Raw genomic sequence first — 54,571 nt, forward strand, 5'->3', positions numbered from 1 at the left:
CGGCGCCCCCTCACCCGGACTGCTTCGCAGTCCGACCTCTCCCCGCAAGCGGGGCGAGGTAAGAAAGCGCCTTCATCCTGGCCCGTCATTCCGGGGCGATGCGAAGCATCGAACCCGGAATCTCGAGATTCCGGGTTCGCTTCGCGCCCCGGAATGACGGTACCTCATCCCTCGTTCTTCAATATCTTGAACACGCCGCTCGCCATCGCGATACAGCGCTTGTCCACCGTCACCTCGGTGGTGATGAAAATCAGGCTCCTGGTGGCGCGCACGACATGCGGCTTCGACACCAAGACCTCGCCGATCTTGCCGGCCTCGACGAAATGCGTATCGAGCTGCACCGTCGCCAAGGTCGGCTTGCCGGAGACGAAGCGGGCGGTCATGCCGCAGCTGCGGTCGGCAAACGTCATCAGCACGCCGCCCTGCACCAGGCCGCGGCGGTTGTGGTGCTTGTCCTCGGTGGCCAGCGCATATTCATGCCCGCCGTCGACGACGCGGTGCCACAGCGGGCCGATCAGATGCAGGAAGCCGGTGGTCTCGACGATCTTCCAGCCGTCGGATTTCAGCTTGTCCGCGGCCCTGGCGCTCATGTCCTGCGTTCCGATCGTCTGTCATGCGGCTGGGGTCATTTCATCGGTCGCGCGGGTGGTGTAGTCAAGCGGGATGGTCCGGTCATTCGACGATACCACACGGCGGAATATCGCCAGCCGCTGCGCGGCGTTCACGCGCGCCCCGGCCGGTCCCGCGTTGCCGGCGCTGAAGCGCGCCGCCGTCGCCATCGCCCTCACCGCGGCCGAGGCGGGGGAGGGCACGGCGTTTCTTTTGACCCGCCGTGCCGCCAGCCTGCGCTCCCACGCCGCCCAATGGGCGCTGCCGGGCGGGCGCTGCGATCCCGGCGAGACCCAGGCGCAGGCCGCCTTGCGCGAACTGCACGAGGAATTGGGGGTCGAACTCGCCGAGGGCTGCGTGCTCGGCCTGCTCGACGACTACCCGACCCGGTCCGGCTACCTGATCACGCCGGTGGTGGTCTGGGTCGGCGCGGATGCTGCGATCACGCCCAACCCTGCCGAGGTCGCCTCGGTGCACCGGATCGCGCTTGCCGACATCGAGCGCGCGGACGCCTTCAGCTTCACCACGATCCCGGAAAGCACGCGGCGGGTGATCCGCTTCCGCCATGACGGCCAGCATATCCACGCGCCGACGGCGGCGCTGATCTACCAGTTCGGCGAAGTGCTGGCGGGCCGCCAGACCCGCGTGGCCGACCTCGAACAACCCGTGTTCGCCTGGAAATAGAGGGCTCCCCGTGCGGTCTGCAACGATATGGATATCCGCCGCGCTCGGCGCCGCCTTCGGCCTCGGCGCATCCGCTCCCGCGTTGGCGCAGAACTATCCCGCCCGCGCCATCACCCTGGTGATTCCGTTCGCGCCCGGCGGCAGCACGACGGTCGTCGGCCGCGGCATTGCCGACAAGATGAGCGAGCTGCTCGGCGAGAAGGTGATTGTCGACAACCGCCCCGGCGCCGGCGGCACCATCGGCACCAAGGCGGTCGCCCACAGCGATCCCGACGGCTATACGCTGCTGCTGGGCTACACCGGCACGCTGGCGGTCGGCCCCTCGCTCTACAAGAATCCCGGCTACGATCCGCGCAGGGATTTCGCCCCGATCGGCCTGATCGGCAACGCGCCGAATTCGCTGGTGGTGCATCCCTCGTTCCCGGCGAAAACCATTGCCGAGCTGATTGCCTATGCCAAGGCCAACCCCGGCAAGGTCAATTTCGGCTCGGCTGGCGCCGGGAGCGCCAGCCACGTCACCGGCGAGTATTTCGCCCGCGCCGCCGGCATCAAGCTGGTTCACATTCCCTACAAGGGCAGCGGACCGGCGATGACCGATCTGCTAGGCGGCCATATCATGACGGCGTTCGCGCCGGTCCCGGGCTCGCACGCCAATGTCGCCGCCGGCAAATTGCGTGCGCTGGCGGTGACCAGCACGGCCAGGTCGAGCCTGTTGCCCGACGTGCCGACGATGATCGAAGCGGGCCTGCCGGGCTTCGACGCCTCGCTCTATTACGGGCTTGTCGCCCCCGCCGGCACGCCGCGGCCGATCATCGACAAGCTCAACAAGGCGTTGCGCGACGCGCTCGGCTCCGATTCCGTGAAGAGGCAACTCGGCCATGACGGCACCGAGATCACGCCCGGCTCGCCGGAAGACTACGCCGCCTTCATCGACCGGGACGAGAAGAAGTGGTCGCAGCTGCTCAAGGAGAGCGGCATCGAAAAGGAGTGAGACGGGTTCCGGTTCCGCCGGCCGCGGGAGGGGCTGACTTGCGCCGCCCGCTTGCTACAACGGCCCGATGCGCCCGCCTTTGATTCGCATGGGTTCCGGATTGGTCGCGCTCGCGCTGCTCGCGGGCGCGCCGTCCGCCGTGGCGATGGAGGCGGGCGGGCTTTCCGTCGCGGTTACGAATGCGATGGGGCAGGCGGCCTCGCCGCAGGCGATCGCCGAATATCGCCGCAAGCTGAAGGAGTACGAGGCCGCGCGCGCCGCGTTCGAGCGGGAGGCGGGCGCCTATTGGACCTCGATCACCGAGAAGCGGCGCGGCCGCAACGCCAAGCGCCGGGAGCGCCGGCCGATCACGCTTGATGATTACGTGCTGACGCAGCCGCCGGCCTACACGGGTCCGAAGCAGCCGGTGAGCCCGCTGCCGGAGGAGGAGAAGCCGCCGCGGGAACGCCGGCCGATTCCTGTTGTCGCCGACTTCCTCAAGGCCGCCGCCGAGCATTTCCAGTTCGCGCCGCAGCGCCCGGCCGCCGAAGTCGACTTCAAGCGCGCCTATGCGCGCTACGCGCTGGCCGCCGGCCTGACGCGCGAGCAGGCGGTGCGGGTGTATGCGTTCGAGACCGGCGGCAACGGCAATCACGACATGCAATCGGGACTGAGCACCTCGCGGCCGGGCTCGCGCGCGATCTCGACCGCGGTCGGCTACAACCAGTTGCTCACCACCAACACCATGGTGCTGATGGCCGAGCAGGGCAACGAACTCATCAAGTCGCTGACGGCGAAGGCCGCGGCCCTGTTAGGCCCGTCGCGCCAGGCGATGGAGCACAAGCTCGCAGTGCTGAAGAAGATGGTGGCGTTCTCGCGCAGCGTGTCGGGCGAATGGTCGGCGCAAGAGAAGCTCGCCAGCACGCCGCAGGGCTGGGGTGTCCACGCCATGGTGCTGGATATCGACGTCGGGCCGATGCTGCAGACCCACAAGCTCCTGACCTCGGTCCACTTCGCGCGCACCAAGGGCCACACCCGGCCGCTGACGGCGGCCGAACTCGAAATGATGAACCTGACCGGCGACGGCACCGGGCTCGACATGGTGACGATGCCACAGGCGATGCGCGAGCAGGTGCCGACCGCGAACTTCTTCCAGCGCGGCGGCTACGAGCGCAACCCGGTGGTGAGCCGGCACAATACGGTGGCGAAGCTGCTGGCGATCACCGACGAGCGGATGGACGTCAACAGCGGCAAGCCGGGCGCCAAAGAACTGGCGGCGGCGTTCTAGCGGGACGTCACCGGGCGGCGTTCGGCCGACGACGCGGAAGAAATCCCGTCGATGGCAGATCGCTCAATTCGTGCCGAACATGAACTTTCCGTCGCCCTCGAGATAGGGGCCGGAGCGCATATAGAGCTGGCCGTTCTGGCCGATGAAGAACAACGTGCCCCTCGGCACCTTCTTGGCGCCCTTCAGCAGTGTGCCGGCATTGTTGGTGCCCATCTTGTAGGACAGCGTCTTGCCGTCCTTGCCATAGGCATAGCCGGTGTCCGATTTCAGCTCCCAGGGCGTCGGCGCGGCACCTTGCGCACGCGCATACGTCGCCAGTCCCGCCAGCGCGGCGGTCACCAGAATCACTTTGGTTGAAAATCTGATCATTGTCTTATCTCCACAATCGCGCGACTCCCATGCTCTGAACAAATCACGAACGGCATCGCTTCGTCAATCCGCACTTTCGACGCATCACGCAGGCCTTGAGAGTTTGTGATTTCCCGCGTGCGACTTCGCGACTATGTTGCCGGCTTCGGCTACAAGCCCCGCAGTGCATGAGACGTCATAGGATGATTCGGATGAACCACGTCGTGAAAATCGGTCTCGGGGCTGCCTTGTCGGTCATGACGCTGGCGCAGGCTGTGGAGGCCAACGACTACAGGATCAGCAACAACCAGCGCATTGCCTGCAGCCGTGGCCTGTCGCCAGGCAAGCTCAATACGGCGACGTGCAGATCCTATGCCTACATCTTCAACGTCAAGACCTCCGAGTATTTCCGCTGCCAGGTCTCGCTGGCGCTGACGCGGGACAACAAGGAGGTCATCAATGTGCAGGCCGACGGCGGCTGCGCCAAGAAACCGCGCATCTTCGCTACGGATTCGAACTATTCATTCGACGCGACCGAGACCGAGCCGCCGAACACCAATTCGTTCTTCGGCCCGGGCGGCTATGCGGTTTGGGCCAGCGACAATACCGCGCTGAAGGCGCGCGGCTGCATCACCATCGCCTCCGGCCTCGGCTCCGACATTTCCAAATGCGTCGACATGAAGTTCGAGTGAGTGGGGCCCCGCTCCGAACGTCATGGCCGCGTGGTCTTCCGACAAGAAAATGACCGCGGGCCATGACCGGCCGCGGTCATCGAATTTTCATCTTCAGGCTGCGCGAATTTCTATCCCCCGACGCCCTTCTCCTTGAAGTACTTCAGCGCGCCGGGATGGAACGGAATCGGCGAGCGCTGCTGGACCTGGTTGTCGAGCGTGAAGCTCTCGGCTTCCCGGTGAACGGCGACGATGTCGGCCTTCTTCTCCACCAGCGTCTTGACGATGGCGTAGGCGTCCTCGTTGCTCATCTTGTCGCCGGTGACGATCAGGTTCCAGACTTCGGCGATCGAGTTATCCTTGTCATAGCCGGGATACGAGCCGGCCTTGATCTTGCTGGCCGTATAGAGCTTGCCGTATTTGGCGTTCATTTTCTCGACGACGTCGCCATGATCGATCAGCTTTAGCTTGAGCCCGGGCGTCGCGGCGAGATCGGTCACCGCAGCGGTCGGGATGCCGCCGACCCAGAAGAAGGCGTCGATCTTGCGGTCCTTGACGGCGTTGACGGATTCGGAAACGCCGAGCCGCTCGCGCTTCAGATCATTGTCCTTGTCGAGGCCGGCGGCCTCGATGACGCGGAACGCCATCACCTCGGTGGCGCTGCCAGGAGAGCCCGTCGAAACCCGCTTGCCCTTCAGATCGGCCATGGTCTGGATGCCGGTTCCCTCCACCGTCACGACGTGCATGCGGTTCGGGTAGACCACGAGCAACGCCTGCAACGGGACCTTGCCGCCCTTGAACTTGTCCTGGCCCTGCAACGCATCGAGGGCGGCATCAGCCATGGTGAACGCCAGTTCGCTCTTGCCGGCACCGATCAGCTTGAGATTGTCGATCGAGCCGCCGGTGACCTCGGCGGTGGCCTGCACGTTGGGAAGGTTTTTCGAGAGCACGTTGGCCACGGCGCCGCCGAGCGGATAGTAGACGCCACCGGTGCCGCCGGTCCCGATCGACATGGTCTTCTGCTGGGCGTGGGCTACGCCGGCGAAGGCGAGCCCTGCGGAAATCGTCACGGCCAGTATCGCTGCGGCCTGCTTCATGGTCCTCATCCTCGATTGTTCCCTGTTACGTCGTGAGCGCCGGTCGTTTCGGCCCCGGCGTTCGGGCCTGCCATAGCACCACGCCCAGGCCGATGATCAGGCCGGGAACGTAGGTATAGCCAATATCGCGACCGATAATCCATTCGATGATCGCCTCGATCAGGCTTGGAAACACCAGCAGCAATCCGGATAGCAGAAGCAGGCCGCGTTCGAGCCGCGTATTTTGTCGCAGCGTCCAGTTCTGGGCGAAGGCGGCGAGCGCCAGCAGCCCCAGGGTGGTCTTGATCGTGATTTCGAGGATGTCGACCCATGAGCCACCCTTGGGGATCGACAGCAGGAGGCCGACGCCCTGCGGGTCGAGCACGAATACGAACGGCACCAGGAACGCCGGCAGCGTGTATTTCCAGGACTGCAACGTGGTCTTGTAGGGGTCGCCGCCGGTGATGGCGGCCGCCGCGAACGGCGAAAGCGCCGTCGGCGGCGAAACCTCGGACAAGACGGCGTAATAGAAGATGAACATGTGGGCGGCGTAATCGGGCACGCCGAGCTTGACCAGCGCGGGTGCGGCGATGACAGCGCAGATGATGTAGGAGGCGGTCACCGGCACCGCGAGGCCGATGATCCAGACGATCAGCGAGGTATAGATCGCCGTCAGCAGCAGGCTGCCGCCGGCATAGCTGATGACGATCGAGGAGAATTTGAGGCCAAGGCCGGTCAGCGTCACGACCCCGACGACGATGCCGGCGCAGGCGCAGGTGGTCGCGGCGTTCAACGCGCCGATCGAGCCGTCGGCGAGCGCCTTCACCAGCCGGGTCGGAACCAGCGCGGTATCCTTTCGCAGGAAGCTGAGCGCGAAGGTGACCACGATGGCGTAGAACACCGACAGCGATGCGGAATAGCCGATCATCATGAACGCGACCACGGCGAGCAGCGAAATGAAGTGAAATCCATAGCGCTTCGTCATCGCGCCGACGCTCAGTTCCGGCTTGAACGTCACGGCCCTGGCGCCGAATTTCTTGGCGTCGAGTTCGACCATGAACAGCAGGGACATATAGTACAGACAGGTCGGGATGGTCGCCATCCAGATCACGTCGAGATAGCTGAGCTTGAGAAATTCGGCGATCAGGAACGCGGCGGCGCCAAGCACCGGCGGCGACAGGATCGCGCCCAGCCCGCCGGCGGCGAGCAGTCCTCCTGCGGCGTTCTTCTCGAAGCCGGCCTTGGCCATCATCGGATAGGCCACGGTCCCGATCATGACCGTGGTGGCGACGCCCGAACCGGAGGGGCCGCCGAGCAGGAATGACGACAGCACCACGGTCCGGCCGGCGCTGTTGGGCTTTCCGCCCATCAGCGCCAGCGAGAAATCGATAAAGAACTTGCCGGCGCCGGAATGCTGCAGGAACGCGCCATAGACGGTGAACAGCAGGATCAGCGTCGCCGACACGTCGACGGCGACGCCAAAGATGCCTTCCAGGGTGATGAAGAGGTGGCCGACCAGCCGCGGCAGGTCGTAGCCGCGATGGGTCCACGGCGCCGGAAGGTAAGGACCCAGCATGGCATAGGCGATGAACAGCAGCGCCACCACGGGCATGATCGCCCCAGTGGTGCGCCGCGTCGCCTCCAGCAGCAGGACAATGAATACAATGCCGACGATCACGTCCCAGCGGTCAGGCGCGGTGGCGCGATCTGTAAAGTCCTCACCTCCCCACAACGCGTAGGCGATGGTCGCGACCGCGAAGATACCGGGAACGACATCCCACCAGCGCACCCGGTTGCGAAACCGCGTCGCCAGCGGAAACAGCAGGAAACTCAGGACCAGCGTGAAGGCGACGTGGGTGTAGCGAAGTTCCTGCGTCGGAACGATGGCATAGGCCGCGTAGAGGTGGAACAGACTCATCACCACGGCGATCGTGGTCGAAATTCTCCCTGCCCACCCCATCAGGCGGTTCGCCGCGCCTTCTTCCGCTGCGACGAAGGACTCCGCCTTCAGCAGGGCCTCGTTCGAAACCGCCTCGATCTCGTCATGGGGCGGTGTTGTCTTGTCGGCTGCCATGCTTCCCCGGGGGCCCCTTCGCTTATCGGCCCCACGTGGTGGACCTTTTCGCGGCGCATTCAGTCTGGTTTGGCGGAACATGGCAAGGGGGGCTGCCGGGGATTGGCGGCTGTGCCATGATAAAAATCCTCGGGGCCTCGTCGGGTGGCTTCTGTCAGCCGAAAAGCGTCACCGTGACGGCCATGCGCCGGCCGGCAACAAGGGCGACAGCAGGGGGATACGTCGATGGAGCGGCTCAAGGGCAAGACGGCGATGGTGGTGGGTGCGGGCTCGATCGGGCCGGGCTGGGGTAACGGCAAGGCGACCGCCGTGACCTTTGCGCGGCAGGGCGCGCAGGTGTTCTGCGTCGACCGCAACGCATCCGCTGCGCAGGAAACCGTTGACATCATCGCCGGCGAGGGCGGCAAGGCGATGGCCTTTGTCGCTGACGTCTCGCGCGAAGCCGAGGTCGAGGCGATGGTGGCGGCGTGCCTGAAGGCCCATGGCCGCATCGACGTGCTCGACAACAATGTCGGCATCGCCGAAATGGGCAGCGTCGTCGAGGTGACGGAGGCGAGCTGGGACCACGTCTTCGCGGTCAACCTAAAGAGCGCCTACTTCGCCATGAAGCACGTGATCCCGGTGATGCAGAAGCAGGGCGGCGGCTCGATCATCAACATCTCCTCGATCGCCTCGATCCGCCATCTGGGAATATCCTATGTCAGCTACGGCGCCTCCAAGGCGGCGATGAACCAGATGACGCGGACCACGGCCGTGCAGTTCGCGCGCGACCATGTCCGTGTCAACTGCATCCTGCCGGGCCTGATGAAGACGCCGATGGTGGCGCATTCGGCGGGGCTTGCGGCCAGCTATTCGGCGGGGGACGTCGAGGCGATGTGGCGGGCGCGCGACGCGCAGGTGCCGATGGGGCACATGGGCGACGCCTGGGACGTCGCCAACGCCGCGCTGTTCCTCGCCTCCGACGACTCCCGCTACGTCACCGGGATCGAACTGGTGGTCGATGGCGGGATCACGGTGAAAACGAGTTGAGGGTTACTGCTGCTGCGCCATCGCCAATAGGCCGCCGACGAAGGAATGCCAGAGCGGTGTGAGGCTGATCGGCCAGTTCAGGAGCTTGACGGCGATCAGCGCGACGCCGCCATAGACATAGACTGGATGCGGACGGCCACGCCTGCGCCAATCGTGAACGATGGCGACCACCAGCAGCAGATAGGCGACAATGGCGGGAGGGATCGTGACTGGGACTGGCGGCGGGCCGACCGGGCCGGGCGGCGCCAGGAAGGTGATAAACCAACGCGCGACGGCGGCGTCCAGCAGCGAAATGCCGGCCAGCAGCATCAGCCGCTTGTGGGTGTCCGGACGACGAACCGCCGCGACGGCAAGCGCGAACACCACCGCGAAAAACGCAATTCCGCTGAGTGGGACGATCGCAAACGCAATTCCGTCATCGGTCAATCCTGCCGCCGCGGAGCGCTTCATCGCGCTCACGGCCGCCAGGAAGCCGAAGATCGTCATCGCGGTCGCCAGCGATACGCCGATCATGCCGCTCGCCCGGTGCCGGGCTATTCGGCCTGAGGCGGCGAGCCAGCTCTGCAAAGCGAAATAGAGCGACCAGGCGAAAAACAGCAGCCCGTGAAAGTGAATGACGGGCGAGGCCGACAACGTTCCCCTGGCGAGCGGCAGCCAGTAGGTCGGCGCGAAGCCGAGAAAGGCGACGGCCAGGCAGGCCAGCGCCATGTAGAAATAGAAGTAAGTGGTTTGGGCATGCGCGACAGCGCGCGGCGGATTGTAGTCGGTCAATGTTGTCATGGTGGGTAAGTCTACGAACGTGCCGAAAGGTTCATCCGCCTGTGGCGCCGTTTCCCGCGCGGGTCGTTTCGGCCTCGATCGTTCTGATACGGCACTTTAGCTTTGCAAGCGATTATTGTCGAAAAAGCGCGTATTTTGATATGATCCGGCGTGCCCGACTGCGTTTCCCGGATCAATCCATGCGAGGCCATCCTGACAGCTTCCATGCCGGCACCCGCAACCTGATGGCGGCCTGCCTGCTCTGGGCCGCGTTCGCAACCGATGCATCCGCGACCGGGGTTGAGCCGGCCCGGGATTTACGGGTCGATCCCGCGCCCTGCCTCGCAGCCGCGCTGGCGAGCGATGACGAGCGGACCGTGAGTGTTTGCAGCGCGCTCGTCGATAACGCCAAGACGGCGAAGGCCGACCGGATCAAGGCGCTGATCGTCCGCGCCGGGGCCTATGAGCGCAAGGAGATGATCGACCGCGCGATCGGCGACTATGACGCCGTGCTGCAGCTCGATCCGGCGCTTGCCGATATCCACAACGCGCGCGGCGAACTGTGGCGCAAGACGGGTGACCTGCCCAAGGCGCTGGCCGATTTCGCCGCGGCGATCAGGCTGAAGCCCGACCACGCCGCCGCCAAGGCCAACCACAGGTCGATGGCGCAGGAGCTGGAGCGGCTGGGCGCGCTGAAGGCGGTCGCGGGCAAGCCGAGCTTCAATTGCGCCACTGCCCGCCTCAAGGTGGAAAGGGCAATCTGCGCCAGTCCCGAACTCGCCGATCTCGATCGCGAGGTCGATGGCGCCTATGCCAGGGCGGCGCGTGAAGCCATCAGTCAGAGCCGGGCGCGCATTCTGCGGCGGGAGCAGGAGGCGTTCATCGCCCGCCGCAACGCCGCCTTCGGTCGACCCGGCTATGATTTGCGACAGGCGATGAAGCAGCGACTGCGGCAACTCCGTGCCGGCGAGGGGTCTTAGCGGCCCGATGCCGAGCGGCTTGACGATCCCCTGCGATCTGTTCCGGCTTGATCTGCCGCGGCTTCCCGTGACAATGCGGTCGAGAAAACGGCTGGATTTGATCCTGATCAATGGCAGGCCGCCGGAGGCTCGCCCATGTCGGGGCGGTTGCCAGGTGGCCCGGGAAGGTTCGAGCGGGAGTGCGCCATGAACATCCACGACAAAAGCAAATACCACGAGGTCCATGCCCGCTCGCTGGCTGACCCCGAAGGCTTCTGGGCCGAGGCGGCGCGCGAGATCGACTGGATCGAGCCCGCCAAGAAGGTATTCGATCCTTCGATCGGCGCGTATGGCCGCTGGTTTGTCGGCGGCGTCGTCAACACTTGCTACAATGCGCTCGACCGTCATGTCGAGAGCGGCCGCGCCGACCAGGTGGCGCTGATCCACGATTCGCCGCTGTCGCGCTCGGTCTCGAAGTTCACCTATGCCGAGATGCTCAGGGAGGTGCAGACGCTGGCCGCCGTGATGGCCGATTTCGGCGTCGGCAAGGGCGATCGCGTTATCCTCTACATGCCGCTGGTGCCTGAAGCGGTGTTCGCAATGCTGGCCTGCGCGCGGATCGGCGCGGTGCATTCGGTGGTGTTCGGCGGCTTCGCGGCCAAGGAACTCGCAACCCGGATCGAGGACGCCAAGCCGAAGCTGATCCTGTCGGCGAGCTGCGGGCTCGAGCCCGGCCGCATCGTGCAGTACAAGCCGCTGCTCGACGAGGCGATCAGGCTCTCCAGCGTCAAGCCCGAAAACTGCGTCATCCTGCAGCGGCCGCAGCAGGGCTGCGACCTCGTCGCCGGCCGCGACCATGACTGGGCGTCGCTGCGCCGCGCCGCGCTCGACGTCGGCAAGGCGGCGGCCTGCACCCCGGTCAGCGCGACCGATCCGCTCTATATTCTCTACACCTCGGGCACCACCGGGATACCCAAGGGAGTCGTGCGCGACAATGGCGGGCATCTGGTCGCGCTGAAATGGTCGATGTTCAACCTCTACGGCGTCAGGCCCGGCGAGGTCTGGTGGTGCGGCTCCGATATCGGCTGGGTGGTCGGGCACAGCTACATTGTCTACGGGCCGCTGATCCATGGCGCGACCTCGATCATGTACGAGGGCAAGCCGGTCGGCACGCCCGACGCCGGCGCGTTCTGGCGCGTCATCGCCGAACACAAGGCGGTCGCCCTGTTCACCGCCCCGACCGCCTTCCGCGCCATCCGCAAGGAGGACCCGGAAGGTGCGTTGATCCGCAACTATGACCTGTCGAAATTCCGCACGCTGTTCCTGGCCGGCGAGCGCGCCGATCCGCCGACGGTGGAATGGGCGGAGGCGCAGTTGAAGGTGCCGGTGATCGATCACTGGTGGCAGACCGAAACCGGCTGGTGCATCGCCGGCAATCCGGTGGGCCTCGGCATGCTGCCGGTCAAGCACGGCTCGCCGACGGTGCCGATGCCGGGCTACCAGGTCGACGTGGTCGACGAGGCCGCGAGACCCTTGCCGGCGGGCGCCATGGGCTCGATCGTGATCAAGCTGCCGATGCCGCCGGCCTGTCTGTCGACGCTGTGGCAACAGGATGCGCGCTTCAAGGAGGCCTATCTCACCGAATTCCCCGGCTACTACAAGACCTCCGACGCCGGCTACAAGGATGAGGACGGCTATGTCTGGGTGATGGGCCGCACCGACGACATCATCAACGTCGCCGGTCACCGGCTCTCGACCGGCGGCATGGAGGAAATCCTGGCCTCGCATCCCGACGTCGCCGAATGCGCCGTGCTCGGCGTCAAGGATGCGATCAAGGGCGAGGTGCCCTGCGGCTTCTTGGTGCTGAAGGCCGGCGTGACGCGCCCGCCTGCCGAGATCGAAAAGGAGATCGTGGCGCTGGTGCGGGAAAAGCTCGGGCCGGTCGCCGCGTTCAAGCTCGCGATAACCGTCGGCCGGCTGCCCAAGACCCGCTCCGGCAAGATCCTGCGCGGCACCATCAAGAAGATCGCCGACGGCGAAAGCTGGAGCATGCCGGCAACGATCGAGGACCCCAAGGTGCTGGACGAAATCGGCGACGCGCTGAAGGGCAGGGTGTAACTATTTGGCCGTCATTCCGGGGCGATGCGTAGCATCGAACCCGGAATCTCGAGATTCCGGGTCTGGTGCTTGCGCACCATCCCGGAATGACGGTTCCAGCAAAATGCCTTGATTTCGATGGATTGCAGGGTCAAGCCCGGTAATGACTAGATGAAAAAAGAGGATCTGAATGCCGTCCGGAATCGCAAAACACCTCTTCGCTCTCCTGCTTGCAGCCCCCTTCCTCGCCGGCTGCCTCGAGCGCGGCCAGCCGACCATGGTCGACACCAGCGCCGACGACGATGCTTTCTGCCGCGCCAACAACGTCGCGGCCGGGTCCAACGACTATGTCATTTGCCGCAAGAACCGCGATGTCCAGCGCGGCAACGCCAACGCCCGCACCGACCGCGCCCAGCGCAATCTCGCCGAGCACATGCTCAACAATCCGACGCGGCCGTAACCGGAGGTCATCATGAATGAAGACGTCTTCAACGCCAGCCTGCGCAGATTCCTGAAGAAGGTCGGCATCACCTCGCAGCGCGAGATCGAAAAAGCCGTGCGCGACGCGGTGAAGGCCGGCAAGCTCAAGGGCAACGAGAAGCTGTCGGCCAAGGTCGTTCTGACCGTCGGCGGCGTCAGCCTCGCACATGAAATTTCGGACGAGATCGAACTGGGTTAGCGCGAGCGTCACGCCACGCTCTGGCCGGTCATCAGGGCAGTGACGGCCACAATGGCATGTATCAAGATAAAACGCGGCAGGTCGCCCCGCCGCGCTTGGCATCAGCCGTAGATCGCCGCAGCTGCGATCCTATTCGTCCGCATCCTGCTTCTTGCCGCCGATCGTCTTGAGCTTGGCGAACACCGCATCGACATTGAGGTCCTCGCGTTCCTTTTCGGTCGGCTCGAACTCCGGCTCCTTCTTGGTGGTTTCAGAGGCCGGCAGCAGCGTCGCGCCACCGTAGGCGGCGGGAACCGGTTTTTCCTTGGCGGCGCGCTGCACCTCGAAATCAAGCTCGATCTGCGAGCATAGGCCAAGCGTCACCGGGTCCATCGGCGTCAGGGTCGAGGCGTTCCAGTGGGTGCGGTCGCGGACCGAGGCGATGGTGGTCTTGGTGGTGCCGACCAGGCGCATGATCTGCGCGTCTTTCAGTTCGGGGTGGTTGCGCACCAGCCACAGGATCGCGCTCGGGCGCTCGTGGCGGCGCGAGACCGGGGTGTAACGCGGGCCTTTCTTCTTCGCGGCCGGCGGCAGGGCGACCTTGCTCTCGCCGAGCTTGAGGCGGTAGTTCGGGTCCTTTTCGCCCCGTTCGATTTCGTCGCGGGTCAATTGGCCGGTCGAAATAGGGTCCATGCCTTTGATGCCCTGGGCGGCGTCGCCGTCGGCGATGGCGCGGACCTCGAGCGGGTGCATCTTGGTGAAATCGGCCACCTGGTCGAAGGTCAGCGCGGTATTGTCAACCAGCCACACGGCCGTCGCCTTTGGCATCAGCGGTGCATTGCTCATGGCAAATCTCCTTTGTGCCTCGCCCACCTCTTTTGGAGGCGAAGCCTGTGGTCATCGGGGATGACGGGAATTCAGGGGCTATATACGCCTTCCCGGGGTATCGGCGCAATGGTTCGCTATTGTGGCTTGACAGGGCCCAAAAGCAGCCCCAAGTCCTTATGCGAATTGGCCGTTCCCTGCCCACCGGCGAGGGGTGATTCGGTCCCGAGATAGCCCCATGCCCTCTTCGTCTACACCAGCCAAACCAGACCTCAGGATCGTGCTTTGTTCGCCCCGAGGCTTTTGCGCCGGGGTGGTTCGGGCCATCGACACCGTCGAGCGGGCGCTCGCGATCTATGGCGCCCCGGTCTATGTCCGCCACGAGATCGTGCATAACCGCTATGTGGTCGACAGCCTCAAGACCAAGGGCGCGATTTTTGTCGAGGAACTGGCCGAAATTCCCGACGGCACCAGCGCACCGGTGGTGTTTTCGGCGCATGGGGTGCCGAAATCGGTTCCGGCCGACGCCCGCGCGCGCAATTTCTTCTCGCTGGACGCGACCTGCCCGCTGGTCACCAAAGTGCATCGCGAGGCCGCGATCCATTTCAAGCGCGGCCGTGAAATCCTGCTGATCGGGCATTCGCACCATCCGGAAGTGGTGGGCACGCTGGGTCAGTTGCCGCCGGGCGCGGTGACGCTGATCGAGACCGCGGAAGACGCCAAGACCTTTACGCCGAAGGATCCGAACAACCTCGCTTTCGTGACCCAGACGACGCTGTCGATCGACGACACCGCCGAGATCGTTGCGCTGCTGAAGGGACGCTTTCCCAACATCTCCGGACCGCACAAGGAAGACATCTGCTACGCCACCACAAACCGCCAGCTCGCGGTCAAGAAGGTGGCGCCGGTGGTCGATGCCCTGATCGTGGTCGGGGCGCCGAACTCGTCGAACTCGCAGCGCCTGCGTGAAGTCGCCGAGCGCGAGGGCTGCCCGGTCGCGGTGCTGGCGCAACGCGCCTCCGACATCGACTGGTCGCGCTTTGAAGGCATCAAGAGCCTCGGCATCACCGCGGGCGCTTCCGCGCCGGAAGTGATCGTCGAGGAAATCATGGGCGCCTTTGCCGAGCGATACCAGCTGCATGTGGAGACGGTCTCGGCCGCGGAAGAAAACGAATTCTTCCCGCTGCCGCGTTCGCTACGGCCCGACGCCGCCTAAGGTCTCGCCAAAAGGTATTGCCATGGCGGTTTACACCGACGTTGCCGCCGAAGACCTCGCGGAGTTCCTGAACGGCTATGACATCGGCGAGTTGCTCTCCTACAAGGGCATCGCCGAGGGCGTCGAGAATTCCAACTTCCTGCTGCACACCAGCCGGGGCGCCTACATCCTCACGCTCTATGAAAAGCGCGTGGCGGTGGACGACCTGCCGTACTTCCTGTCGTTGATGGCGCACCTGGCCGAACGCGGCGTGCATTGCCCGCAGCCTGCCCGGAACTGCAACGGCGCGGTTTATGGCGAACTGGCCGGGCGTCCGGCGGCCATCATCGACTTCCTCGAAGGCGTCTGGCCGCGGCGGCCGAACGCGACGCATTGCGCCGGCGTTGGCGAGGCCCTCGCCAGGATGCACCTGGCGGGCCGCGACTTTGCGCTGTTCCGCAAGAATCCATTGTCGGTCGGAGGCTGGCGGCCGCTGTTCGATCAGGCGGCAGCGCGCGCCGACGGCGTCGCGCCGGGCCTGCGCGATCTGATCGGGCGCGAACTCGACCACCTCGAGGCGCGATGGCCGGCGGACCTGCCGACCGGCGTCATCCATGCCGACCTGTTTCCCGACAACGTGTTCTTTCTCGGCGACAAGCTGTCGGGGCTGATCGACTTTCCGTTTTCCTGCAACGACCTCTTGGCCTATGACGTCGCGATCTGCCTGAACGCGTGGTGTTTCGAGCCGGACCACGCCTTCAACGTCACCAAGGCGCGGGCGCTGCTCAGCGCCTATGGCCGCGAGCGCCAGCTGTCGGAGGCGGAGCAGGCGGCGCTGCCGCTATTGGCGCGCGGCTCGGCGCTGCGCTTCCTGCTGACGCGGCTGGTCGATTTTCTCGACGTGCCGCCGGGCGCGCTGGTGAAGCCGAAGGACCCGCTCGAATACGTCCGCAAGCTGCGCTTCCACCAGAACGTCGAGAGCGTGCGCGACTATGGCCTGACCCAGCCCGGATTTGCCGCTTGAGCGAACTGCCTCACGTGACGGTCTTTACCGACGGCGCCTGCTCGGGCAATCCGGGGCCGGGTGGCTGGGGCGCGATCCTGAAATTCGGCGACACCGAGAAAGAATTGAAGGGCGGCGAGGCGCACACCACCAACAACCGCATGGAGCTGATGGCGGCGATTTCGGCGCTGGAAGCGCTGAAGAAGCCGTGCGTGGTCGATCTCACCACCGACAGCCAGTATGTGCGCCAGGGCATTACCGGCTGGATCCACGGCTGGAAGAAGAACGGCTGGCGGACGTCGGACAAGAAGCCGGTCAAGAACGTCGATCTGTGGCAACGCCTCGACGCCGCGCTGAAGCCGCATCAGGTGCGCTGGCACTGGATCAAGGGCCACGCCGGTCACGACGAGAACGAGCGCGCCGACCAGCTGGCCCGCGAGGGCGTGGCGATGGCGCGGCTGAAGTAGAGCGGCTTCGTGATTTCGTAGGGTGGGTAGAGCGCAGCGAAACCCACCATCGCGATCCGCGGAACGGTGTTGATGGGTTTCGCTGCGCTCTACCCATCCTACGCGATGCCTTTTCCCCTCTACCCTGGTGGGAGAGGGTGGCGCCTCACGAAGTGAGGCGACGGGTGAGGGGTTCTTTCCGCGGAGGCAGACTCCTCATCCGGCAGCCTTCGGCTGCCACCTTCTCCCACAAGGGGAGAAGGAAGAAAGTGTCGTTCGCCTCGGCCTACAGCTGTCCCAGCAGCGTATCGCCGCCGGACACCTCGACCTTGCCGGGCGCGGGCTCGAGGTTGAATTTCTTGACGACGCCGTCTTCCACCAGCATTGAGTAGCGCTTGGAGCGGATGCCGAGGCCGTTGCCGGAGGCGTCCAGTTCCATGCCGATGGCCTTGGTGAAGTCGGCGTTGCCGTCGGCCAGGAACACGGCTTCGTCGCGCTGGTCGGTGTCGCGCTTCCAGGCGTTCATGACAAAGGCGTCGTTGACGGAGACGATGGCGATGGTGTTCACGCCCTTGTCCTTGATGGCGTAGGCGTTCAGGAAAATGCTGGGCAGGTGCATCTTGTGGCAGGTGCCGGTATAGGCGCCGGGCACCGCGAACAGCGCGACCTTCTTGCCCTTGAAAATGTCGTCGGTGGTCTTGACCTGCGGACCTTCCGTCGTCATTACGCGAAACTTGGCTTCCGGCAACTTGTCGCCAACCTTGATCGTCATGGTCAAATCTCCCTCAATGAGCCGACGTGTCTTAGACCGGGCAGTCGGGCGGCACAATATTCGTCAGGCTGGAAACGGCAACGGCGGCAACGATTCACGATTCCGTCATCAGCCGGCAAAGCCGCCCTGATCCAGGAAGGCCTGCTCCTCCGCCGTGGTGGCGCGCCCCAAAATGCGGTTGCGGTGAGGAAAGCGGCCGAACCGCCTTATGACGTCAGCATGGATCTCGGCGTATTTCAGGTTGTCCGGCCGCCCAGACTTCCGGAACAACTCGACGCAACGCAACTGGTCGGGCAGATGCTCCGAATGCATCAGCGGCAGGTAGAAGAACTCGCGCAGGTCCTGATTGACCCGCGCGTCCGAGCCGCGCTCGATAGCGCGGTGCGCTGCCTCGCGCGCGAGGCGGTCAGTGGAAAAGGCCTGGGCATCGCCGCGGAACATGTTGCGGGGAAACTGGTCGAGCACGATGACGAGCGCAAGCGCGCCGTCATCGCTCGCTTCCCACGACGACAATTCCCCGGCCGCCGCCTGCCGCCAAAGCCCTGCATAGCGGCGGCGCAACTCGGCATCGAAGCCGTCGTCGGCCGCGTACCAGCGCTCCTGGCCGGCATCCCGCCAGAAGGCCAGTATTTCGGCTGGCGTGACGTCAGCCTCGGCCATCGGCGAGATCCGCCGCGGCGCTTAAGCGGCGGCCTTCTTCTCGTCGCGCAACTCGCGGCGCAGGATCTTGCCGACATTGGTCTTGGGCAGTTCGGTCCTGAACACGATCTGCTTGGGAACCTTGTAGGCGGTCAGCTGCGTGCCGCAGAACTTGATCACTTCCTCCGCCGTGAGGTTCGGGTCCTTCTTGACGATGAAGGCCTTCACCGCTTCGCCGGACTTGGCGTCCTGCACGCCGATGACGGCGCATTCCAGCACACCGGGATGGCTTGCGATCACTTCCTCGATCTCGTTGGGATAGACGTTAAAGCCCGAAACCAGGATCATGTCCTTCTTTCGATCGACGATCTTGGTAAAGCCCCTGGCGTCCATGACGCCGATGTCGCCGGTGCGGAAAAAACCGTCCGCGGTCATCACGTTCGCGGTCTCGTCCGGTCTGTTCCAGTAGCCTGCCATGACCTGCGGACCCTTGGCGCAGATCTCGCCGGGTTCACCCAGCGGCACTTCGTTACCGTCGTCGTCGCGGATCGAAAGGTAGGTGGACGGTACGGGTATGCCGATCGAGCCGGAGAACTTGTCGGTGTCGGCGGGGTTGCAGGTCAGCGTCGGCGAGGTTTCGGAGAGGCCGTAGCCTTCCGACAGCGCGCAGCCGGTGACGGCAAGCCATTTCTCGGCGACGGGTTTCTGCGTCGCCATGCCGCCGCCGAACGAGGTCTTCAGCTTGGAGAAATCGACCTTGTCGAAGCCGGGCGCGTTGAGAAGGGCGTTGTAAAGGGTGTTGACCGCCGGGAAGCTGTTGACTTGGTATTTCTGCAACTCCTTGACGAAGCCCGGGATGTCACGCGGGTTCGGAATCAGGAGATTGACGCCGCCGGCACGTACCCCCAGCAGGAAGCAGGCCGTCAGCGCGAAGATGTGATAGAGCGGCAGTGCGCAAACAATAAAGAGCTGGTCGACATGCGGCGGCTTCTTCAGCGCCGGCTGCAGCCAGGCGTCGTTCTGCAGCACATTGGCCAGGATGTTGCGGTGGAGCAGCGTCGCGCCCTTGGACACGCCGGTGGTGCCGCCAGTGTATTGCAGGAAGGCGACGTCATTTAGCGTGAACTTGGGTTTGCTGAGCGTCATGCTGCGGCCGGCCGCCAGCGCGTCGTTGAAGCCGACCGCGCCGGGGAGCGACCAGGCCGGCACCATCTTCTTGACCTTGCGGACCACCAGATTGACGATCACGCCCTTGAAGCCGAGCAGATCACCCATGCTGCCGACAATCACATGCTTGACCGCGGTCTTCGCAATCACCTGCTGCACCGTGTTGGCGAAATTCTCCAGGACGATGATCGCCTCGGCGCCGGAATCCTTGAGCTGATGCTCGAGTTCGCGCGGGGTGTAGAGCGGATTGACATTCACCACCGCATAGCCAGCGCGCAGCACGGCGGCGGTCGATACCGGGTATTGCAGCACGTTCGGCATCATCAGCGCGACGCGGGCGCCCTTCTGAAGGCCCTTGCTCTGCAGGTAAGCCCCGAGCGCGGAAGACATTTCGTCGAGGTCGCGGTAGCTGATCGACTTGTCCATGCAGATGAACGCCTTGCGGTCGGCGAACTTCTTGAAGCTCTCCTCCAGCAGTTCGACGAGCGAGGAGTACTGGTTGACGTCGATATCGGCCGGGACGCCGGCCGGATACTGCTTGAGCCAGATTCGCTCCATGGTTTTTCCCTCTCTGGTTTATCTCCCTGTTCCTGGCCGGGAGCGCCGTTTTTTTGGACAGTATTGTGAAAGCCGCCGCGTCTGGCAAGCGGCTGCGCGCTATCGACGCATCGCCACTCCGCGATCGCTACCCCGATGGCGAAAACGTTACCCAGTCGCGCGGCTTGGCGCCGGTTAGCCTGCCGGCTTGGTTTCGCCCTTTGGTTTCGCGGCGGCCTTGGGTTTCGCAGGCTTGGGCATCGACTTTTCACTGGCGGGCGGCTTTTTCTCAGTCGCAGCGGCTGGTTTGGCAACGGCCGCCGGCTTGGCTGCGGCCACCGGACTGACTACGGCTGCCGGTTTGGCGTTCGCATGCTGGGTCGCGGGTAGTTTGGAGGCCGGCTTCGCGTTGGCTTCGGCCTTGGGCGCTGCTGCAGTTTCGTGCTTCTTCGCCGCGATGCGCGATTTCTTGCCGCGCTTGGCCGGCGTTTGCAATTGGGCGTCGGCGGCGATGGCTGCGATCAGCGCGGGTCCCGACTTGGTCGGCCCGGTATAGACCAGAACAGGCTCGGAGGGCGCCGCGGCGGCAGCGATCAGTTCCGAGGGCCTGGCCATCGGCTGCTGCAGCCCGGCAGTGAAGAACGCCACGGCCGTTTCGCCCGACGCGCCGTTGGCGGCGACGAGTTCACCATCGTCATCGCTGGCCGGCCGCTTGCGCTTGCCGCTGCACATCTCGTCGCGCAGATTGGGCGGCGAAGCGTCGACCGGAACCAGGTTGTCGACGGTGCCGAGCGCCGGGCGCAGCCAGCCGAGCCCGTTATTGCCGAAGCCGCGCTCCAGCAATTGCGCCGCGCGAACCGCACGTGCCTGCCCGGACGGGGCGCCGAGCACCACGGCGATCAGCCGCTTGCCGTTGCGCGTCGCCGACGCGACCAGGTTGTAGCCGGAGGCGCAGATGAAGCCGGTCTTGAACCCGTCGGCGCCGGGATAGCGCCCGATCAGGCGGTTGAAGTTCTGCGTAACCCTGCGACCGTAGCGGATCGAGGGGATCTGCATGAAGTACTCGTATTCCGGCACGTCGCGAATGACGGCGCGCGCCAGCATCGCAAGATCGCGCGCCGACGTCACTTGCCCCTCCGCCGGCAGGCCATTGGGATTGACATAGGTCGTCTGCGTCATGCCGAGGCGGCGCGCGGTCTGGTTCATCATCTCCGAGAAACCTTCGACCGAACCGCCGACGCCCTCGGCGAGAACCACCGCCATGTCGTTGGCTGACTTCACCATCATCATCTTCAGCGCGTTGTCGACCGTGACCTGAATGCCGGCGCGGAAGCCCATCTTGGATGGCGCCTGCGACGCGGCGACCGGCGAAACCGTCAGCACGGTGTCGAGCGACAGCCGCCCCTCCTTGACCGCCTTCAACGTGACGTAGGCGGTCATCACCTTGGTGATGGAAGCCGGATACCAGGGATAGGTCGCGTTCTCGGCCTGCAGCACCTTCCCCGTATCGGCTTCGACCACCAGCAGCGCTTCGGCGTGCGCAACGCGCGGCGCGGTCATGGCGGCAAGCGCCACGACCAGGCATATCCAGCTGCAAGACGGCTTGGGAAGCGACAGGCGAGGCAAATACACTTTTCCGTTCCGGTCCTTTGAGACCCGCCTCGGAAGAGGAGGTCCTGAGATCTAGCATTCGGGGTTCAAGCGTGTGCGGCGCCGTCGCTTTGCAGATGCAAACCTATACCGGCTTGCTGATTCAGAACAGAGGCCGGGCGACTCAGTGGTGGATGAAATAAGCGCAATTTGGGCATATTCCAACCCTGCGGCGCCCGCCTGGGTCTAATCGCTGGCCGGGTTCGCTTCGACGGGGGCGGGGGCGCCTTCATGCACCATGAACTGGGCCTTGGCGAGTTCCGCAAAACGCCCGCCCTTGCCCACCAGTTCATCAAAAGTTCCGCTTTCGATCACGCGGCCGTGGTCGAACAGCAGGATCCGGGTGGCGTTGCGAATGGTCGAAAGCCGGTGCGCGATGACGAAGGTGGTGCGGCCCTTCATCACCTCGTCGAGCGCGGCGTTGACCTTGGCTTCGGTGACGGCGTCAAGCGCGCTGGTGGCCTCGTCGAGGATCAGTATCGGCGGGTCCTTCAATAGCGCGCGCGCGATCGACAGCCGTTGCCGCTCGCCGCCGGAAAGCATGCGGCCGCGCTCGCCGGCATGGGTTTCGAATTTCCTGTCGCTACGTTCGATGAATTCCAGCGCCTGCGCCCGCTCGGCGGCCAGCCGCAGTTCCTCGTCGGTTGCGTCAGATTTGCCGACACGCAAATTGTCGGCGATCGAGCGGTTGAACAGCAGGGCCTCCTGGAACACGACGCCTATGTTTCGCCGCAAAGCGGTGAGCTTCAGGCCGCGCACGTCCATGCCGTCGATCTTGATGATGCCCGACTGAGGGTCGAAGGCGCGGTGCAAGAGCGCTATCGCGGTCGATTTTCCGGCGCCGGTCGGGCCGACCAGCGCGATGGTCTGGCCCGGGAGGGCGGTGAACGAAAGATCCTCGACCGCTGGCCGCTTGCCGTCATAGGAAAAAGAAACGTCGGTGAACTCGACAAGGCCGGAAAGCCGCCCGGTATCCATCGCGCCCGGCCGGTCGCGCACCGCGGGCACCGCGTCCAGCACGTCGAAGAATTCTTTCAGCCGGGGCGCCTCCATGAACACGCTGTTGATGAAGCTCACCACCTGTTCGAGCTTCTGGATCAGCATGGTTGCAAAGCTCACGAACATCACGATCTCGCCGACGGTTGTCAGGCCTTGTTCGTGCAGGATGATGCCGACAGTGAAAATCGCCAGCACGGTAATGGTTGTCGAGGCGCGGGTGATGACGGTTACCAGCGCCCACCACGACAGCACCGGCATCTGTACCGCGAGCAGCTTGTCGGCGACGAAGCGCAGGCCCTGAACCTCGGCGTCGATCCGCACGAAGCTTTGCACCAGCGCGACATTGCCGAGCGCGTCGGAAGCGCGCGCGGACAGGTCGCTGTAATGCGCCTCCACCTCGCTTTGCATGCCGTAGGTCCTGCGCACCACCAGCGTCGTCAGCACGGTGAATACCACGCACAGCAGGAACAGCAGGATCGCCAGTCGCCAGTTGATATACAGCGCCAGCGGAAGCAGTACGACCAGCGAAAGGATCGCCGCAAAATGCTCGCGGAAGAACCCGAGCCAGAGCCGCCACAGCGCGTCGGTGCCGTTGAGCATCACCTTCATCAGCCGGCCGGAATGGGTGCCGGTGTGGTAGGTGAGCGGAAGCTGCATGATATGCTCGAAGTATTCCGTCAGCACCGCCTGGCGCTGGCGGTGCGCCAGCTTGTCGGCATGGAGGGCGACCGCGGCGCTGCACAGGATCGTGAACAGGCCGAATGCCACCCACGCCGCCAGCAGCGGCCAGGCCGTATTCGAGGCCAGTGGTCCGGCCTGCGGCTTGCCGGACAGCACGTCGATGATGCGGCCGAACAGGACCGGCTCGGCGAATTGCGCGCCGGCCAGCAGCAGGTTGGCGAAAGCGAGGATCCATCCCAGCCGCGCCTCTTTGCCAAGCAGTTCGAGAACGCGGGTATAGAGGCGCAGCATGGACATCCAGGGATCGAGGAAGAGCCGTGTCGAGATCAGCCGGGACGTATTCTAATCAGGGATCGCCGTCCAGAACCAGCGCCCGCTCGAGTTTTGCTCAGTTGATCAGGCGGCCATTCCGCGGAGGCAGGAACTGATCGTCGAAAATGTCCGAGGCCTGCGGCCGTTTTTGAAACTTGAAATCTTCTCCGACCTGATCGATCGAGCGCTCGAACCTCGCCGGATCGATTCCGCCGATGCCGTTGCGTCTTGCCTCCGCGGTCAGGATGTTGTCGCGGAGAATGCTGCGCAGGCGTTCCAGTTCGAGATCGCGCGAGCCGCCGTCCACGCGGTTCGCAATCTCGGCGGCGGCGCGTTCGGGATTCTTCGCGGCCAACTGCAGGCCGCCGATCGTCGCCCGCACGAATGCCTTGACCGCCTCGGGCTTGGTGGCCGCCAGCTCCGGATTGACGATGACGGCGAAACCGTAGGCCTCGCAGCCATAGTCGGCGAATTTCAGCACCGCCAGATCGTCGGCCGGCACGCCGCGGTCGCGCAGGTTGATGGCCGACAGATAGGAAAATCCGGTGACAGCGTCGACTTGGCCCGCCGACAGCATCGGCTCGCGCACCGCGGCACTGATGCTGCTCTGCTTCACGCTCCGGATCTTGATGCCGTTCTGCCGCGCTATCGCCGGCCATAGCCGGATCGTCAGGTCGCCTTCAGCGACGCCCAGCGTCTTACCTTCGATATCGGACAGCGACTGCACGCCCCGGCTCTTGCGCGCGATGATGGCGTACGGCGCCTTGTTGAACAGCACGAACACCGCCTTGATCCTGGGGTCGCCCTGCTTGTCGCGCGCCCGCATCAGCGCGTTGATATCGACCAGCGCGAAATCACTGGTGCCGGCGGCGACGCGGGCGATGGCATCCGCCGATCCGCCGGCGGTGCTGGTGGTGACCAACAGCGCCTCCGCGCCGAACAAGCCATGGGCGGCCGCCATCACGAAGGGTGCGGCCGCGGCGTCGATCGGCCGGTCAAGCGAAAACTGGATTGCGAGCGGCGGCCGCGGTTCGTTCGCGGCCAAAACGGGGTTCGCGCCAAAGCCTGCAATCGCGCCAAGCCCGGTCAGGCAGGCGATGACGGCGCAGAAGGCGTTGAACCTGATTGTACGCATGGCGCTTCACATCAACATCAGATGGAACAGGCTGCGTCGTCTGTGATGACGGTTTCGTGACACCATCGGCCGCAGGCCCGCGATCAGGCATTCTGCCTCATCCAGCCTGAACGGTCGATGACTGCCACGATTTCGCCAGAGATCGTTCAGCTGCCGTTGGGTTTCGGGAACCTAATGTCCGACCAGTGGTTAGCTGTCTCCTGGGCCTGTCAGGCCGGGCGACCACGGAGGATATCGGGATGTTCGCGCGAAAAGGTGTGTTTTCATCGATCGGCCGGGCCAGTGCCGTGATCACGGTGGCGGCGGTGGCGCTGACGGCAGCGGCGCCGTCGATGGCCTTCGCCGGTGGCTCGTCTTCCGCAAAGGTTGTATCGGCTTCGGTTGGGTCGAGCGCCGCAACGGATATTGGCGCCCAGCGCCGGCATTACCGCGGCGGCGGACACGGTGGCGCCGCGGCCGCGGCGGCGTTTGCTGGTATCGTTGGCGTCGGGATCGCGGTCGCTGCCTCCCAGAACCGCCGTCACCACTATTATGACAGCGGCTATGGTTACTACGACGCTCCACCGGCCTATTATGGTGGTGGCCCGGTCTATTACGGTAGCCCTGGCTACCACGGCGGCTATCATCGGTCGGGTGTGCCGCATTTTCGTGGGCATCCGCTCGCTGGCTGGTAATCGCTGATATCCTTATGGTTAACTGATGAATCCACCGGCCGGCCTGGCCGGTGGATTTTTTAACAATTGTGGCGCCGGCCGTTAACACGCCGGCGATGGCTTTACGCTAGGTTTGGCGAATGAGTGATTCGCTCGAACGGCTTCATCAGGCTGTTATCGCGGCCAAAGATCTCGATCCGGCCATTTCGCGCACGGCCCGGCTGTTTCAGCGCGGCCCATCCCGGATGGCGAGGAAGCTGGCCGAGGAAGCGATCGAAGTCGTGATCGACGCCGTGAATGGCAACGCCGACGCCGTGGTCCGCGAGAGTGCCGATCTGCTCTACAACCTGACCGTTCTATGGGTGGCGGCCGGCGTGAAGCCGCAGGACGTCTGGCGCGAGATGGAACGCCGCGAGGATCTGCTTGGTATCGCCGAGAAGATGCCCAAATCAGCGGCCAAGCTGGCGGTCAAAATGCAAGAATCCGTTGCGAAGAAGGTGGCGCCGGTCAATTCACGTACCGCCGTCGCAAGCTCGCCTGCGATCGGGCGACGAATTGTCGCGCTCGACGGCCGGGGCCTTCGCAAGCGGCACTGATTTGCCCGATTTCGCGCGTTTTCCGGCATGGACAAATCGGCGCCATGATGGTTCATGCGGCGATGCTGAAACGGACCTACGACTGGTTTATCAACGCGGCTGACAAGCCCTACGCGCTTTGGATCTTGGCGGCGGTGTCCTTCGCGGAAAGCTCTTTTTTCCCGATACCACCCGATGTCATGCTGCTGCCGATGTCGTTGGCACGGCCGAAGAAGGCATGGTGGTTCGCCACCGTATGCACGGTCGCGTCCGTCGCCGGCGGCGTGGTCGGTTATGCGATCGGCGCGCTGCTGTATGACTCGGTCGGGCACTGGCTCATCACCGTCTACGGGCTCAGCGACAAGGTCGAGACCTTCCGGGCGTCCTATGCCGAATGGGGCGCGGTGATCATCCTGTTGAAGGGGCTGACACCCATTCCCTACAAGCTCGTGACCATCACATCCGGATTCGCCGGCTACAATATCTGGCTCTTCATCCTGTGCTCGATCGTGGCGCGCGGCGGGCGCTTCTTCGTGGTCGCGGTTCTGCTCAACCGCTACGGCGATCCGATACGGGCGGAGCTGGAAAAACGGCTGGGCCTGTGGGTCGCGATCGGGGCCGTCGTTCTGGTGCTGGGCTTCGTCGCTGCGTTCAAGCTGATCTAGCGCCCGCTCCGGGCTGGCCGCAGCGCAGGGCACCGGCGCTATCGGGTTGGCTGGAAACCCGCCCGGCTCAAGAAAGCGCGCCAAATCAACATTGCAGCGCCGTTTCGATTCCATCGAAACGGAAAAAGCCCTAGGGTCGCGACATGCCCGATCGGACTTTCTATCGATTCAAGATATTCGGCATGCAGGTTGCGGTGAGCGGCCTTGTCTGGTCGATGCTGGTGATGGCGCCGGGTTCGGCCTGGCCGCAAACGTCGGCTCAGCCCGCGCCCGGCGTGCAGGCGCCGGCGCAACCCGCGCCGCAGCAGGCCGAACCGCCGGCCCCGCCGCGCGAGGAAAATCCGGGCCTCATCAACGAAATCGGCAAGCTGTGGGAGAAGTCAAAATCGCTGTTGCCGACGCTGAAAAGCCCGAGCGAGGCCATTGACGATCTCAACGCACGGGCAAAGGACGCCGGAGAAAGCCTGTCGAACATGGCCAAGCCTTCGATCATGGTGAGAGGCCGCATGGCTTGCCTGGTGGCGGCCAACGGCGCGCCCGATTGCAAGGCTGGCGCCGACCGGCTCTGCCAGAGCAAGGGCTACAAGGAAGGCAGCAGCCTCGACACCGACGCTGCCGAGAAATGCTCGCCGAAGGTGTACCTGCCGGGCCACAAGCGACAGCCGGGCGATTGCAAGACCGAAAACTACGTCACCCGCGCGCTGTGTCAGTAGCCAGCGTCAAAACGCAATACTTGACACTGGAAAGATTGCCTTGTTGGAATGACCGGCAACGCCGGGCAATGCGCTCTAATGAACTGAAGGATTGCTGCGAATGTCCATGCCTGCCTTGTTCAAGGGCCGCCTGTCGCTCCCCGTGATCGGCGCGCCGCTCTTCATCATCTCCGTGCCCGATCTCGTGATCGCGCAATGCAAGGCGGGTGTGGTCGGCTCGTTTCCGGCGCTGAATGCGCGTCCGCCGGCGCTGCTTGACGAGTGGCTGGCGCGGATCAAGGAAGAACTCGCCGCTTACGACAAGGCGCATCCCGAGCGGCCTTCGGCGCCGTTTGCGGTGAACCAGATCGTGCACCGGTCGAACAACCGGCTCGATCAGGATCTGGCGTTGTGCGAGAAGCACAAGGTGCCGATGATGATCACCTCGCTCGGCGCGCGCGAGGAGCTCAACCAGGCGGCGCATGGCTGGGGATGCCTCGTCTTCCATGACGTCATCAACCAGAAGTTCGCGCACAAGGCGGTCGAGAAGGGCGCCGACGGATTGATCCTGGTGTCGGCCGGCGCCGGCGGCCATGCCGGCGAGATTTCGCCGCTGGCATTCGTAGCGGAGACGCGGGCCTGGTTCGACGGGCCCATCGCGTTGTCGGGCGCGATCGCGAACGGCCGCGCGATCCGCGCGGCGCGGGTCCTGGGCGCCGACTTCGCCTATATCGGCTCCGCCTTCATCGCCACCACGGAAGCCAATGCGGTCGAGGGCTACAAGCAGATGATCACGGCCTCGGGCGCGGAAGACATCGTTTATTCAAATCTCTTCACCGGCGTCCACGGCAACTACCTGAAGCCGTCGATCGTTGCCGCCGGCATGGATCCCGACAATCTGCCGACTTCCGATCCTTCCAAGATGAGCTTCGGCACCGACGAATCCGGCGAGCGCGCCAAGCCGAAGGCCTGGAAGGAAATCTGGGGCAGCGGGCAGGGCATCGGCAGCCTCGCCAAGGTGGTGCCGGCGGCCGAACTGATCGCGCGTTTCAAGAAGGAATACGACGAGGCGGTCGACCCGCCGCTGTGAGAGCTCTCACGGCGCGTGCCATCGTCAACGCGGCGGAGGATTGATCGATGGTGGCAAGTGCGGATCTCGGCGGGCATGTCGCGCTGGTGACGGGCGCGTCCCGCGGCATCGGGGCGGCGATCGCGTTTGCCCTTGCCGAGGCCGGTTCCGCGGTCGCGGTCAATTATCGCGAGCGGGCCGACAGCGCCGAGGCCGTCGTCGCCGGCATCACGTCCATCGGCGGCCGCGCCGTAGCGGTCGCCGCCGATGTGTCGCGGGCCGCGGCCGTGACGGGCATGGTCGAACGGGTCGCCGCCACGCTCGGTCCAATCGACATTCTCGTCAACAATGCGGGTGTCGCCATCGTGCGCGGCGTCGACGACCTCACCGAGGACGATTTCGACCGCACCATCGCGGTCAATCTGAAATCGGCATTCCTGTGTACCCAGGCGGTGCTGCCGGCGATGCGGGCGCGCGGATGGGGCCGCATCGTCAACATCTCCTCGGGCGCGGCGCGCGGCGCCGGCGCCATTGGCGTCCACTACAACGCCTCAAAAGCCGGCATGGAGGGGCTGACGCGCGGCTACGCGGCGCGCCTCGTCAAGCAGGGCATCACCGTCAATGCGGTGGCGCCCTCGCTGATCGAGACCGACATGATGCGGGGGCGCACCGACCTGACCCGCAACATTCCGCTCGGCCGGATGGGGCAGGCCGACGAAGTCGCGCAAGCCGTGAAGATGGTGCTCGGCAATGGCTACATCACCGGGCAGACCATCATGCTCAATGGCGGCATGGCGTTCATCTGAGGGACGCCCCGTCCAGCCTCGACTCCCTGCCGCGGGCAAGGCAAGAAGCGGTCCCCTTCACCCGACAGGACCCCGCGCCCATGGAAGCCATCTTTCGCGTTGACGGCAAGGACGTCGTCACCAGTCCGCTTGCGGCGGGACCGTGGGACCCGCGCATGCAACACGGCTCGCCCCCGGCGGCGCTGGCGGTCTGGGTGGCGGAGAACATTCCTACCCCGGTTCCGATGCGGGTCGCGCGCGTAAGCGTCGATCTGATGCGCCCGGTTCCGGTGGCACCGCTGACAATCGAAAGCGAAGTCTTGCGGGAAGGGCGCAAGATCCAGCTTTGCGCCGTCAGGCTGTCAGCGGCAGGCGTCATCGTGGTCGCGGCCACCGTGCTGAAAATCAAGGCGCAGGCCAGCGAATTGCCGCCAGAGGCCGCGATACTGCCGGTCGAGCTTCCCGGCCCGGCCCAATCGCGCGTCGAGCCGGCCGACTTCTCGTCCAGTCCGTTCGTGACCGGGATGTCGCTGCGCGCCGCCCGCGGCAGGTTCGGCGTGCCGGGGCCCGGTGCGATCTGGTATCGCGTCGACCGGCCCATCGTCGAGGGCTCGCCGGTCTCGCAGCCGATGCGGGCGATGGCGGCGGCGGATTTCTGCAACGGCACCTCGGCGGTGCTGGATTTTCGCCACTGGACCTTTCTCAACGCCGACCTGACCGTGAACTTCGCCCGGGAGCCGGTCGGCGACTGGATCCTGGTCGACGCCGAGTCCTGGATCGGTCCTGATGGGGCGGGGCTGGCAATGGCAAGGCTCGCCGACGAGCGCGGTTATTTTGGCCGCGCCATCCAAACCCTGGTCATCGAAAAGCGTTGATCTGCGGGCCGCACGGCGAGCCGCGGTCGTCGCGACCGCGGCTGCCGGATCATTCGAGTTCGATCGGTTGAAAGCGACCGGCTTCGTCAAGCGCCGTGCCCCAGATCTTGTTCGATGCCTGGTGCTCGGCCCGGCCGAAGCCGAGCGTGGTACCAAGGCCGAGATCGAGATTTCGGGTATTCTCCAGCGTGTCGATCAGCTTTTCGGTGTCGAGCTGGGGCCCGGTCCGCTTCAACGCCTGGATCAGCACGTTGGCGGCGACATAGCCTTCGAGCGACACGTAGTCGGGCGCCTCGCCGGGGAAGAACTTGGCCAGCGCGTTCTTGTACTCCAGCACCGCCGACGAATAACCCGAGACCGCCGGGACGACCTGCGTCACGATGACCCCGCTAGCATAACGCGCGCCGAGCAGCTTCAACTCTTCCGCGAGCGCGGTAGAGCCGACGAACGAGACGTTGGTGTAGATCATGGTGGGATAGAGATCGCGGGTCTTCTCGATGAACTTCGCCGCGGCGCGATAGGTGGCGACCATCACGACCGCCCTGATCGGCGTCTTCTGCGCCTTCAACTGGTTGACGGCGTCTTCCACATCGACCGAATTCCGCTGGTAATTGAGGCGGAGGATCGTGCCGTCGTTGACGCCCATGGTGCGAAACGCCTTTGCCACCCCGGCGAATCCGGCGTCGCCGTACGAATCCTGCTGGGCAAATACCGCGATTTGCCGCGGCTGAATCCGGCGCATCTTGACGAGGTAGCGGACGACGGCGTCGGTTTCCTGCACGTAGCTGGCGCGATAGTTGAATACGTAGCGGTCCGGCGGATCGTTGCGCAGCAGGTTCGCTCCGGTGAAGGCGCCGAAGAACAGCATCTTGCGCTCGAGCGCGTAGGGAATCGCCACCGCCGCGGTCGGCGTCCCGACATTGCCGATGATGCCGAACACCTGATCTTTTTCATAAAGCTGCTTCATCGCATCGATGGTGCGCGTCGGCTCGTAGCCGTCGTCGGCGGCAAACAGCTTCAGCATCCGCCCGTCAATGCCGCCGGATTCGTTGACACGATTGAAAGCGGTCTCGATTCCGAGCTTCATTTGCCGTCCCAGCTCCCTGGCCGCGCCGGAAAACGGGGCTGCGATGCCGAACCGGATTTCCCGCTCGCTGATGCCGCGCGGGAAGGGACCGGTCGGGGTCGGCGGGACGGAAACCGCCGGCGCCGTTGCCGCGGTGGCTGCGGTCGCTGCCACAGCGGCGGACGGGCCAATGACGCTGGACAGGCTGGGCCCGGCAATCGAGCGTTCGAGGTCGGCGAGCTGACGGTCGGCGCGGCTGCAATCCATCCGTCCCAGCGTGACCGAGGCGCGGCCGTCGGTGACGCTCTTATCGAACACCTTGGTGAGGTCGGAGCGCTCCGCCTCGTTCGAGGAGGCTTCCCGGATCACTGCTGTAAACTTGTCGACGATGGTCTGGATGCGGGGGCGTGCGATGTCGCGGCAGGCCTGTGCCGATCCGATCACTGGTCCGACGCGAACGGCGAGGTCGCGCACGATATCGATGTCGCCGGCGCGGGCGCCGCCGGCCATGCCCAACAGCAGGGCGGCGGACAGCGCGGATAAGAGGGTGATCCGGTGCGACGTCATGGCATGCTCCTTGAGAACGGATTCGTGGCGCAACGGCTCTTGGCCATCGTCACGTCCTCCACTCAGTTTACTGGTTTGTACGCGGCGGTGCTGCTTGAGCCGGATCCTCGCGCCACTGCATGAACTTCTTGAGCAATTGCCCCGACGGCTCGGATGTTGCCGGACTGCCCGGCGGGGTGGCGGCGAGAATGGCCTGGAATTCACTGATAGCAGGTTTCGGAGTGGCTTCCTTGGACTGGAACAGGGCGGACTTGATTGTCTGCGCAACCCCCGACGTGGTCGCCGGCTCGCTCTCGCCCTGCCGCGAGCCCGGCACGACAATAACGAAGAAAAGAGCCACGACCGCCGAAACGCCGATGGCGGCGGCAAAGCGCGCCGCAACGCTCCACAACGCTCCTTTCGGCTCCGGTTCGGGTTCGCGCATCACCTCGGGATCAAGTGGGTGCCGCAGCGAGTCGGCTACGGCGCCTTCAAGCCGGGAATCGAACGACTCCGGCGAAAACGTCGTCGCGGGAGCGACCTCGCGCGAGGTGGCGGATCGGTCGCGCAACCAGCGGGGGGCGTAATAGAGGGGGTCGCGGGGGTTGAGATGATCTTGCTCGCTCACGCTACTCATACTCTTACTCCTCATGACCTGGCTTCATGACACATGGCTGAACGTTTGGCTGCTGAACGTCGAAACGTCCGCGCGCGCATCTGGCGGCTTCCGGCGAAATCGAAGCGGTACCGGGAGCCGGCCATGGCCGCCCCGACGCCGCGTTGCCTGGACCGTAATTCGGAATCTATACGAGCGGCGTGGCCGCTGTCGGCTACACTCATCTGCGAGATCGAATCTCGAGACCCCACGACCCCCATCGCCACCGCTGCCTTCCCCTCGGCAAATCTGCTGTTGCGAACCAATCGATGCCAGACGCCGATTCCGACAGCATCAATTAATTTTATTTTTGTTAATGATAGTGCGGCAAGACGAATTTAGGTCCAAAGTTTGACGAAAGTAAGTTGAGCGTTGCGGACTTCGCAGCTCGATCCAGCGCAAAGCAGCCGCTGGAAGCCCTCTTGCCGTATTTCTACCATTCCAGCGATCGAAACGCGCCGCAAATGCGACGGAATTGCTGCTTGCAGCTGCGGTTTTTGCCGCCGCCGTCGCGTCTCCGCGCATTAAGAACTCGTTAACCAAACTCGCTCACGGTTAACCATTCAATAAGAAAGGCGAGTTGATCACCATGGACGTCCGAGCGGATCCCACGCGTCAATTGGTCCGGCTGCGCGGCCGGTCCTATGTCGCGTTCGTGTTCAGCCCCGTCGTGCCGATCGTGGAGTGGCTCGCCGAAATCGACGCCACGCTGGCGCGCTCGCCGGGCTTTTTCGTCGGCAAGCCGATCGTGCTCGACCTCGCCGCCGTGGACTTGAGCGGTTCTGCCATCGCCCATCTCGTCGGCAGTCTCCAGCAGCGCAGCATTCGCGTGCTCGGCATCGAAGGGGTGGACGAGGATCGCCTGGCGGCGGACATGCCTCCATTGCTGACCGGCGGCCGGGCCTGCGTGATCACGCGAACCGAGCCGCCGCCAAAGGCGGGGCCCGCAGACAAACCGAAGCCGAACTCGCTGCTGCTCGAAAGCCCGGTGCGGTCGGGCCAATCGGTCGTCTTCACCGATGGCGACGTCACGGTGCTGGGCTCGGTCGGTTCGGGCGCCGAGATCGTCGCGGGCGGATCGATCCACGTCTATGGGACGTTGCGCGGTCGCGCGATGGCGGGCGTCAACGGCAACCCGGCGGCGCGGATCTATTGCCAGAAGATCGAGGCGGAACTGCTCGCCATCGACGGTTACTACCAGACCGCAGAAGAAATCGACGTGTCGCTCCGCAACCGGCCGGCCCAAGCCTGGCTGCAGGGCGACACCATGAAAATCACCCCGCTGAATTAACCCGCTAAGGAGAACACGAATGGCCAAGGTTCTGGTCGTTACATCCGGCAAGGGTGGCGTCGGAAAGACCACCTCCACCGCCGCGCTCGGCGCTGCGCTCGCACAGGGCGGGCAAAGCGTCGTGGTGGTCGATTTCGACGTCGGCCTGCGCAACCTCGACCTCGTGATGGGCGCCGAACGCCGCGTGGTGTTCGACCTCATCAATGTGGTGCAAGGCGTCGCCAAGCTCCCGCAGGCACTGATCCGCGACAAGCGCCTGGAGAATCTCTGGCTGCTTCCGGCTTCCCAGACCCGCGACAAGGACGCGCTGACCGATGAGGGCGTCGGCCGCGTGATCGCCGAGCTTTCGACGCGGTTCGACTGGATTCTGTGCGACAGTCCGGCCGGTATCGAGCGCGGCGCGACGCTGGCGATGCGTTACGCCGACCAGGCCGTCATCATCACCAATCCCGAAGTCTCCTCGGTGAGGGATTCCGACCGCATCATCGGCATGCTGGATTCGAAAACCGTCAAGGCGGAACGCGGCGAGCGCGTCGAAAAGCATGTCCTGATCACCCGCTACGATCCGGCGCGCGCGGCGCGCGGCGAGATGCTCGGCATCGACGACATCCTCGAAATTCTCGCGACTCCGCTGCTCGGAATCATTCCCGAGAGCCAGGACGTGCTGCGCGCCTCCAACGTCGGCTCCCCGGTGACGCTCAACAATGCCGAAAGCCCGCCGGCCCGAGCCTATTTCGACGCCGCCCGGCGGCTGCGGGGCGAGGAGGTCGCCATGGTGGTACCCTCCGAGCGCAAGGGCTTCATGGACCGGATCCTGGGACGGAGGGCCGCATGAGCATGAAGCTGCTGCGGCTGTTCGGCAGCCGCCAAGCCTCCGCGCCGGTCGCGCGGGAGCGGCTGCAGATCTTGCTGGCGCATGAGCGCGGGCTGCTGGGCCAGACCGACCTTCTGGTGACGCTGCGGGAGGAAATTCTTGCGGTCGTTTCCAGGCACGTGGTGCTGGATCCGGATAAGGTCATCGTCAAGCTGGAGCGGGGCAAGAACGTCTCGACGCTGGAAGTCGATATCGAAGTCCCCAACAGTTTCGACAAGTCGGTCGCGGCTGCCGACAGGCGCATGGCCGGCTGAGTGTTAATGCCGCCATCGCTCCGGCTCTATCCCACCATCCGCCCGCGGCCGGTCCAAAATCCCGCCTTCAGCACCTTCTTGTCGACCTTGCCGACGCCGGTCATCGGCAGCGCGTCGACGAACTTGATGTGCTTGGGCGCGTGCGCCGAGCCCTTCTTCGCCTTGACCAGGTTGATCAATTCGTCGGCGTCCGGCCTTGCGCCTTCGCGGGCCACGATCACCGCGGTAACGGCCTCGCCCCATTTGTCGTCGGGCACGCCGACCACGGCGACCATGGCGACATCGGCGTGCTGCGACAACACGTCTTCGACCTCGCGCGGAAAGATGTTGAAGCCACCGGAGACGATCATGTCCTTCTTGCGGTCGAGGATGAACATGTAGCCGCGCTCGTCCGATCGCGCGATGTCGCCGGTGTGCAGCCAGCCGCTCTTCAGCGTCTCGTCCGTTGTGTCCGGCCGTTTCCAGTATTCGGCCATCACATGCGTTGCGCGCACGCAGATCTCGCCGGCCTCGCCGGTTGCGACCTCGCGGTCGTCATTGTCCAGGATCTTGACCTGGCAGGCGGCGATCGGGAAGCCGCACGACAGGAACAGTTCCGGCGTGGCGGGGTCGTGGTCGGCCTTGCGCAGCACCGACACCGGGTAGCATTCGGTCTGGCCGTAAAGCTGCGAGAACACCGGCCCGATCCTCTCGATGCCTTCAACCAGTCGGCTCGGCGACATCGCGGAGGCGCCGTACAGCAGCAATTCGAGCGAGGTGAGGTCGGTCTTGTCGAGCGCGGGATGGTCGAGCATGACGTAGATCATCGTCGGCACGAACAGCGTGAAGTTGATGCGCTCGCGCTCGATGGTGTTGAACACCGCCTCGGGATCGAACCCCTTGAGCATATGCACGGTGCCGCCGCGCATCAGCGTCGGCAGAACCTTCGTCCCAGCGACGTGGCTGATCGGAGCGACCGTCAGGTAACGCGGGGTATCCGGAATCTCGAAATCGGCCAGGATCGCGTTGGCGAAGCCGCCATATTCGCGATGATAGCGCAGCGCGCCCTTTGATTTGCCGGTGGTGCCGCCGGTGTAGTTGAGGGTGGCGATGTCGTCGGGGCCGGCGAGGTTGCGCGCCGTGGCGCTGCCGGCGGCCTCGATCGCCCGCAGCAGATCGGCGCCGTAATCGGCCGGGCCCAGCGTGAACACGGTCTTGAGGCCTGATGCCCGCGCGGCGAGTTCGCCGCCGCGATCGCGGAACGTGACGCCGTCCACCACCAGCATCTGCGCTTCGGAATCCTCCAGCTGGAACAGCTGGTCATCCAGCGAAACCAGCGGATGCAGCCAGGTGATCGCCAGCTGCGAGAGCTGGGCGGCGACGCCCGCGCACCAGGCATCGGCGCGGTTGGCGGTCAGGAAGGCTGCGCGGGTGCCGGGCGCAAAGCCCGCTTGCATGAACACCGCCTGCATCCGCCCGATCATGTCGATGGCGCCCTGGTAGGTGATCGATCCGCCCGGCCAACTGAATGCGGTGCGTCCGGGATAACGCGCCAGCGCCCGCAAGGTCTGTTCGCACACGGCCGGAAACGCGTAGAGCGGATTGCTCATTCTGTCCTCCCATCGGTCGTTCCGGTTTCGGTCCTGCGGACCGTCCTGGAAAGACGGGGCGATTTTGCCCTTGGCCCTCGACGTGCCATCTTGCGGGCAACGCTAGCAAGGGCACAAAGTTTTGCAAACAATCGATCCACTCGCGCGTTTTCGCGATCGCCTCACCCTGCCGCTGATCGCAGCCCCGATGTTTCTCGTCTCCGGGGTCGAACTGGTGGTGGCCGCCTGCCGCAACGGGGTGATCGGCTCGTTTCCCACGGTGAACTGCCGCAGTCCCGAGCAGCTCGACCAATGGCTCGGCGAGATCGAAAGCCGGTTGCAGCGGCATTCGGATGCCAGCGGCGAAAGCGCGGCGCCGGTCTGCGCCAACCTGATCGTGCATCGCTCCAACGCGCGGCTGCAACAGGACCTGCAGGTGCTGTTGCGGCGCCGGCCCGAGATGGTGATCACCTCGGTCGGGTCGCCGGCGCCGGTGGTCACGCCGCTGCACGATGCCGGCGCGCTTGTCTTTGCCGACGTCGCCTCGATCCGCCACGCCGAACGCGCGGTGGCCGCCGGCGCCGATGGGCTGGTGCTGCTGACGGCGGGCGCGGGCGGCCAGACCGGCTGGCTCAATCCGTTCGCTTTCGTGCGTGCGGTTCGCGCCTTCTTCGACGGACCGCTGGTGCTGGCGGGCGGCATCGCCGATGGCCACGCGCTGCGCGCCGCGCAGGCGCTCGGCTGCGACCTCGCCTATATGGGCACCAAATTCATCGCCACCAACGAGAGCATGGCGGACTCCAGGTACAAGGCGATGCTGGTCGCCAGCAGCGCCGACGACATTCTTTTGACCACCGCCTTTACCGGGCTGCAGACCAGCATGCTGCGGCCCTCGATCGAGGCCGCCGGGCTCGATCCCGACGCCCTGCCGCAGCGCGGCGCGATCGACATCGGCAAGGACATCGACATCGGCGCGCGCGAGAATCGTCCCAAACGCTGGAAGGACATCTGGAGCGCGGGGCATTCGGTCTCGGGTGTGCGCGAAATCCTCTCCGTCGACCAAGTGGTCGCGCGCACCCTCGCGGAGTATCGGGAAGCTTCGGCGAAAATCCAGATCACCTAATTCGCCACGAAGTACCAGTCCTTGTCGTAGCTGACGATCTGGCTCGGCGGCTTGCGCTCGAACTCGAAGAATTCCCCGGGAGTGCCGCCCGGTGGTACGCGCAGGAAGCCGGTGAAACCGCGATTGAGGCCGCGCGAGGTCAGGAACAGCACGTAAGCGCCTTCTCCTGCTTCATCGATAATGATCGCGTTGCCTTGGGCGGAAACCCTGGGCTCGCGCTCCCCGAGCGCGATCAGGTTTTCATTATCGTAGACATTGGGCTTGAGTTCGCCCGTTTCGACCCGCGCCACGATGCGTTCCCGATCCTCGCGGTGCCGGTCGAAATCCAGCCGCAGGGCGATGTGCTGTAGCGGCGCGTAGACGAGAACGGCAAGCGTCGCGGCGCAGACCAGCACGGGCAGCGCGAATTTCACGCCGTCGTGACGGACCCGCAGCAGCAGGGTCGCCGACCATAGCGTGCAGCCGCAGAAGATCAGCGCCACCAAGGGCACGACGCCGAGCCGAACCAGGCCGGACGGCCAGTCCGCCATCGCCAGTTCGAATGTCGCGATCGACAGCGTCGTCGCCGAGACCGCCAAGGCCGCCGACAACGCGGCGCGCGCCGATGGCTTCGTCGAAGTCGTCATCGTCTGTGGCGTCGATCCCGCCATGCCGAGCCATTCCGCTCCGTCGTGCCACCGCTCGCCAGGCCCGCTCGGGCTTAACGCGCCATTAACCATATCCCCCCAACATTAGCGCTTGAGGGTGGTCCGCCGCCACGGTCGGGCCCGCCCAACTCGAAGAAGGCGCGACATGGATTTCGACCGTCGTCCTGTCAAGACTCCGGCGACCCTCGAGGAGATCAGGCGGCGCGTCGCCTATGCGCTCGACCGGCATCCGCTGTGCCGCAATGTCGAATTCGACGTCGTCAGCATGCCCCGCTCGCACAAGGGAAACTGGACCGTCACCCTGCGCCAGGTGGCGCCGCGCGCGCTATGGGAGGCCTCCGAGATCGTCGCCGACATCCAGGACGCCTACGAACTGGCCGCGGCGGCCTGATTCCGGGCTTTTAGGCCTGGATTTCCTTCAGTTTTCCTGAATGCTGACGGCGACTTCGGCATGGTAAAGCCTTAATTTGCATCCAGTTTTCGATAAAGGTACCAATCGTTCGGCGGGAATGGAGACCTTATTGACCAGAGCCTTGACGATCGTAGCGCTGACCTGCGTGCTCGTGGTCGGCGCGGCCACGGCCGTGGTCATCGGCCGCGACAGCCTTCCTGCGCCGCGGCTCGAACTGGCGTCCGCCTCCATCTCCGCCGTTGAAGGCCCGATTTCGAACCGGCAGGCCAAGCAGGATCGACTGGCCGTCGTCAATCATGCGCTGGAACCTACCGAACCGCCGCGAATGGATCCCGCGCTGAGCGAGTCGCTGCGCCGGGCCTATGCCTCGACGTCGCCCGGCGATCTCGGCATGCCCGGGCCGATCACAGCGCCCGCGGCTCCGGCGGCAGTGCCAGCCAAGCCAAAGGCCGCGAACAAGCCGCAGCCGCAGAAGAACTATGCGCTTCTCAGCGATGTCCAGATCGCCGGCATCAAGGAGCGGCTCAAATTATCATCCGCGCAGGAATCCTATTGGCCGCCGGTGGAGAACGCGTTGCGCGCCATTGCGCGCAAGATCCACGCCGGCCGGCAGGGCAATCCGAACGCAGTCGGTCTGCCGATCGATCCCGAGGCCGAGGAAGTCCAGCTGTTGAAATCGGCGGCGATGCCGCTGCTGTTCCAGTTGCGTGAAGACCAGAAGAGCGAAGTCCGCGCTCTCGCCCGCATTATCGGCCTGGAAAAAGTCGCCGCGATGATTTGAGCGGCATTCACCAGGTTCCTTCGCCATCGGTTGCGCTCTGCCAGGCCTGTTGCGCACTGCCATGGCTGATGTCCTGTCGGAACATCGTCCCCCTCCATGCGTTGCTCGCTTGTGCATGAAGGAGCCAGACGATGCGTACATCAACCGCCTATTTTGCTGGCGTCGGAACCGTGATCTTTGCGGTCGCGGCCGGACTCGGCGGCGGCTACCTGGCCGCGAACATTGTCAGCCCGCATGAGCCGAAATACGGAACCGAAACCAGCAGGCTCGAGCGGCGGATGGCGTCGGAGCCGAGTGCGGCCGCCACCGCAGCGGCGGAACCCGCCCGGCACATCACGGCTGCCCATCCGGCAACGCCGGTAGCGACGCAGGCCTCTGTTGTTCCGATGGTGAACCCCGCAGTGCAGCCGGCGGTCGCGGTACCGACCTCCTCGATAGAGGCCAGCGAAGCCAGCGTAGCATCTCAACAAACCGTCGCGACCAGCCGCGCGTCCGATGCGAGGCGCGCGGCGGTTGAAAAACGACGAGCCGAACGCCGTCAGGAGAAGCGCCGCGCAAAGCAGCTTCGGGAGCAGGAACTCGACGCCGTCGAGCAGAGGATCGGGCAGGTTTCCGAACCGCGCCAGGCCTTCGCGTTCGGGCCGCCCCGCGGTGAAACACAGCGGATCATGCTTTTCGGCGCAGATTGAGGTCTGTATTCAATCCAGACGACCCTCTGCCGTTAGCCTGGCCCATTTAGCCGCCGCGCGCTTCCACCACCTTGCGGCAGGCTTCCGACAAATTGGCTTTGTTCTGGCGCAGGCAGGCGTTCATCTGCGGCGGCTTGCCAACATGATCGGCGCAGAACTTCCCGGCATCCGAACGGCAGGCCATCTGCTCCCTGGGGCTGGGACCGGATTGAGCGTGGGCTGAAAAGCTTGCGGTAAGCAGCGGCATCAGGGCGACGGCCACGGTCGCGATGCAGATTGATTTCATCATGGATCACCTTTCGTCGAAAATCTGAAGGTCAGGAATGCGCGCACGCAACCTCGTCGAGGTCGCGGGTCGCGGTCCATGCCATGTTCATGGCATCAGGAAAGCGAGCAAATCGTCAGCCACACCATCTTCATGGGATATCGCCGCGCCCGGCTCTGGACCATTTACGGCTCACGTCGGCTGCGATGACCGATCGGTGCGTCGCAAGCCTGCACGTGAAGCGGGAGAGATGGCATATGTTGAACAAGACGGGATGGCTGAATGCGGGCCTCACGCTCGCAGGGCTTACGGTTGTGGCGTCGTTTGCGACAGGCGGCATCGGATCGGCCGAGGCCGCGGTGGTTTACTGCAAGACGGTCGGCGTGCCGAAGGGCTGCGTAATGCGGCCCACCCCGGTTGCGGCAGCCGCGGTTGCGACCCCGGCGGTCGGTGTCGCCCGTGTCGGCGTCGGCGCTCCGGGCGTCGGCGTCCGTGCCGGCACGCCGATGAATCGCGGCGGCCCGGTCAACCGGGCCGGTCGCCGTTGATGCATAATGCAGCGGGCGTCAGCCGGCCGCTGCGTCGCTGTCGGGGAAACGAGCGGGCAATGTCAACCTGACTCGGGTGCCGGTTGGCGTGGAGTCCAGCACCAGCTCCGCGCCGCAGCGCGCCGCGCGGCTTCGCATGTTGCGCAAGCCGCGGGCCGCTGTCGTCGTACCCGCGGCGCCGTCTTCCGGCGGGACTTCGAAACCCCTGCCGTCGTCCTCGACGGTGATGCTGCCACGCTCCGTCGCGTCGTCGCTGGCAAGCGTCTCGATCCTTACGGTAAGGCGGCTTGCGCCGGCGTGCTTGACCGCATTGGTCAGGGCTTCATCCAGCAGCCGAACGATCTGGATGACGTGCCATGGCCGCAACTCCGGATGAACCGGCAGGCCCTGCGGGGTGACGGCGCGCCAGTCCAAAGCGATGCCGTGCGGCCGCAGTTGCGCCATGGCGCGTTCGCGCCACGAGCCGAGCGCCAGCATCAGGTCGCCGCCGATGTCGTCCATGGAATCGACAACGAGGCGCAGGTCCTTCAGCGCCGCGCGTGCGGCTTCCCCGATCGGGGCGGCGGCATCGCCGCGCTCGCTCAGCGCTACAATGCTGACAAGCTGGCCGCCGAGCCCGTCATGGAGGTCGCGCATCAGCCGCGTTCGCTCCCGCGCCAGCGCCGCGGCGCGGGCGCGTTCCTCCTCGCGCACGAAGCTCGCCTTCAGCTTTTCCTCGGTCTCGCGCACTTGCGCCACCAGGCGTCCGGCAAAACCGTCGACCTGGTTGAGCGCGCGGGCGAACCGCCAGGTCAGCCCGGCGCCGATCGCCACCAGCATCGCCGAGTAGGACAGCCGCGCGGTGAAGATGCGGTTGGACATCATCTGAAACACCGAGAGCAGGTCGACGATCCAGCAGGTCAGCATGATCGTGACGGCGCAGCCGAGCAGGAAGCTCGCGACATTGTTCCGTTGCAGCACCGAGTGCGCCGTCACGACCGCCATGATGACCAGCGAGGCCCCGACGGTGGGCAGAGCGAGAATCAGGAACAGCCCGCGCGACAGCGCCGGGCTTCCGAACAGGCCGCTCAGCGCCAGCACCGCGCCCGGCACGAAAATGACAAGGCCGTAGCGCCGCCATTTCCAGCCCGACAGCAGTAGCGCGAATGTCAGGACCAGCGCGCTTTCAATCGGTGCGGACGAGATCAGGACCACGTTGAGCCGGGAGAACGGCGTCTCCCCCAGCGGCGTCTGCAGGAAAGCCTGGCCAACCCCCACCGCCATCGCCGCCGCCAGCACGCCATAGGCCGGCTCATGCCGCCGCATCACCCACATGATGCCCAGAATGACCGCGAGGATCGCCTGCCAGGAGGAGAACACCACCGGCAGGGTGACGAAGATCAGTGTTCTCAAATTGTAGCTCGGACGCAGCAGTTCATCCGGGCCGACCCAGATGCGCTCCAGGAAGCCCGATATCGGTCCCCATATGAACAGGCGGATTGAAATCGCGTTGACGCCGTCGCGCAGCACGGTGGCCGGGATCACCGCAATCGCCGGCGTGTTGCGGTCGGGACGGTTGGCGGCGGGATCGCGCCGGCTGTCCAGAATCACGACGTCGTTGACCATCACCTCCACGCCATTGGTAAAGCGCGGCAGGAACACGGACCAGGCGCGCCGGGAGTCATCGGATGAGTGGGTGAATTCGCTCGTGAAACGCGGCGGATCGTCCATCGCGTAACGCAAGGGAGAAAAATACGGCAGCCTCACCGGGCGCGCGACGCCGCCCTCGGTGAGGTTGAACGCCGTGACGAGATATTGCGCGGGAGGCTCCGGCAGCGACTGCCGCAGCGCCAGGATGCAGGCCGCCGCGATCAGCAGTTGCAGCAGCAGGTACTGGAGCAGGCGGGAGGCCAGCAGTCGCTGACGCTCGCGGCCCGTCGGCTCCGGTTGCGCGTCGCCGTCCTCGTTCACAGCCGGATCAGGCCTTGCTGTACCGCCTCGAACACCGCCTCGCCGCGAGTATGGACCTCGAGCTTGCGGTAGATGCTCTTGATGTGGCCGGGCACGGTCTGGCGCGACAGGCCGAGATGGCCGGCGATCTCGGCATAGCTGAAGCCCTTGGCGATGCCCCACAGGATGTCGATCTCGCGCGGCGTCAGTCTGGCGGTGTTGAGCGCGGGGCCGGGCGGCGGCTCGGGCATATTCTGGGTTCGGCGCACGATGAAGCGGGCGATCGAGGCCGAGATCGGCGAGTGCCCGGCCACGAGGTCGCGCACGGTGGCGGCGATATCGGTCGGGAAGGCATCCTTCAGGAGGTAGCCGGTGGCGCCGACCGTGATCGCCGAGATCACGCTCTCCTCGTCGCCGAGGATCGAGATCACCATGATCTCGGTATCGGGAAAGCGCTGCCGGGTCTCGCGAATCAGGTCGACGCCGTGGCCGTCAGGCAGTTGAAGGTCAGTCAATAGCACCCGCGGCGCGGCTTCCGCCAGGCAGGCGCGCGCCTCCGCGAGCGTGCCGGCGGCGCGAACGCGATAGCCGGATTGGGCCAGCGCGTCCTGTAGCCGCCAAAGGGTCGGCGCGTCGTCCTCGACCAGCAGGACTGGAATGGCTGCGGCCTTCGGCTGATCGCTCGGCAGGTTCATCCGGGACAACTCCGGCCGCCTTTCCCCTGCGGCCCACCCGCAAGTGTAACCCCGCAACGGCATTTTGCGACACCCATGTTCATGGGGGCGGAGGCTTCGCTATTCCCGGCTTAGCGGACGCCGACGAAGCCGGCGCTTCGGGGCAAAAAGCCTGATAGGATTCCTGGTCAACGAGGCTCCCCTGATGCCGAACGCCCCCAAGACCCCGTCGTTGGATACTCCGCCAAAGCCCGGCCGCCTTGCCGTCACGCCCGATGACATCAGGGCCGCGGCCGCGGCCATTGCCGGCGCGGTTCGCGTCACTGAATGCAACCAGAGCCGGACGCTCGGCGAAATCTGCGGCTGCAAGCTCTGGCTCAAATTCGAGAACCTGCAGTTCACCTCCAGCTTTAAGGAGCGCGGCGCGCTCAACCGGCTACAGGCGCTGTCGCCGGACGAGCGGCGGCGCGGCGTGATCGCGATGTCGGCCGGCAACCACGCCCAGGGCGTGGCCTACCACGCCAACCTGCTCGGCATTCCCGCCGTTATCGTTATGCCGGTCGGCACGCCGATGGTGAAGGTCGAAAACACCAGGCGCCACGGCGCCGCGATCGTCATTTCAGGCGCGACGCTGGAGGAGGCCGGCGCGTTCGCGCGCGCCCATGCCGCCGCGCATGACATGACCCTGATCCATCCCTATGACGATCCGCTGATCATCGCCGGCCAGGGCACGGTCGCCCTGGAAATGCTCGCGGCGGCGCCTGATCTCGACACGCTGGTGGTTCCGATCGGCGGCGGCGGGCTGGTGTCCGGCATGGCGGTGGCGGCGAAATCGATAAAGCCGGATATTCGCATCGTCGGCGTCCAGGCCGAACTTTACCCCTCGATGTACAACGCCATCTACGGCAAGCGGCTGCCGATGCGCGGCGACACGCTGGCCGAAGGCATCGCCGTCAAGGCGCCGGGCCGGATCACCACCCAAATCGTCCGCGACCTCGTCGATGACATCATCCTCGTCAGCGAAGACCAGATCGAACGCGCGCTGGCGCTGCTGATCGCGATCGAAAAAACCGTCGTCGAAGGCGCCGGCGCCGCGAGCCTCGCCGCGGTGCTGGCCGCGCCCGAGCGCTTCGCCGGGCGCAATGTCGGGCTGGTGCTGACCGGCGGCAATATCGACACCCGGCTGATCGCCTCGGTGCTGACCCGCGAGCTCGCGCGCGAGGGACGGCTGACCCAGATTGCCATCGACATCGTCGACCGGCCCGGCCAGCTGGCGGCGGTCTCGGCGCTGCTGGCCGAGGCCGGCGCCAACATCATCGAGGTCTCGCACCAGCGCACGTTTTCAGACTTGCCCGCCAAGGGCACTTTGCTCGAAGTGGTGATCGAAACCCGGGATCGGGCGCATCTGGAGGACGTGATGAAAAAGCTCGGCGAAGCCGGCTTCACCGCATGGCTGCCGGGGCGGCGATGAGGGCCGGATCACCAGCTCAATTCACCAGCCGCACCATTCCGGCCTCGCCGACGTCATAGCCACCGAGTTCACGGGCGCGATCGCGCAGGCTCGCCTGCCGCATGAAGCCAAACAGCGCCTGCGGCCCCGGCATGAAATAGTCGCGCTGCCGCAGCACGAGATCAAAACGCTCCCAGGCGAGGGGGAGGAAATCGAGCCCGGCCGCAAGCGCCACCGATCGGGTGGCGATCCCGCAATCGATGCGGCCCGAACGCACCGCCTGCGCGATGTCGGGCCCGGTCGGAAACGCAGGCTTGGCCAATTTGAGTTCATCGAGCCCGATGCCGGCGCGCGCCAGCAGCGCCAGCAGCAGCAACTGGGCGCCGGCGCCGGTTGGCCGTTGCGCCATCCGCGCGCGCGAAGCGGCGACCGAGGCGATGTCGGAAAGCCCCAGCGGATTGCCCGGCGCGGCCACTATGCCTGGCTCGCGCCGGGCGAATGCAATGACGACCCCGTCATGCAAGCCCGGCGCGGCGGCGACGCTATCGACATTGGCCGCTTCATCGTCGCCGTCGAGACGGTGCAGATGGATCGCCGCGATCATCACCTCGCCGCGGATCAGCCGCCGCAGACCTTCCTCGCTGCCCTCCGGCAGGCTGGCGAGGCCGCAATGACTGTCGCGCAGCGCCCATTCCAGCAGCGGATCGTGGCTGCCGCCGACGATCGGCGGCGCGGCTTGCGAAAGGCCGGCTTGGGCGATCAGGCCGGCCGAGACCCAGCGGTCGAGCGCCCCGCGCGGGAACAGCCAGCGCCCCGTGACCTTGCTGCAGGGAACCGTCCGGCTCGCCACCAGCTCGTAAAGCTTGCGCTCCGAGAGCCGGAGATAGTCGGCGGCTTCTTCGGTTGTCAGGAGCTCTGGCATAGGCACCAATATGCAGAAAAGTGCAATTGTTACGAAAATTGACCATATCAGAACGATCTGCGCAAGATGGCGCAACCGGAAATCCCGATGCCTGACGACGTATCCGCCCTTCATCTTGTGCTCAGCGGCGATGCCGCGCTGTTCGCCATCGTGCGGCTGTCGCTCTATGTCAGCCTGTCCGCCGTGCTGCTGGCCGCGATGATCGGCATCCCCTTTGGCGCGTTCCTCGCGCTGACGCGATTTCCCGGCCGTCAGGGCGTCATCGTCGGGCTCAACGCCCTGATGGGTCTGCCGCCCGTTGTCGTGGGTCTTGCGGTCTATCTGGCGTTGTCGCGCTCCGGGCCGCTCGGCTCCTTCGGCCTGTTGTTCACGCCGCGCGCCATGATCATCGCTCAGACCATTCTGGTGGCGCCGATCATCGCCGCGCTGGCGCGGCAGACCATCGAGGACCTCTGGATCGAGTACCGCGACGAACTCACGGCGATGAACATCGGCCCGCTCGGCCGGGTCGCGACGCTGGTGTGGGATGCGCGCTTCAGCCTGGTCACGGCGCTGCTGGCCGGCTTCGGCCGCGCGGCCGCCGAGGTCGGCGCCATCATCATCGTCGGCGGCAACATCGAAGGCTTCACCCGCACCATGACGACGGCGATTGCGCTGGAAACCTCCAAGGGTGACCTGCCGCTGGCGGTCGGCCTCGGCATGGTGCTGATCGCAATCGTGATCGCGGTCAACGCGCTGGCCTGGACCGCGCGCCGCGCCGGCGAACGATGGGCGGGGTGACCATGCGCGCGCCGTTCTCCGAACTGCCTGTCGTGTTCGATGGCGTCACGGTCGCGGCCGGCGCGGTCACGATCCTTGACAATCTCACGCTCGAATTCACGCCGGGCGCGCCGACGCTGCTGATCGGTCCCAACGGCTCGGGAAAGACCACGCTGCTGCGGCTGGCGATGGGGCTGCTGGCGCCGTCGCGCGGCCGCATCAGCTGGGGCGGGCGGGAGAACGCCGCGCCGTTGAAACGCGCGATCGTGTTTCAGCGCCCGACGATGCTGCGGCGAAGCGCCGGCGCCAACATCCGCTACGCGCTGCGCGCCGCCGGCGTCCCGCGCGCCGAACGCGCCCGGCGATGCGGCGAACTGCTTGAACTGGTCGGCCTCGAAGCGCTGGCGGACCGCGCCGCGCGAAAATTGTCCGGCGGCGAGCAGCAGCGGCTGGCGCTGGCGCGGGCGCTGGCGCGCGATCCGGCGGTGCTGTTCCTTGACGAGCCGACGGCGAGCCTCGATCCCACCGCCACCAAGGCGGTGGAGGACGTCATTCGCGAAGTCGGCCAGCGCAACATCAAGGTCGTGATGGCGACCCACGATCTCGGCGAGGCTCGCCGGCTGGCCGGCGACATCGTCATGCTCCACCGCGGCCGCGTCGTGGAGGCCGCCGCTGCGTCGGCGTTCTTCGACGCGCCGCAAACCGCCGCGGCGAGGGCGTTCCTCGCCGGTGAATTACTGGTCTGATGGAAGGGAGAACAGGATGAAGATGCTCACGCGCCGCCTGCTGATGGCGGTGACCGCGACGCTGGTATTCGGCGGCAGCGCTTCCGCGCAAGAGAAATCGATCCTGGTGGCCTCGACCACCTCGACGCAGGATTCCGGCCTGTTCGGCCACATCCTGCCGATGTTCAAGGCCAGGACCGGCATCGACGTGAAGGTGGTGGCGCAAGGTACTGGGCAGGCGCTCGACACCGCGCGGCGCGGCGACGCCGACGTGGTGTTCGTCCACGCCAGGGCGGCGGAGGAGAAGTTTCTGGCCGGCGGCTTCGGCGTCAAGCGCTACCCGGTCATGTACAACGACTTCATCCTGGTCGGCCCGAAGGGTGATCCGGCCGGCATCAAGGGATCGAAGGACATCACGGCGGCACTCGTCGCGATCAAGGCGAAGGGCGCGGACTTCATTTCGCGCGGCGACAAGTCCGGTACCCATCAGGCCGAACTCAACCTCTGGAAGCTCGCCGGCATCGACATCGCCAGGGACAAGGGCCCCTGGTACAAGGAGATCGGGCAGGGCATGGGTGCCGCGCTCAACACCGCCTCGGCCGCGAACGCCTATGTGCTCGCCGACCGCGGCACCTGGCTGTCATTCAAGAACCGCGGCGAACTCATGATCGCGGTCGAAGGCGACAAGCGCCTGTTCAACCAGTACGGCGTCATGCTGGTGAACCCCGAGAAACATCCGAGCGTCAAGAAGGATTTCGGCCAGCAGTTCATCGACTGGCTGGTGTCGGAGGGGCAGAGGGCGATCGCCGACTACAAGGTCAATGGCGAGCAGTTGTTCTATCCCAATGCCGGCGATTCCGGCGCATGATGGCGGCGCGGTTTTCGACGACGGTTCTGGTTCTGCCCATCAATGAACCGCGCCGTTCACCTCCATCGACTTTCTCAATCCAGCTCATTCGGCATGGAACATGATCGTGGCTCCGATCTTTCCGAAGCGTGGCGCGCTCGGCTGGAACCCGGGGCGAAGCCCGGCCGTTCACCTTCATGAATGTGCGTTCACGCAACTGTCGGGACCTTAATGTCGCAGCCGGAACGTAAGGCTCGCCCGCCCGTTATAGTGCGCACATCACAGTGGAGTTCAGTCATGAGAAAGCTAGCTATCGTTCTTGCCGTGGGTGGCGCGGCGCTGATCGGCGGCTCGGCCGCCAACGCCGGCGACGGCGCGGTGAAGGCCAGGGTCACATCCGCAAATGTCGCGGAATCTTCCACCGACATCAGCGCCGGACGACGTCACGGCCACTGGCATGGCCATCGCCATTGGGGCCACCGCCACCATGGGCACCGTCATCACTGGGGCCACCGGCACCATCGGCCGTATTACAGCAGCTACGGTTACGCGCCGCGTCACCACGGTTACTACGGCCATCCCGGCTATTACGGCGGCGGACCCGGCATCACCTTCAGCTTCGGCGGCCACCGCGGCTGGTGAGATGGCAAGACAAAAAGCCCGCAGCGACGCGGGCTTTTTTTCTGCGCAATGCTTGCGCGCGGCGCGGCGGGACGCGCGGTCCCCCATGTCATCCCTCCGTCACGGAGCCCTGCTAGTCGAGACTCGCGAACAATGACCGGCATTGTTCGGTTCTCTCGAACAGGCCGCGGGGCTCGACATGTTATCGCTGAAGAACGTGACGGTTACCTATCGCAACGGCGTGGTCGCGCTCCAGCCGACTTCGGCCGTCTTTCAGCGCGGGAAATTCACTGTCCTTCTCGGCACGTCGGGCGCGGGAAAATCGACCCTGCTGCGCAGCCTCAATGGGCTGGTCCGGCCGACCTCGGGCGAGGTCTGCGTCGACGGCCGCGGCTCGATCTTCTCCAGCCGCTCCCAGTTGCGCGCGCATCGTAGCCGGACCGGCATGGTGTTCCAGCAGCATCATCTGATCGGCCGGCTGTCGGCGCTCGACAACGTCCTCACCGGACGGCTCGCCGCGCATGGCGTGGTGCGGTCGATGTTTCCGCTGCCGCGCGCCGACCGCCTGTTGGCGCTGGAGGCGCTGGACCGGGTCGGGCTCGCCGAGCGGGCGTTGGACCGCGCCGACCAATTGTCCGGCGGCCAGCAGCAACGCGTCGGCATCGCGCGCGCGATGGCCCAGCAGCCGGAGATCGTGCTGGCCGACGAGCCGGTCGCAAGCCTCGATCCCGCCACCTCGGTTCGCGTGCTCGAGGATCTGCACCGGATTTGCCGGGAGGACGGCATCACCGCGATCGTCAGCCTGCACCAGATCGATCTGGCGGCGCGGTTCGCCGATCGCATCATCGCTCTGGCGCAAGGTCGCATTGTTTTCGAGGGAACGCCCGACCAGCTCGAGTCCGGAATGCTCGACCACATCTATGCGAACGACCGCCAGAACAGCTTGGCCGCGGCGGCGTGACGAAGCTTGCCATCCAACGGAGTAGCCAGATGATTCAACGTCGCAACTTCCTGCTTGCATCGGCCGCGGCCGGCCTGTGCGCGCTTGCCGGCCCGGTATTCGCCGCCGACAGGTCGAACCCGGACAGACTGCGCGTCGCGCTGCTGCCTGACGAGAACGCAGCGACCATCATCCAGAACGCGCAGCCGCTCAAGAAGTATCTCGAGGACGTGCTGAAGAAGCCCGTCGAGATGATCGTCACCACCGACTATTCCTCGATGATCGAGGCGATGCGGTTCGGCCGCATCGAGGTCGGCTATTTCGGACCGTTCTCCTATGTGCTCGCCAAGTCGAAGGCGCCCGAGATCGAACCGTTCGGCGTCGGCGTCGAAAAGGGCAAGCCCAACTACCGCTCGATCGTGATCGCCACCGCTGATGGTCCGGTGAAGGAAATCGCCGACATCAAGGGCAAGCCGTTCGCGTTCGGCGACCGCGCTTCCACCTCCAGCCATCTTGCGCCGCGCGCGCTGCTCGCCAAGCAGGGGCTGATCGGAGATGCCGACTACAAGGTGATCCATCTCGGCCAGCACGACGCGGTCGCGCGCGCGGTGGCCGCCGGGCAGGTGCCGGCCGGCGCGCTGTCCGAAACCATTTACCGGGTGCTGGTCGAGAACCAGAAGGTCGATGCCGCCAGGCTCAGGCAGATTGCGCTGTCCGATCCGATCCCGAACTATCCGATGACGATGCAGGGCTTCCTGCGGCCCGAACTCAAGGACGCCATCAAGCGGGCGTTCCTGGAGCTGAAGGATCCGGCGATCCTCAAGCTGTTCCGCGTCGAAGCCATCGCGGCGGCGACCGATCGGGATTACGACGTGCTGCGCGACATGGCGAAGGTGCTCGACCTCGACCTTGCCAAGCTGTGAGCCGATGAAGGTCGCTTCGCACAACTTCGACGCCATTCTGGCCGGGCAGCGCCGCGCCGCCTTGCGCGGCGCGGGCCTCGTCGCACTGGTTGTCGCCGCCTGCGTCGCCGCGCTGGCGGCGACGGGCTTCTTCGACGCCAAGCGCTTCCTGGAAAGCGGGCCGGCGATCGCGACGCTCGCCTCCGAGATGGTGCCGCCGGATTTCGGCCGCTGGCGGACCTGGTTGCGGCCGCTCCTGGATACGCTGGCGATGTCGATCGCGGGAACCGCGCTCGCCGTGGTGTTGTCGTTGCCGCTGGCGCTGCTGGCCGCGCCCAACACCAGTCCGCATCCGGCGATCTATCTGGCGGTGCGGACGTTGCTGGCGTTCCTGCGCTCGGTGCCGGAGATCATCCTCGGCGTCCTGTTTGTCGCCGCGGTCGGATTCGGCGCGCTTCCCGGCGTGCTGGCGCTGGCGCTGCATTCGATCGGCATGGTAGGCAAGTTCTACGCCGAGGCGATCGAGCACGTCGATCCCAAGCCCTTGGAAGCGGCGCGCGCGGCCGGCGCGACCCCGATGCAGGTGATCCAGCACGCGGTGCTGCCGCAGGTGCTGCCGCAGCTCACCGACGTCACGATCTACCGCTGGGAGTATCATTTCCGCGCCTCCGCGGTGCTCGGCATCGTCGGCGCCGGCGGAATCGGCTTCGAGCTGATCGCGGCGCTCCGGCTTCTGAACTACGACCAGGTTTCGGCGATCCTGCTGTCGATCCTAGCCTGCGTCGTGGTGGTCGACAGCGTCGGCGCCTATTTGCGGAAATCGCTCAAGTGAATGCGCCGCCAGAATTGCCGCTCGTCGTGCTGACCAGCCGGGTGTTTCCCGAAACCCGCGCCGTGCTGGAGCGCGCCGCCCGCGTCGTCGCCAATGAGCAGCCCGAGCGATGGAGCTACGACGAGGTGATCGCGCGCTGCCGTGAAGCGACCGGGCTGATGGCTTTCATGACCGACTGCATCGATCGGCCCTTTCTCGAGCGCTGTCCGAAGCTGAAGGTGATCGGCGCCGCCCTGAAGGGCTATGACAATATCGATGTCGATGCGGCGAGCGAACGCGGCGTTCAGGTCACGATCGTTCCGGACCTGCTGACCGAGCCGACTGCCGAACTGGCGATCGGATTGATCATCGCGCTCGGCCGCCACATCACCGCCGGCGACGCCGCAATCCGCCAATCGGGATTCGCCGGCTGGCGGCCGCGGCTTTACGGCACCGGCATCGCCGGCTCCACTGTCGGGATTGTCGGGTTCGGGCGGGTCGGGCAGGCCATCGCGCGCCGTCTCTCCGGGTTCGGCTGCCGCATCACGGCCTTCGACGCCGCGCCGATCGATGCGGGCGTCGATATCGAGCCGATGGCGTTGGAGGACGTTTTGGCATCGGCCGACATCGTGGTGCTGGGCCTGCCGCTGACCGCGGCCACTACCGGCTTGATCGACGCGAAAGCGATCAGCCGGATGCGGCGCGGGGCGCTGCTGGTCAACCCCGCGCGCGGCTCGCTGGTCGATGAATCCGCCGTGGCCGACGCGCTTGAGCGCGGTCATCTCGGCGGCTATGCCGCCGATGTTTTCGAATGCGAGGATTGGGCACGCTCTGGCCGGCCGATGGCGATCGATCCGCGATTGACCCGGCCGGGCGCGCGCACCGTGCTGACGCCGCATATCGGATCGGCGGTGACGGCGGTGCGGCGACAGATCGAGCTCGCGGCGGCGACCAGCATTATCGACGCGCTGGCCGGCAGGACACCGGGTGGGGCCGTCAACCCTCCGGCGCAGGGGGCTGCAATCGCTGCATCGACCGGATGACATGCTGAACCTGATTCATGCCCGCTCGTTCGTGGCCGTGATCGCGGCGCGGGGCGTTCGCGCCGCCGCCCGGCAACTTGATCTCGCGCCCTCCACCGTCGCCGACCATATCCGCCAGCTCGAGGCGGCCTTGGCCGCGCCGTTGCTGGTCCGTCGACGCGGCGGCGCCGAGCCGACCGAGCAGGGCGCGCGGCTGCTGCCGCTGGCGCGCTCGCTGGTCGAGACCGCCGGGCGTGTTCGCAGCCTCGTTCACCTTCCCGCGCTGCGCCTGGCCGCATCCAGCAATGTCGGCACCTATCTGTTGCAGCCGCATCTTGCGGCCTTCAGGCAAGACGTCGGCATCGCGGTCGAGCAATGGATCGGATCGAATGCCGAGGTGGTCGCCCGGCTGGAGCGCGGCGAGGCGGACGCCGCCGTGATGGAATGGTGGGACGGAAGGCGGGGCTTCACCGCGCGCACCTTTGCGCGCGAGCCGCTGGTGGTCATCGTCGCGTCAGGCCATCGCTGGGCCGGCCTTGGATCGGTGTCGGTGGCCGAGTTGCAGCGCGAGCCGCTGCTCGGCGGCGAAGCCGGTACCGGCACCGGTCACCTGCTGCGCCGGCAACTCGGGGCGCTCGCGCAGTCGCTGGCGATCATTGACGGCTTCGGAAGCACCGAGGCCGTCAAGCGCGCGGTCCGCGCCGGTTGCGGCACCTCGATCGTCATGCAGGCGGCGGTCGCCGACGAAGTCACCGCCGGGCAGTTGGTTGCGCTTCGGATCGAAGGCGTCGAACTCGAAAAGGCGATCAGCCTGGTCGTCCCCGGGACGTTGCCCGCGACCGCGCCGGCGATGGCTCTGTTCGCGGCGTCGCAAGGCTGGCGGCGCGGCTGAGCCAGTAAACCAGCTTCGATTTTCCGGAGCGCTGCAATCTCTGGCGTCTCATGCTTTCTTTCTTCAACCTTTGCTGGGTGTCGCAGCCCGCGAGATAGCAAGTGTATTTGAGTCCAGGCCGCATCGATTGTTGCTGTCGGCCCTGCTCGGCCTCAGGGGGCTTCGGCTCTGATTCAATCAAACCGACAATGCTTCAGCCGGGTCGGCCGCGGGCCATCGCGGCAGCGGACTCGATACGGCCGTATTTCTACGGCGTGCGAAATTAACCTTAACTAAGCGTGTGAGCTCCATTGTTTCAAGGAGCACGGCAGTTCCGATTCCGAAACATTCCCGCTTCGGATGCTGCTGACGGCCTGTTCGCCTACTGCGGGTTAGAAGTCGATTCGAAGCCGATCAACCTGCCCTTGCGGGGCATTAAATTGCGGAGTTCTCAGATGTCGATCAATCGTCGTATGCTGATGCGCGGGGCATTGGCGTGTGCGTGCTGCATCAAGGCGCAGGCAACCCTCGCCTCCGACGCGCCGGCGCGCGGCGGCGCGGCGGCTGCTCACTGGAGCTATGAGGGCGACGGCAACCCCGAGAAATGGGGCGAACTGCAATCCGATTTCAGAATGTGCCAGCTCGGCCTGGAGCAGACGCCGATCGACCTCAGCAACGGCATCAAGGGCGACGTCGGTTCTGTCGATTACGATTACAAGCCGCTGCCGCTACGCATCGTCAACAATGGCCATACCATCCAGTTTAACGCCGATCCTGGCAGCGCCTGCGTGATCGGCGGCGCGCGATACGAATTGCTGCAGTTTCATCTGCATCATCCGAGCGAGCATCTGCTGGCGGGAAAGGGCTTCGATCTCGAATGCCACTTCGTCCACAAGTCTGGCGACGGCGCGCTCGCGGTGACCGGAGTGTTCATCCGGCCCGGCGCGGCGAACGCCGCCCTGAAGACATTCTTCGAGCAGATGCCCGCCAGGCAAGGTCCCGAAGTGCGCGCGGGCGGCACGATTGATCTCGCGGCGATCCTGCCGAAGAACGGCGGCTACTTCCGCTACATGGGATCGCTGACGACGCCACCCTGCTCGGAGGGCCTGACCTGGACCGTCCACAAGGAGCCGGTCGAAGCATCCGTCGACCAGATCCGGAAGTTCGCCGCCCTGTTTCCCAGGAATGCGCGTCCGGTTCAAAGCCGCAACCGACGCTTCCTGATCGACGCTTCCTGATCGACGCTTCCGCTTTTTCCCGTCACTGCTTGTCTGAAGGAGATAACACCATGAGCAACGCTTCACTGTCCACCGGCGGCGCCTCGTCCGGCCTGTTCGGATTTTTCACCAACCGCAAGATCAGCACTAAGATCATGAGTGGGTTCAGTCTCGTTCTGGTCATAACGGGCCTGATTTCGGCAATTTCCTATGTGGAGTTTGGAAAGATTGATCGGGATTTTTCCGACTACGCCCGCAAGGTGAG

At 65.3% G+C, this 54,571-nt stretch carries 59 protein-coding genes (1 of these 59 cut by a window edge); 39 read left to right on the forward strand and 20 right to left on the reverse strand.

Annotated elements, in window-relative coordinates; all coding sequences use genetic code 11:
- Positions 1-164: 164 nt before the first annotated feature.
- Positions 165-590, reverse strand: coding sequence for a PaaI family thioesterase (locus Q0D31_RS14410; protein ID WP_291851978.1), 426 nt, complete (start codon positions 588-590; stop codon positions 165-167).
- A gap of 73 nt (positions 591-663) precedes the next feature.
- Between Q0D31_RS14410 and Q0D31_RS14415 the strand changes: the two genes are divergently transcribed.
- The 3 genes from Q0D31_RS14415 to Q0D31_RS14425 all read left to right on the forward strand — a co-directional run bounded on the left by Q0D31_RS14415 (position 664) and on the right by Q0D31_RS14425 (position 3,551).
- Positions 664-1,293 (forward strand): CoA pyrophosphatase, encoded by a 630-nt coding sequence (locus tag Q0D31_RS14415; protein WP_291851981.1) that lies wholly within the window; start codon positions 664-666, stop codon positions 1,291-1,293.
- A 10-nt stretch (positions 1,294-1,303) separates the two neighbouring features.
- A complete protein-coding gene (locus tag Q0D31_RS14420) occupies positions 1,304-2,284 on the forward strand; it encodes a tripartite tricarboxylate transporter substrate binding protein (protein ID WP_291851984.1) in 981 nt (326 codons plus the stop codon).
- 67 nt (positions 2,285-2,351) lie between these two features.
- Positions 2,352-3,551, forward strand: a complete 1,200-nt coding sequence (locus Q0D31_RS14425) for a hypothetical protein (RefSeq protein WP_291851987.1) — start codon at positions 2,352-2,354, stop codon at positions 3,549-3,551.
- A 63-nt stretch (positions 3,552-3,614) separates the two neighbouring features.
- On the opposite strand, the gene Q0D31_RS14430 is transcribed toward Q0D31_RS14425, so the two are convergent.
- Complete coding sequence (locus tag Q0D31_RS14430) at positions 3,615-3,920, reverse strand: hypothetical protein (protein ID WP_291851990.1); 306 nt, start codon at positions 3,918-3,920, stop codon at positions 3,615-3,617.
- Between the two features lie 191 nt (positions 3,921-4,111).
- On the opposite strand from Q0D31_RS14430, the gene Q0D31_RS14435 reads away from it, so the two are divergent.
- Entirely contained in the window at positions 4,112-4,591 is a 480-nt protein-coding gene (locus Q0D31_RS14435; protein WP_291851992.1) for a hypothetical protein, read from the forward strand.
- Between the two features lie 110 nt (positions 4,592-4,701).
- On the opposite strand, the gene Q0D31_RS14440 is transcribed toward Q0D31_RS14435, so the two are convergent.
- Together Q0D31_RS14440 and Q0D31_RS14445 are read right to left on the reverse strand one after the other, a co-directional pair.
- Positions 4,702-5,667, reverse strand: a complete 966-nt coding sequence (locus tag Q0D31_RS14440; RefSeq protein WP_291851995.1) for a TAXI family TRAP transporter solute-binding subunit — start codon at positions 5,665-5,667, stop codon at positions 4,702-4,704.
- Between the two features lie 25 nt (positions 5,668-5,692).
- A complete protein-coding gene (locus tag Q0D31_RS14445) occupies positions 5,693-7,720 on the reverse strand; it encodes a TRAP transporter fused permease subunit (RefSeq protein WP_291851998.1) in 2,028 nt (675 codons plus the stop codon).
- 225 nt (positions 7,721-7,945) lie between these two features.
- Here Q0D31_RS14445 and Q0D31_RS14450 point away from each other — a divergent pair, with 225 nt between their 5' ends.
- Positions 7,946-8,749: a glucose 1-dehydrogenase gene (locus Q0D31_RS14450; protein ID WP_291852001.1), complete on the forward strand. Its 804-nt coding sequence runs from the start codon at positions 7,946-7,948 to the stop codon at positions 8,747-8,749.
- A gap of 3 nt (positions 8,750-8,752) precedes the next feature.
- On the opposite strand, the gene Q0D31_RS14455 is transcribed toward Q0D31_RS14450, so the two are convergent.
- Positions 8,753-9,529 carry a hypothetical protein gene (locus tag Q0D31_RS14455; protein WP_291852004.1) on the reverse strand — a complete coding sequence of 259 codons (777 nt, stop codon included), beginning with the start codon at positions 9,527-9,529 and terminating at the stop codon, positions 8,753-8,755.
- 224 nt (positions 9,530-9,753) lie between these two features.
- Here Q0D31_RS14455 and Q0D31_RS14460 point away from each other — a divergent pair, with 224 nt between their 5' ends.
- From Q0D31_RS14460 to Q0D31_RS14475, 4 genes are all read left to right on the forward strand, one after another.
- Complete coding sequence (locus Q0D31_RS14460) at positions 9,754-10,488, forward strand: tetratricopeptide repeat protein (RefSeq protein WP_291852413.1); 735 nt, start codon at positions 9,754-9,756, stop codon at positions 10,486-10,488.
- A 186-nt stretch (positions 10,489-10,674) separates the two neighbouring features.
- Complete coding sequence (locus Q0D31_RS14465) at positions 10,675-12,585, forward strand: propionyl-CoA synthetase (RefSeq protein ID WP_291852006.1); 1,911 nt, start codon at positions 10,675-10,677, stop codon at positions 12,583-12,585.
- A gap of 169 nt (positions 12,586-12,754) precedes the next feature.
- Positions 12,755-13,024: a hypothetical protein gene (locus Q0D31_RS14470; RefSeq protein ID WP_291852009.1), complete on the forward strand. Its 270-nt coding sequence runs from the start codon at positions 12,755-12,757 to the stop codon at positions 13,022-13,024.
- Between the two features lie 12 nt (positions 13,025-13,036).
- Entirely contained in the window at positions 13,037-13,243 is a 207-nt protein-coding gene (locus tag Q0D31_RS14475; RefSeq protein WP_291852012.1) for a DUF6494 family protein, read from the forward strand.
- A 129-nt stretch (positions 13,244-13,372) separates the two neighbouring features.
- Here the strand turns inward: Q0D31_RS14475 and Q0D31_RS14480 are convergent, their stop codons facing one another.
- Entirely contained in the window at positions 13,373-14,068 is a 696-nt protein-coding gene (locus tag Q0D31_RS14480; RefSeq protein WP_291852014.1) for a cell cycle transcriptional regulator TrcR, read from the reverse strand.
- Positions 14,069-14,285: 217 nt separating this feature from the next.
- Here Q0D31_RS14480 and ispH point away from each other — a divergent pair, with 217 nt between their 5' ends.
- From ispH to rnhA, 3 genes are read left to right on the forward strand one after another with little or no spacing between them, the layout of a single operon-like run.
- Entirely contained in the window at positions 14,286-15,263 is a 978-nt protein-coding gene (ispH, locus tag Q0D31_RS14485; RefSeq protein WP_291852016.1) for a 4-hydroxy-3-methylbut-2-enyl diphosphate reductase, read from the forward strand.
- A gap of 22 nt (positions 15,264-15,285) precedes the next feature.
- The gene (locus Q0D31_RS14490; RefSeq protein ID WP_291852020.1) at positions 15,286-16,266 is read left to right on the forward strand and encodes a homoserine kinase; all 981 of its coding nucleotides are present in this window, start codon (positions 15,286-15,288) and stop codon (positions 16,264-16,266) included.
- Positions 16,263-16,712 (forward strand): ribonuclease HI, encoded by a 450-nt coding sequence (gene rnhA, locus Q0D31_RS14495; protein WP_291852024.1) that lies wholly within the window; start codon positions 16,263-16,265, stop codon positions 16,710-16,712. Before Q0D31_RS14490 ends, rnhA begins: the two co-directional genes overlap by 4 nt.
- 265 nt (positions 16,713-16,977) lie before the next feature.
- On the opposite strand, the gene Q0D31_RS14500 is transcribed toward rnhA, so the two are convergent.
- From Q0D31_RS14500 to Q0D31_RS14525, 6 genes are all read right to left on the reverse strand, one after another.
- Positions 16,978-17,463 carry a peroxiredoxin gene (locus Q0D31_RS14500; RefSeq protein ID WP_291852027.1) on the reverse strand — a complete coding sequence of 162 codons (486 nt, stop codon included), beginning with the start codon at positions 17,461-17,463 and terminating at the stop codon, positions 16,978-16,980.
- A gap of 108 nt (positions 17,464-17,571) precedes the next feature.
- Entirely contained in the window at positions 17,572-18,123 is a 552-nt protein-coding gene (locus tag Q0D31_RS14505; protein WP_291852030.1) for a DUF924 family protein, read from the reverse strand.
- A 21-nt stretch (positions 18,124-18,144) separates the two neighbouring features.
- Positions 18,145-19,827: a long-chain fatty acid--CoA ligase gene (locus Q0D31_RS14510; protein WP_291852033.1), complete on the reverse strand. Its 1,683-nt coding sequence runs from the start codon at positions 19,825-19,827 to the stop codon at positions 18,145-18,147.
- A 174-nt stretch (positions 19,828-20,001) separates the two neighbouring features.
- Positions 20,002-21,366 carry a D-alanyl-D-alanine carboxypeptidase family protein gene (locus Q0D31_RS14515; protein WP_291852416.1) on the reverse strand — a complete coding sequence of 455 codons (1,365 nt, stop codon included), beginning with the start codon at positions 21,364-21,366 and terminating at the stop codon, positions 20,002-20,004.
- 276 nt (positions 21,367-21,642) lie between these two features.
- Positions 21,643-23,433, reverse strand: coding sequence for a glucan ABC transporter ATP-binding protein/ permease (locus Q0D31_RS14520; RefSeq protein WP_291852036.1), 1,791 nt, complete (start codon positions 23,431-23,433; stop codon positions 21,643-21,645).
- Between the two features lie 91 nt (positions 23,434-23,524).
- Positions 23,525-24,583, reverse strand: coding sequence for an ABC transporter substrate-binding protein (locus Q0D31_RS14525; protein WP_291852039.1), 1,059 nt, complete (start codon positions 24,581-24,583; stop codon positions 23,525-23,527).
- A 239-nt stretch (positions 24,584-24,822) separates the two neighbouring features.
- Here Q0D31_RS14525 and Q0D31_RS14530 point away from each other — a divergent pair, with 239 nt between their 5' ends.
- The 7 genes from Q0D31_RS14530 (at position 24,823) to Q0D31_RS14560 (ending at position 29,897) form a co-directional block, all read left to right on the forward strand.
- Positions 24,823-25,257 (forward strand): hypothetical protein, encoded by a 435-nt coding sequence (locus Q0D31_RS14530; RefSeq protein WP_291852041.1) that lies wholly within the window; start codon positions 24,823-24,825, stop codon positions 25,255-25,257.
- 119 nt (positions 25,258-25,376) lie between these two features.
- Positions 25,377-25,832 (forward strand): phosphoribosyl-ATP diphosphatase, encoded by a 456-nt coding sequence (gene hisE, locus Q0D31_RS14535; protein ID WP_291852044.1) that lies wholly within the window; start codon positions 25,377-25,379, stop codon positions 25,830-25,832.
- A 62-nt stretch (positions 25,833-25,894) separates the two neighbouring features.
- Positions 25,895-26,476 (forward strand): YqaA family protein, encoded by a 582-nt coding sequence (locus Q0D31_RS14540; protein WP_291852419.1) that lies wholly within the window; start codon positions 25,895-25,897, stop codon positions 26,474-26,476.
- A 143-nt stretch (positions 26,477-26,619) separates the two neighbouring features.
- Positions 26,620-27,189, forward strand: a complete 570-nt coding sequence (locus tag Q0D31_RS14545) for a hypothetical protein (RefSeq protein ID WP_366518522.1) — start codon at positions 26,620-26,622, stop codon at positions 27,187-27,189.
- Positions 27,190-27,289: 100 nt separating this feature from the next.
- On the forward strand, positions 27,290-28,258 hold the full coding sequence (locus Q0D31_RS14550; RefSeq protein WP_291852046.1) for a nitronate monooxygenase family protein: 969 nt from the start codon (positions 27,290-27,292) through the stop codon (positions 28,256-28,258).
- Positions 28,259-28,305: 47 nt separating this feature from the next.
- Positions 28,306-29,043 (forward strand): SDR family NAD(P)-dependent oxidoreductase, encoded by a 738-nt coding sequence (locus Q0D31_RS14555; RefSeq protein WP_291852049.1) that lies wholly within the window; start codon positions 28,306-28,308, stop codon positions 29,041-29,043.
- A gap of 80 nt (positions 29,044-29,123) precedes the next feature.
- Entirely contained in the window at positions 29,124-29,897 is a 774-nt protein-coding gene (locus Q0D31_RS14560; protein ID WP_291852056.1) for a thioesterase family protein, read from the forward strand.
- 49 nt (positions 29,898-29,946) lie between these two features.
- Here the strand turns inward: Q0D31_RS14560 and Q0D31_RS14565 are convergent, their stop codons facing one another.
- Positions 29,947-31,473 (reverse strand): ABC transporter substrate-binding protein, encoded by a 1,527-nt coding sequence (locus Q0D31_RS14565; protein WP_291852425.1) that lies wholly within the window; start codon positions 31,471-31,473, stop codon positions 29,947-29,949.
- Between the two features lie 124 nt (positions 31,474-31,597).
- Positions 31,598-32,146 carry a hypothetical protein gene (locus tag Q0D31_RS14570; RefSeq protein ID WP_291852059.1) on the reverse strand — a complete coding sequence of 183 codons (549 nt, stop codon included), beginning with the start codon at positions 32,144-32,146 and terminating at the stop codon, positions 31,598-31,600.
- Positions 32,147-32,753: 607 nt separating this feature from the next.
- On the opposite strand from Q0D31_RS14570, the gene minC reads away from it, so the two are divergent.
- Genes minC through minE form a run of 3 tightly spaced genes read left to right on the forward strand, consistent with a single transcriptional unit; the run spans position 32,754 to position 34,583 of the window.
- A complete protein-coding gene (gene minC, locus Q0D31_RS14575; RefSeq protein ID WP_291852061.1) occupies positions 32,754-33,455 on the forward strand; it encodes a septum site-determining protein MinC in 702 nt (233 codons plus the stop codon).
- Positions 33,456-33,474: 19 nt separating this feature from the next.
- The gene (gene minD, locus Q0D31_RS14580) at positions 33,475-34,290 is read left to right on the forward strand and encodes a septum site-determining protein MinD (protein ID WP_291852063.1); all 816 of its coding nucleotides are present in this window, start codon (positions 33,475-33,477) and stop codon (positions 34,288-34,290) included.
- A complete protein-coding gene (minE, locus tag Q0D31_RS14585) occupies positions 34,287-34,583 on the forward strand; it encodes a cell division topological specificity factor MinE (protein ID WP_291852066.1) in 297 nt (98 codons plus the stop codon). The genes minD and minE overlap by 4 nt, the downstream gene beginning before the upstream one ends.
- A 26-nt stretch (positions 34,584-34,609) precedes the next feature.
- Here minE and Q0D31_RS14590 read toward each other — a convergent pair whose 3' ends face one another.
- Positions 34,610-36,172 (reverse strand): AMP-binding protein, encoded by a 1,563-nt coding sequence (locus Q0D31_RS14590; RefSeq protein ID WP_291852069.1) that lies wholly within the window; start codon positions 36,170-36,172, stop codon positions 34,610-34,612.
- Positions 36,173-36,293: 121 nt separating this feature from the next.
- On the opposite strand from Q0D31_RS14590, the gene Q0D31_RS14595 reads away from it, so the two are divergent.
- Positions 36,294-37,274, forward strand: coding sequence for a nitronate monooxygenase (locus Q0D31_RS14595; RefSeq protein WP_291852072.1), 981 nt, complete (start codon positions 36,294-36,296; stop codon positions 37,272-37,274).
- Here the strand turns inward: Q0D31_RS14595 and Q0D31_RS14600 are convergent.
- Positions 37,271-37,900, reverse strand: coding sequence for a hypothetical protein (locus Q0D31_RS14600; RefSeq protein ID WP_291852075.1), 630 nt, complete (start codon positions 37,898-37,900; stop codon positions 37,271-37,273). The two genes, Q0D31_RS14595 and Q0D31_RS14600, sit on opposite strands and share 4 nt — an antisense overlap.
- 166 nt (positions 37,901-38,066) lie before the next feature.
- Between Q0D31_RS14600 and Q0D31_RS14605 the strand changes: the two genes are divergently transcribed.
- The 3 genes from Q0D31_RS14605 to Q0D31_RS14615 all read left to right on the forward strand — a co-directional run bounded on the left by Q0D31_RS14605 (position 38,067) and on the right by Q0D31_RS14615 (position 39,803).
- Entirely contained in the window at positions 38,067-38,312 is a 246-nt protein-coding gene (locus tag Q0D31_RS14605; RefSeq protein ID WP_291852078.1) for a hypothetical protein, read from the forward strand.
- A 130-nt stretch (positions 38,313-38,442) separates the two neighbouring features.
- Positions 38,443-39,114 carry a hypothetical protein gene (locus Q0D31_RS14610; RefSeq protein WP_291852082.1) on the forward strand — a complete coding sequence of 224 codons (672 nt, stop codon included), beginning with the start codon at positions 38,443-38,445 and terminating at the stop codon, positions 39,112-39,114.
- A 170-nt stretch (positions 39,115-39,284) separates the two neighbouring features.
- Positions 39,285-39,803 (forward strand): hypothetical protein, encoded by a 519-nt coding sequence (locus Q0D31_RS14615; protein WP_291852085.1) that lies wholly within the window; start codon positions 39,285-39,287, stop codon positions 39,801-39,803.
- 46 nt (positions 39,804-39,849) lie between these two features.
- Here Q0D31_RS14615 and Q0D31_RS14620 read toward each other — a convergent pair whose 3' ends face one another.
- A complete protein-coding gene (locus tag Q0D31_RS14620; RefSeq protein WP_291852088.1) occupies positions 39,850-40,092 on the reverse strand; it encodes a cysteine rich repeat-containing protein in 243 nt (80 codons plus the stop codon).
- Between the two features lie 233 nt (positions 40,093-40,325).
- Between Q0D31_RS14620 and Q0D31_RS14625 the strand changes: the two genes are divergently transcribed.
- Positions 40,326-40,616 (forward strand): hypothetical protein, encoded by a 291-nt coding sequence (locus Q0D31_RS14625; protein ID WP_291852091.1) that lies wholly within the window; start codon positions 40,326-40,328, stop codon positions 40,614-40,616.
- An 18-nt stretch (positions 40,617-40,634) separates the two neighbouring features.
- On the opposite strand, the gene Q0D31_RS14630 is transcribed toward Q0D31_RS14625, so the two are convergent.
- Complete coding sequence (locus tag Q0D31_RS14630; RefSeq protein WP_291852094.1) at positions 40,635-42,566, reverse strand: ATP-binding protein; 1,932 nt, start codon at positions 42,564-42,566, stop codon at positions 40,635-40,637.
- Positions 42,563-43,240, reverse strand: coding sequence for a response regulator transcription factor (locus Q0D31_RS14635; protein ID WP_291852097.1), 678 nt, complete (start codon positions 43,238-43,240; stop codon positions 42,563-42,565). The genes Q0D31_RS14630 and Q0D31_RS14635 overlap by 4 nt, the downstream gene beginning before the upstream one ends.
- A gap of 184 nt (positions 43,241-43,424) precedes the next feature.
- Here Q0D31_RS14635 and Q0D31_RS14640 point away from each other — a divergent pair, with 184 nt between their 5' ends.
- Complete coding sequence (locus tag Q0D31_RS14640; RefSeq protein WP_291852100.1) at positions 43,425-44,690, forward strand: threonine ammonia-lyase; 1,266 nt, start codon at positions 43,425-43,427, stop codon at positions 44,688-44,690.
- A 16-nt stretch (positions 44,691-44,706) separates the two neighbouring features.
- Here Q0D31_RS14640 and Q0D31_RS14645 read toward each other — a convergent pair whose 3' ends face one another.
- The gene (locus Q0D31_RS14645; protein ID WP_291852103.1) at positions 44,707-45,591 is read right to left on the reverse strand and encodes a helix-turn-helix transcriptional regulator; all 885 of its coding nucleotides are present in this window, start codon (positions 45,589-45,591) and stop codon (positions 44,707-44,709) included.
- A gap of 87 nt (positions 45,592-45,678) precedes the next feature.
- Between Q0D31_RS14645 and Q0D31_RS14650 the strand changes: the two genes are divergently transcribed.
- The 11 genes from Q0D31_RS14650 to Q0D31_RS14700 form a co-directional block, all read left to right on the forward strand.
- Positions 45,679-46,371, forward strand: a complete 693-nt coding sequence (locus Q0D31_RS14650) for an ABC transporter permease (protein ID WP_291852106.1) — start codon at positions 45,679-45,681, stop codon at positions 46,369-46,371.
- Between the two features lie 2 nt (positions 46,372-46,373).
- The gene (locus Q0D31_RS14655; protein ID WP_291852112.1) at positions 46,374-47,096 is read left to right on the forward strand and encodes an ATP-binding cassette domain-containing protein; all 723 of its coding nucleotides are present in this window, start codon (positions 46,374-46,376) and stop codon (positions 47,094-47,096) included.
- A 22-nt stretch (positions 47,097-47,118) separates the two neighbouring features.
- A complete protein-coding gene (locus Q0D31_RS14660; RefSeq protein ID WP_291852428.1) occupies positions 47,119-47,943 on the forward strand; it encodes a substrate-binding domain-containing protein in 825 nt (274 codons plus the stop codon).
- Between the two features lie 276 nt (positions 47,944-48,219).
- Positions 48,220-48,564, forward strand: coding sequence for a hypothetical protein (locus Q0D31_RS14665; RefSeq protein ID WP_291852116.1), 345 nt, complete (start codon positions 48,220-48,222; stop codon positions 48,562-48,564).
- 178 nt (positions 48,565-48,742) lie between these two features.
- On the forward strand, positions 48,743-49,504 hold the full coding sequence (phnC, locus tag Q0D31_RS14670; RefSeq protein WP_366518523.1) for a phosphonate ABC transporter ATP-binding protein: 762 nt from the start codon (positions 48,743-48,745) through the stop codon (positions 49,502-49,504).
- A gap of 29 nt (positions 49,505-49,533) precedes the next feature.
- On the forward strand, positions 49,534-50,406 hold the full coding sequence (gene phnD, locus Q0D31_RS14675) for a phosphate/phosphite/phosphonate ABC transporter substrate-binding protein (RefSeq protein WP_291852119.1): 873 nt from the start codon (positions 49,534-49,536) through the stop codon (positions 50,404-50,406).
- 4 nt (positions 50,407-50,410) lie between these two features.
- Entirely contained in the window at positions 50,411-51,217 is an 807-nt protein-coding gene (phnE, locus tag Q0D31_RS14680) for a phosphonate ABC transporter, permease protein PhnE (protein ID WP_291852123.1), read from the forward strand.
- A complete protein-coding gene (locus Q0D31_RS14685; protein ID WP_291852126.1) occupies positions 51,214-52,239 on the forward strand; it encodes an NAD(P)-dependent oxidoreductase in 1,026 nt (341 codons plus the stop codon). The genes phnE and Q0D31_RS14685 overlap by 4 nt, the downstream gene beginning before the upstream one ends.
- A gap of 1 nt (position 52,240) precedes the next feature.
- Entirely contained in the window at positions 52,241-53,110 is an 870-nt protein-coding gene (locus Q0D31_RS14690; RefSeq protein WP_291852129.1) for a LysR substrate-binding domain-containing protein, read from the forward strand.
- A gap of 434 nt (positions 53,111-53,544) precedes the next feature.
- The gene (locus Q0D31_RS14695; RefSeq protein WP_291852132.1) at positions 53,545-54,327 is read left to right on the forward strand and encodes a carbonic anhydrase family protein; all 783 of its coding nucleotides are present in this window, start codon (positions 53,545-53,547) and stop codon (positions 54,325-54,327) included.
- Between the two features lie 50 nt (positions 54,328-54,377).
- Positions 54,378-54,571, forward strand: partial view of a HAMP domain-containing methyl-accepting chemotaxis protein gene (locus Q0D31_RS14700; RefSeq protein WP_291852135.1) — the 5' portion only. Its footprint extends 1,870 nt past the window's final position; only the first 194 of its 2,064 coding nucleotides appear in the window; it begins with the start codon at positions 54,378-54,380; the stop codon falls past the right edge of the window.

Source organism: Bradyrhizobium sp., from assembly GCF_022844465.1.
GTDB lineage: Bacteria > Pseudomonadota > Alphaproteobacteria > Rhizobiales > Xanthobacteraceae > Bradyrhizobium.

Bases quoted from the DNA above. Each gene is read 5' to 3' on its own strand.
- Q0D31_RS14410 (WP_291851978.1), bottom strand. From the start codon at position 590: ATGAGCGCCAGGGCCGCGGACAAGCTGAAATCCGACGGCTGGAAGATC.
- Q0D31_RS14415 (WP_291851981.1), top strand. From the start codon at position 664: ATGGTCCGGTCATTCGACGATACCACACGGCGGAATATCGCCAGCCGC.
- Q0D31_RS14425 (WP_291851987.1), top strand. From the start codon at position 2,352: ATGCGCCCGCCTTTGATTCGCATGGGTTCCGGATTGGTCGCGCTCGCG.
- Q0D31_RS14430 (WP_291851990.1), bottom strand. From the start codon at position 3,920: ATGATCAGATTTTCAACCAAAGTGATTCTGGTGACCGCCGCGCTGGCG.
- Q0D31_RS14435 (WP_291851992.1), top strand. From the start codon at position 4,112: ATGAACCACGTCGTGAAAATCGGTCTCGGGGCTGCCTTGTCGGTCATG.
- Q0D31_RS14440 (WP_291851995.1), bottom strand. From the start codon at position 5,667: ATGAAGCAGGCCGCAGCGATACTGGCCGTGACGATTTCCGCAGGGCTC.
- Q0D31_RS14445 (WP_291851998.1), bottom strand. From the start codon at position 7,720: ATGGCAGCCGACAAGACAACACCGCCCCATGACGAGATCGAGGCGGTT.
- Q0D31_RS14450 (WP_291852001.1), top strand. From the start codon at position 7,946: ATGGAGCGGCTCAAGGGCAAGACGGCGATGGTGGTGGGTGCGGGCTCG.
- Q0D31_RS14455 (WP_291852004.1), bottom strand. From the start codon at position 9,529: ATGACAACATTGACCGACTACAATCCGCCGCGCGCTGTCGCGCATGCC.
- Q0D31_RS14460 (WP_291852413.1), top strand. From the start codon at position 9,754: ATGGCGGCCTGCCTGCTCTGGGCCGCGTTCGCAACCGATGCATCCGCG.
- Q0D31_RS14465 (WP_291852006.1), top strand. From the start codon at position 10,675: ATGAACATCCACGACAAAAGCAAATACCACGAGGTCCATGCCCGCTCG.
- Q0D31_RS14470 (WP_291852009.1), top strand. From the start codon at position 12,755: ATGCCGTCCGGAATCGCAAAACACCTCTTCGCTCTCCTGCTTGCAGCC.
- Q0D31_RS14475 (WP_291852012.1), top strand. From the start codon at position 13,037: ATGAATGAAGACGTCTTCAACGCCAGCCTGCGCAGATTCCTGAAGAAG.
- Q0D31_RS14480 (WP_291852014.1), bottom strand. From the start codon at position 14,068: ATGAGCAATGCACCGCTGATGCCAAAGGCGACGGCCGTGTGGCTGGTT.
- ispH (WP_291852016.1), top strand. From the start codon at position 14,286: ATGCCCTCTTCGTCTACACCAGCCAAACCAGACCTCAGGATCGTGCTT.
- Q0D31_RS14490 (WP_291852020.1), top strand. From the start codon at position 15,286: ATGGCGGTTTACACCGACGTTGCCGCCGAAGACCTCGCGGAGTTCCTG.
- Q0D31_RS14500 (WP_291852027.1), bottom strand. From the start codon at position 17,463: ATGACGATCAAGGTTGGCGACAAGTTGCCGGAAGCCAAGTTTCGCGTA.
- Q0D31_RS14505 (WP_291852030.1), bottom strand. From the start codon at position 18,123: ATGGCCGAGGCTGACGTCACGCCAGCCGAAATACTGGCCTTCTGGCGG.
- Q0D31_RS14510 (WP_291852033.1), bottom strand. From the start codon at position 19,827: ATGGAGCGAATCTGGCTCAAGCAGTATCCGGCCGGCGTCCCGGCCGAT.
- Q0D31_RS14515 (WP_291852416.1), bottom strand. From the start codon at position 21,366: ATGACCGCGCCGCGCGTTGCGCACGCCGAAGCGCTGCTGGTGGTCGAA.
- Q0D31_RS14520 (WP_291852036.1), bottom strand. From the start codon at position 23,433: ATGTCCATGCTGCGCCTCTATACCCGCGTTCTCGAACTGCTTGGCAAA.
- Q0D31_RS14525 (WP_291852039.1), bottom strand. From the start codon at position 24,583: ATGCGTACAATCAGGTTCAACGCCTTCTGCGCCGTCATCGCCTGCCTG.
- Q0D31_RS14530 (WP_291852041.1), top strand. From the start codon at position 24,823: ATGTTCGCGCGAAAAGGTGTGTTTTCATCGATCGGCCGGGCCAGTGCC.
- hisE (WP_291852044.1), top strand. From the start codon at position 25,377: ATGAGTGATTCGCTCGAACGGCTTCATCAGGCTGTTATCGCGGCCAAA.
- Q0D31_RS14540 (WP_291852419.1), top strand. From the start codon at position 25,895: ATGCTGAAACGGACCTACGACTGGTTTATCAACGCGGCTGACAAGCCC.
- Q0D31_RS14545 (WP_366518522.1), top strand. From the start codon at position 26,620: ATGCCCGATCGGACTTTCTATCGATTCAAGATATTCGGCATGCAGGTT.
- Q0D31_RS14550 (WP_291852046.1), top strand. From the start codon at position 27,290: ATGTCCATGCCTGCCTTGTTCAAGGGCCGCCTGTCGCTCCCCGTGATC.
- Q0D31_RS14555 (WP_291852049.1), top strand. From the start codon at position 28,306: ATGGTGGCAAGTGCGGATCTCGGCGGGCATGTCGCGCTGGTGACGGGC.
- Q0D31_RS14560 (WP_291852056.1), top strand. From the start codon at position 29,124: ATGGAAGCCATCTTTCGCGTTGACGGCAAGGACGTCGTCACCAGTCCG.
- Q0D31_RS14565 (WP_291852425.1), bottom strand. From the start codon at position 31,473: ATGGCCGGCGGCGCCCGCGCCGGCGACATCGATATCGTGCGCGACCTC.
- Q0D31_RS14570 (WP_291852059.1), bottom strand. From the start codon at position 32,146: ATGAGTAGCGTGAGCGAGCAAGATCATCTCAACCCCCGCGACCCCCTC.
- minC (WP_291852061.1), top strand. From the start codon at position 32,754: ATGGACGTCCGAGCGGATCCCACGCGTCAATTGGTCCGGCTGCGCGGC.
- minD (WP_291852063.1), top strand. From the start codon at position 33,475: ATGGCCAAGGTTCTGGTCGTTACATCCGGCAAGGGTGGCGTCGGAAAG.
- minE (WP_291852066.1), top strand. From the start codon at position 34,287: ATGAGCATGAAGCTGCTGCGGCTGTTCGGCAGCCGCCAAGCCTCCGCG.
- Q0D31_RS14590 (WP_291852069.1), bottom strand. From the start codon at position 36,172: ATGAGCAATCCGCTCTACGCGTTTCCGGCCGTGTGCGAACAGACCTTG.
- Q0D31_RS14600 (WP_291852075.1), bottom strand. From the start codon at position 37,900: ATGACGACTTCGACGAAGCCATCGGCGCGCGCCGCGTTGTCGGCGGCC.
- Q0D31_RS14605 (WP_291852078.1), top strand. From the start codon at position 38,067: ATGGATTTCGACCGTCGTCCTGTCAAGACTCCGGCGACCCTCGAGGAG.
- Q0D31_RS14620 (WP_291852088.1), bottom strand. From the start codon at position 40,092: ATGATGAAATCAATCTGCATCGCGACCGTGGCCGTCGCCCTGATGCCG.
- Q0D31_RS14625 (WP_291852091.1), top strand. From the start codon at position 40,326: ATGTTGAACAAGACGGGATGGCTGAATGCGGGCCTCACGCTCGCAGGG.
- Q0D31_RS14635 (WP_291852097.1), bottom strand. From the start codon at position 43,240: ATGAACCTGCCGAGCGATCAGCCGAAGGCCGCAGCCATTCCAGTCCTG.
- Q0D31_RS14640 (WP_291852100.1), top strand. From the start codon at position 43,425: ATGCCGAACGCCCCCAAGACCCCGTCGTTGGATACTCCGCCAAAGCCC.
- Q0D31_RS14645 (WP_291852103.1), bottom strand. From the start codon at position 45,591: ATGCCAGAGCTCCTGACAACCGAAGAAGCCGCCGACTATCTCCGGCTC.
- Q0D31_RS14650 (WP_291852106.1), top strand. From the start codon at position 45,679: ATGCCTGACGACGTATCCGCCCTTCATCTTGTGCTCAGCGGCGATGCC.
- Q0D31_RS14655 (WP_291852112.1), top strand. From the start codon at position 46,374: ATGCGCGCGCCGTTCTCCGAACTGCCTGTCGTGTTCGATGGCGTCACG.
- Q0D31_RS14660 (WP_291852428.1), top strand. From the start codon at position 47,119: ATGCTCACGCGCCGCCTGCTGATGGCGGTGACCGCGACGCTGGTATTC.
- Q0D31_RS14665 (WP_291852116.1), top strand. From the start codon at position 48,220: ATGAGAAAGCTAGCTATCGTTCTTGCCGTGGGTGGCGCGGCGCTGATC.
- phnC (WP_366518523.1), top strand. From the start codon at position 48,743: ATGTTATCGCTGAAGAACGTGACGGTTACCTATCGCAACGGCGTGGTC.
- phnD (WP_291852119.1), top strand. From the start codon at position 49,534: ATGATTCAACGTCGCAACTTCCTGCTTGCATCGGCCGCGGCCGGCCTG.
- phnE (WP_291852123.1), top strand. From the start codon at position 50,411: ATGAAGGTCGCTTCGCACAACTTCGACGCCATTCTGGCCGGGCAGCGC.
- Q0D31_RS14690 (WP_291852129.1), top strand. From the start codon at position 52,241: ATGCTGAACCTGATTCATGCCCGCTCGTTCGTGGCCGTGATCGCGGCG.
- Q0D31_RS14695 (WP_291852132.1), top strand. From the start codon at position 53,545: ATGTCGATCAATCGTCGTATGCTGATGCGCGGGGCATTGGCGTGTGCG.